Source organism: Pseudoalteromonas sp. NC201 (genome assembly GCF_002850255.1).
Taxonomy (GTDB): domain Bacteria; phylum Pseudomonadota; class Gammaproteobacteria; order Enterobacterales; family Alteromonadaceae; genus Pseudoalteromonas.
Window position 1 is genome coordinate 1,895,686 of the sequence record NZ_CP022522.1, and the last position, 57,671, is coordinate 1,953,356.

A 57,671-nucleotide genomic window follows, 5' to 3' on the forward strand; every position below is an offset into this window, starting at 1 on the left:
GCGGAGTGGGCACACGATTTTGCCCTAAACAACCTGCGCCGCTTTGCGAATACGCCAATGAGCCTTGCATGGTCTCAATCAGTTCAAGACAAACCAGTTAATTTTCTAGGGTTAGAGTTTAAAAATCCAGTCGGGTTGGCCGCCGGTCTTGATAAAAATGCTGAGTGTATCGAAGCATTTGCGCAAATGGGTTTTGGTTTTATTGAAGTAGGGACTGTCACGCCGAGACCACAAGCGGGCAACGACAAGCCTCGGATCTTTCGTCTACCCGAAGCAAATGCGATTATTAACCGCATGGGATTCAATAACAAGGGCGTTGATTACCTAGTCAACAATGTAAAAGCAGCAAAATACGATGGGATCCTTGGGATCAACATTGGTAAAAATAAAGATACACCGAATGAGCAAGGTAAAGATGACTACATTCACTGTATGAGAAAAGTATTTGAGCAAGCTTCATATATCACTGTGAATATCTCTTCACCAAATACACCGGGTCTTAGAGATCTACAATATGGCGAGGCGCTGGACGATCTATTGCAAAGCCTGAAAAATGAACAGATGGATCTGATCGCCAAGCATAACAAGTCGGTGCCTATGTTGGTAAAGATCGCACCAGATGTTGATGGCGTTCAATTAACTCAGATAGCAGAATCATTAGTTAATAATCGTATCGATGGTGTTATTGCAACTAATACAACATTAGCCCGTGATGCGGTAGAAAACCTAGAGCACGGTAATGAAGCAGGCGGTTTGTCTGGTAGACCTGTTCGTGAAAAATCGACGCATGTTGTCAGCGAATTGAAGCGTATTACCGACGGTAAGCTACCAATCATCGGTGTAGGTGGTATTGACAGTGCGGAATCTGCAAAAGAGAAATTTTCAGCTGGTGCAGATTTAGTACAAGTCTACACAGGCTTTATATATGAAGGTCCAGCGCTTGTTAAAAAGATCGTTTCGTCCTTATAAGGATCGGTCATATAACTAAATGATCCAAAACAAAACGTTATTATAAAAAATTTCATCATTGCGTTTTTCGCGTTATACTCCCACTTACTAGTTGAGCTAATTGGTTGGTGGGAGAGAAGTTTTGCAAGCTTCAAAAGAGTGGCAATGGATCCGCTGCACAGAAAGGAACAGGTTGTTAATTGATTTGGGTGACGAGCTTCAGCTTTGCACGCCTTTTCGTTTGCGCCACCTTACTGAGGACTCAACCGCTAATCCCAATTTTAGTCTCAGCGAAGCTGAATTTTATCAGAGTGTATTTTCCTACCTTTGCGGGTTTGGTGTTTGGAATGAGCCCAGATGCTGCCAAATCGCTTTAAATGCAACTGCGGCAAAGTTTCATCTGCAACCGATGCAAGCAAAAAGCTGGTTTTTTAAGCCATATTTTGGTGGTGAACCTGTGAGTGAGGCGGTTGTGTGTTTAAATTCCAAGTTAAGCCGCGGCGAGTTTCTAATTATCGAGCATGATGGTCAGTCAAGTCTTTGTTTAAGCTTGAGTGAGCAATTTATTCTTGATGAGGGAATAGAGCTTGAACAATTTCAAGCGATAAAAGTACTGAACGATCGGTTAGCGCCTCTTGTGTTAACACACCGAGTTCATCAAAGCGCATAGCCAATTTCATCTCATCGTTTATTGACCAGCAATTATTTCCTGTATTAATCTGTACCTAATTTGAGTTGTTTGTTGATCTAGGAAACAGAATGCGCTGCCTCTGCGATAAAACATTAAAACTAACTTATGCCGACGCTGAAGGACATTGCGGTTATCAATGTCAGTCATGCGGTGCCATTTGGTTGCCGCGCAAATTTATTGATTCCATTAAACATACTTATCACTTTAGTTATACCGATTTTACTGCGAAGCGGTCGTTGGTTGAGCGTGACGTTTTACAATTATGCCCTGATGATGGTCATACACTTAAAGACTATACGCTCTTTGAAGCTAGTTTTAGTGAGTGCGGGTGCTGTGGTGGCGTGTGGTTTGAAAAAGGGGAGCTCCATAACTTACTGCAAAATTACCAAAGCAGGAACTCGAACATAAGCGCGCTAGATAAGTTAAATTTTCTGAACTTGCTAAATTTTTAACGTAATTTATCCCCATACAACCAAGCTCAACTAATAACTAACGATAACTTGTGTGTTATACTGCGCCCAGTTGAAATTTAAGGGTATTCAAATTGCAATTTATCGCATTGACATCTATTGGTGTAGAGCAGTTACTGGTTGAAGAATTAACCGAGTTTGGTTTTGAAATAAATAAGCAAACCGTTGGTTCAGTTAAGTTCACAGGTGCTAATCTAGACGTACAAAAGTTCTGTATGATGACACGATTTGCAACGCGCGTGATGTTGCTTATTGATGACAAACCAGAAGTGAATGACAAAGATTCTCTCTACAAGTTTGTTCGTTTTCAGGCATGGCAAGATTGGTTTAGCCCAAAGCAGACCTTTGCAGTAGAGTTTAATGGTACGAATAATGCGCTTAAAAATACGCAATTCTCTGGCTTGGTGGTTAAGGATGGGATCGTTGACTACTTCAATGATCTGTTTGAGCAACGTCCAGATGTTGACAAACAGACACCGGATATTCGCATCATAGCGAAATTATCTAAGCAAGGCTGTGTGCTATATATCGATTTCTCGGGACCTCGCTTATCTGATAGAGGTTATCGTGACAAACAAGGTAAAGCGCCAATTCGTGAACATTTAGCGGCAGCGCTGGTTAAACGTAGCGGCTGGCTTGAAGATACTAATAAGCCGCTTTTTGACCCCTGCTGTGGTTCTGGCACGTTATTAATTGAAGCGGCATCTATGGCGCTTGGCTTACCTACTAACCTTAATAAAGATTTTGCCTTTAAACGCTTGCCGAGTTTTCGTGAAAGTAAGTTCACCGAGCTTAAAGCACAATTAAAGGTACAACCAGAGCACAAGAGCTTATGGCTGATCGGTAGTGATATCGATGAACGTGTGCTGTCAATTGCTGAGCGTAATGCCAAGCGCGCAGGCGTTGAGTCACATATTAAGTTTAAGTTTGAAGATGCCAATCACCTTAGCCTTGCTGCTAAACGTCCTGGCACTGTGCTGAGTAACTTGCCTTATGGCGAACGTCTAGGTGGTATGGCTGAAATTATTACGCTATATCGCAATATGGGTATCGCCTTTAAAAAGCACTATAAAGACTGGAATTTGGCGTTACTTGCGAGTGAAGAAAGCCTATTAAAAGTGCTAAAACTAGCGCGTAAAAAGTCTTATAAATTCAAAAATGGCCCGCTCGATGTGCTGCTTAACTTGTATGAAATGAATGAAATGCAGGTACAGCAAAATAAACAGAGCAGTGGGCTTAATTTTGAAGGCTCGACTGCGTTTGGCAACCGCTTGAAGAAAAATCTACAAGGCTTAAAATCTTGGCTGAAAAAAGAAGACGTTAATGCATATCGTGTTTATGACGCGGATATCCCTGAGTACAATGTTGCGGTTGATGTATATAACGACAACGCAGTCATCTTTGAATACAAAGCGCCAAAAGAAATTGACGATAGCGTTGCACAAAAACGTTTGCAAGACGTGATCACACTGACCGCCGAGCAGCTTAATATCGACCCGCTAAACATCGCGGTAAAAGTAAGAAAGCGCCAAAAAGGTCAAGAACAATACAAAGCCCTAGACAAGCAAAACCGTACTGAGGTAGTAGAAGAGTACGGTGCTAAGTTTAAGGTTAACCTATTTGATTATCTCGATACTGGTCTATTCCTTGACCACCGTTTAGCCCGCAAGTTTATTCAGCAACATTCGAAAGATAAACGCGTGTTGAATCTATTTGCATACACAGGTAGTGCTTCTGTGCACGCTGCAGTTGGCGGTGCTAAGTCTGTTACCACAGTAGATATGTCAAAGACCTATCTAAAATGGGCTGAGGAAAACTTTGAGCTAAATGGTTTGAAGAATCCACGTTTCAGATTTGAGCAAGCGGATTGCTTAAAATGGCTTGAAAGAGCAGTTGGTCAATATGATTTGATATTCTTAGACCCACCAACATTCTCTAACTCTAAACGTATGTCTGACGCATTTGATGTACAAAGAGATCATTTAAAACTATTTGGTTGGGTAAAGAAGATATTAGCACCGAACGGTGTACTACTGTTTTCTAACAACAAACGCGGATTTAAAATCGATGAAATGGGACTTGCGGCACTTGGCCTAACCGCTGAGGAATACTCATCGCAAACCTTGTCTTTGGATTTTAAGCGTAACAAACAAATTCACAACAGCTGGTTGATCCGTCATGATTAAATGTACTTTATTTCACACCGATGGTTGTCATCTTTGTGAAGAAGCATTGGCGATGTTAATTCAATTTTTGCCTGAAGCCGAAATTGAACTCGTTGATATCGTCGATAGTAAAGAGACGATGACGGAATATCAATATAGAATTCCAGTGATTAAAAAAGGCGAGACAGGTCAGGAACTTGGCTGGCCTTTTACTCAACAACAACTACAAGAATTTATAGAATAATATGGATCTCATTCGAATTGCTAAAGCCCAACTAGCTTTTGGTTCACACCCTATACTTGACCAAGCTGATGCCGTTATTGAATCAGGCGAGCGCGTTTGTATTGTGGGCCGAAATGGTGCCGGTAAATCAACGTTACTGAAAGTACTTGATGATCAAGTTCAACTTGATGATGGTGAAATCAACCGTGTTGGTGGATTAAAAGTTTCAAGGCTAGAACAAGACCCACCAAAGGGCGCAAATGGGTCGGTCTTTGATTATGTTGCAAACGGTTTACCTGATGTTGCTGAGCTACTCATTGAATTTCATGAAGTCAGTGAAAAACTACAAACCAGCCAGTCAGATAAACTGATGACCTCGCTTGAGCGCCTGACTCAGCGATTGGAAAGCGAAGATGCGTGGCGTTTTGAGTCACGGATCAAGCAAGTGCTTAGCCAGTTGCAATTAGATGCGAATATGCGCCTAGAAGAACTCTCAGGTGGCTGGCTACGCAAAGTTGCACTGGCCAAAGCCTTGGTGAGTGACCCAGATTTACTGTTACTCGACGAGCCGACTAACCACCTTGATATGCAAAGTGTCATCTGGCTTGAGCAATTCCTGAAAGAGTTTAAAGGGGGGATCGTGTTTATCTCTCACGACCGTGCCTTTATTCGCGCAATGGCGACCCGAATTTTAGATTTAGACCGTGGCAAGTTGGTTTCATACCCTGGAGATTATGCGCAATATCTAGAACAAAAAGCTCATGATTTAAAAGTGGAAGAGCAACAGAATGCCTTGTTTGATAAAAAGCTTGCCGAAGAAGAAACCTGGATAAGGCAAGGGATCAAGGCCCGCCGAACCCGTAACGAAGGGCGTGTGCGAGCACTAAAAGCGCTTCGTGTTGAGCGCAAGCAACGCATCGAGCAACAAGGTAAGACAGACTTCAACATCGAGACGGCGGATCGTTCCGGTAAGCTGGTCTTTGAAGCGAAACATTTAGACAAAGCATTCCAAGAAAAATGCATTGTAAAGGACTTTTCAACGCTGGTGATGCGTGGCGATCGTATTGGCTTGGTCGGTCCTAATGGAGCAGGTAAAACTACGCTGTTAAAAATGCTTTTTGGTGACATTAAACCTGACGCAGGCAGCGTAAAACAAGGCGTGAACCTGGAAGTTGCGTACTTCGACCAATACCGTGAAAAATTGGATGAAGAAGCAACTGTGCAGGATAATGTCGCAGAAGGTAAGCAAGAAGTAATGATGGGCGGCCGCTCACGTCATGTGCTTGGCTATCTGCAGGACTTTTTATTTCCGCCTGCGAGAGCTCGAACCCCTGTAAAGGCATTATCAGGCGGTGAAAAAAACCGCTTATTGCTTGCAAAGCTCTTCCTTAAGCCTTCAAATATTATTGTGCTGGACGAGCCAACCAATGACTTGGATATTGAGACGCTTGAGTTACTTGAAGAAATCTTAAACCAATACCAAGGCACGGTGTTAGTCGTCAGCCACGACCGAGAGTTTATCGATAATACCTGCGGCAGTGTCTGGGCGTTCGAAGGCGAGGGCTTGGTGACAGAAATTGTTGGCGGTTATAGTGATTTTGAACTGTACCAGCAAAGACGAGAGCAGCAGAAGAAAGAGGCACAAAAGGTTCATCAAGAAAAACAGCAACAAGCCGAGACTAAAAAAGCAGCTGCACCAGCTCGTTCAAATAAGCTGAGTTACAAATTAAAACTTGAATTAGAGTCGCTGCCCAGTAAAGTAGAGGAACTTGAAGAGGCTGTGAATAAACAACAAGCACTGGTCAGCGATCCAGACTTCTTTAAACAAGATCAAGAAACGACCCACAAGGCATTGAACCATTTGACTGAGCTAGAGTCGAAGCTGGAAGCCGCGTTTGAACGCTGGGAAGAACTAGAAGCATTACAGAATCAGCAGTAAGGATTAAAATGAAATTTAAACTTTTAGCCGCGAGTGTCGCCGTAGCCCTTTCACAACAAGCGGCCGCTGCCACCTATCAGTTAACTGAATTACCAAGACATGATAATAGTAAATATAGCTACGTGTCGGACGCAAATGAAGCTGGAGACGTGATTGGTCATGCTTCCAATTTATTTGGTGTTAAGATTGATGTGTCATATATCGACTTCGATGATTCAACACTGAAAAGCGATTATGACAGTGTAAAGAAGCAATATGAGCAGATAGAAGAAGAAATTACCTTCACCTTAGATGATATTCAAAATAACGATGCTGCAAATACCAACGCACAAGCTCATGCATTTATGCTTTATCACTTAAGTCGAAGAGGGGCTAATCAATTTCAAACTGTTGTTCAAGCAATCTCTCTTACGTACAACAACAATACTGCTGAAGAATTTGTAGTATATGATGAACAATCTCCTGATTACGAAGGGCTAACTCGCTCGGTCACTAACTATCTTACAAGCATCGCAGAAGACGGTACAATAGTGGGCTGGGGCTCTGCACCTTTTAAAAAGATAACTTTTACTCCTGAGGGTGAAACAGAAGAAGAAACTTATTTTGTACGCGATTGGCGAAATAAAGGAATTTTGGTAACTCCTGCTGGTGAGAAAGTTAGGCTGGAGCCCGCATTTACTGAGCATGGCGGTATTTCTATCGCGACGGACATCAAGCAAACTAACGAAGGTGGTTATATTGTCGTCGGGCAAAGCTCTACGTCATTATCTCAAAGAGCAATCGAAAATATAGCGGATGATTGTGATGGTGTAGATGAGCCAGTGGATGTTTGCATCCAGAGTATCAGCACTCCATATCACACTAGGGCATATAAATGGACTTTTGATAACAACTTTAATTTAGTTGATGCAACAGATTTAGGGCTCGGTTTTACGCCTGATGAAGATAGTGAAATTGCATACTCTAGTATTGCTGTTGCGACTAACTCGGATGGGTTAACCGTTGGTTACTCTCGAGTACGTAGACAAAGAGATGATAGACTACTGCCATATGAACAAGCTGTTTATTTCGAAGACGGTGAAATCAAACGAGTTAGAGAAGTTGAGAGCTTTATTGAATATAGCCAAGCAGTCGATGTGAATGACAACGGTACCATAGTTGGTGTATTTGGACGTTTCAGTGGAGGCTCTAGAGACTATGACGCAACTGGCTTCTACTTTAATACTACAAGTGCTGAGTTTAAGGAGATGCCCACATACTTTGAAGGTTCAGCAACAGCAATAAATGACATTAACAATAATGGCTTTGTTGTTGGTCAAGGTGTGATTGAAAAGAGTGGTTCAAACCGTCGTCGTGAAGCCTTCTTATATGAAATCGGGGCGGAAAAGCTAGTGAACATTAATTCTCTTCTTCCCTGTAAGAGCGATACCTTCCCTTACACGATTGCGGAAGCAGTAAAAATTACTGACGATAACAAGATCTATGCGATTGCCACCAAAACGGTTGAAAGACGCAATACACTTGGTGAAATTGAGAAGGACAGCAAAGGTGAGACTGAGTATGAGTCGGTAAGCTTACCGGTTCTACTTACGCCAATTTCTGGTGAACCTGAAAGCTGTACACCACCTGAAGCAGAGACATATGAGCGTCAATCTGCAAGTTGGTCTTGGCTTAGTTTACTCGCGCTACCACTAGTGGCGCTGAGAAGACGTCGTAAAGCCTAAAGTACAATTTATACGATAAAAAAGCCCGGAAGGGCTTTTTTTGTGTTTGAAAAGAAATATTCGCAAATTCAATTCGATATTTAATTCAAGCGATAAAAATCTTAACTATACTGGTATTAGCCTTGGCCGCGACTTTGCCACGCTTTATTCACTGAGCGTCGCCACAGGTAGTCGATACCGAAAAAGCCAATAATGGCGGCAAGTGTTGCGCAGATCAAAGAGCCGACGATAAATGCAGGCCCAATCGTTGTTAGGCTTTGTGCAAGCCATTCCCAACTTGCCTCAAAATGGAATGGTTGCTGCTCTTGACCAAGAGCAAATACACCGACTAGGTATGAGCAGTAAAATATAGGTGGCATCGTAAGTGGATTGGTGATCCACACGAGTGCAATAGACAAAGGCAAGTTAACGCGAAATGGAATCGCTAGTGCTGCCGCCAGTACCATTTGAAAAGGAACAGGGATGAATGCGAAAAATAGCCCCACCGAGAATGCGCCGCGTGCTGAGCGCCGGTTTAAATGCCACAGGTTGGCATCATGCAGTAACTTACCAAAGATTTTTAATGATTTCTGTTGTTTGATTTTATTATGATCAGGTAAAAAGCGTTGAATCGTTTTTTTCGCCATTTGCAGCTGCCATCTACTTGGATTCTGATATGTTTTGGAATAATTCTGGGTTGCTTCAGTGCGGTATTTCTTCTCGACAATTGGCGATCAGCCGCAATAAGCATATTCCTCTACTTCATGGGCCGCTATTCTAAGCTTTTTTGTCCTATATTGGCAGGATTTATTTTAGGGATTTCCATTGCTATTGGTCATTACTTTGTTTTTTATCAGCTAAAAATACCAGAAATGTGGCAATCGCAGCTTGTTACTGCTTCGGGTAAAGTTATTGAGGTTGATAATTCTGTGATTGGTGAAGCGTTAAAGGTAAAGCTTGAGCAAGTTGATGGCTACCAATTTGCCCGTTGGCGTACAGTAAACGCAAAACTCTATCGTAACTCATCCACGCCTATGTTGCGTGTCGGTGACCACATTGAATTTACGGTAAAACTTAAGCGTTATCGTAGCCGAATTAATATCGGACTCTTTAATGCTGAATTGCATGCGTTTAGGAAGCATATATATTTTAAGGGCAGCATCAAAACAATCAAGTCGGTAGTGAAGGACACTACGTGGCGAGATAACTACCGCTTATTCATAGATAAAACGCTTGATGGGCGAAGCTATGCTTGGCTGTACTATATTTTGTTAACTGGCGATACAAGCAAAGTCGACTTCGAAAACAAAACACAATTTAGAAGTCTTGGCTTGAGCCATCTGTTAGCGATTTCAGGGCTGCATATCGGAATGGTATTTGCCATCGCGTTTTTGCTGATAAAAGTCGTGCTGTATTGTATCCCGGTAATAATTTCCCAAGCAGCTAACTTACATCAATGGTGTTTGGTTTTTGCGTTACTGTTGTGTTTTGGTTACGTCATTCTCTGCGGTTACAGCGTATCGGCGACTCGAGCTTTAATCATGGCAATGGTGTGGGTTGCTTGTTACCTCTTTGCTGTGCGCCTTAAAGCGCTTCAGGTGCTAACAGTAGCGTTGACCATCGTCTTGATAGTAGACCCGTTTTCACTACTTAATCCTGGTTTATATTATTCCTTTTTTGCGGTTGCTATCATCGTAACGTTAGTGACAAAAGTTGGCAGAGGTTTAGGTGCAAAGCTACTTGCCTTAATTAAGTTGCAGCTTGCGTTATTTATCTGTCTGTTGCCACTCAACCTGTATTTCTTTTCCGGTGCGAGTATTATCTCATTGGTTGCGAACATCATTGTGATCCCGTTGGTTTCCATCGTGGTATTTCCGCTACTACTGCTTCATGTTACTGCGCTGCACGCTATTGGTTGGCAACTTCCACTTCATTTAGTTGATAATGTGTTAGTGGTTCTTTTTGAGCTGTTGCAAAAGTCTCCACTTAGTTGGGTAGATATACCCGGCGTTTCGTCCATGTTTCTAATAACCAGCTACTTAAGTGCTTTGCTGCTGTATTTATTCAGAAATTATCTTGGTTTATTACCCATATTGTTTTTCCTCGTTCAGTATCAATTTCGAGCCTCTCCGCTATGGCAAATCGATATCTTTGACGTGGGTCACGGAACGGCAGTGTTAGTTTCTCGCAATAACAAAGGGCTGCTCTATGATGTGGGGGCCAAGTATTTTGGTTATTTTTCGATGTTCGAGTTTGTGATCAAACCTTATCTTTTGAATAATCGAATTACGCTGCAAGATACCATCATTAGTCATAATGATGGCGACCATAATGGTGGCGTTGATGACCTCATTGCCTATGATGGCGGAAAATCGTTACAGCGTTTTCACCCTGCAAGTCCAGCTGATAGTTGTGTGCTAGGAACACATCAATTTCAAGGGCTAGACGTATCTGTGATCTGGCCTCAAGAAGTGTCGAACAATGACAATAATAATTCTTGTGTGGTTCGTATCTCTGATGGGCGTTTTACGCTTTTATTACCAGGAGATATTGAGAAAATAACTGAAACTAAGCTGCTTAACATTGAAAAAGAAGCACTCAAGGCCGATATATTACTGGTTCCGCATCATGGTAGTGGCAGCTCTTCAAGCGAGCAGTTTATTCAAGCGATTGACCCTGATATAGCGATATTTTCTCGTGCCTTTTATTCGCCGTGGAAAATTCCCAATGAGAAAGTGATTGAAAGATACCAAAGAGTAGGAAGCACACTATTGGATACCGCCTTAGATGGCCATATAAAGATCTCAATTTTTGCTCAAGAAATTACAGTTGAACGAGCTCGGGAAGTGGAAAATTACTGGTTTCTCAGATAATCCATTCAGTTTTAATGATTTGAAAGTTACAATAATGCCATATAGAAAAGTAGAGGCTGGCAATGCAACCAACCGACAAGCAGATTTACGCTAGATTATTTAGCTATGTAAAAGACTTTAAACTCGCTGCCATATTTTCAGTAATTGGCATGATAGGGTACGCTGCGATGGACGCTTCGTTCGTTGCCTTAATGGATCCGTTTATCGATGAGGGTCTCACTGCAGGCAATCGCGATGTACTAAAATTGGCTCCCTTTGTTGTCATCGCGTTAGTTATTGGACGCGGCATCTTTAATTATATGGCATCGTATTGCTTGTCTTATGTCGGGTCGCAGGTTGTGCGTGCTTTGCGACAGCAACTATTTGAACACATGTTGTATCTACCAGTGTCGTTTCATGATCAACATTCTAATGGTGAATTGATATCAAAAATCACTTTTGATACGGAGCAGGTACAGCAAGCCGTCACTAAGGCACTTCAAGTGCTGATCCGTGAAGGCGCATTTGTTTTTTTCTTACTTATCACGATGTTTTATGCAAGTTGGCAGCTATCGCTCATTTTCTTAGTTGTGGTACCGATCGTGGCGGTGATCGTTACTGTGGTGTCTAAGCGCTTCAAGAAAATCTCCAAGAATATTCAAGATGCGATGGGAGAAGTGACGAAAAGCTCTGAGCAAATGATGGCGGGTCATAAAGTCATTCATGGCTTTGGTGGCCAAGAAAAAACCATCTCTCACTTTGCTAAAGTTAATAATCATAACCGTCAGCAACGCGTAAAAATGGATGCGACTAAAGCGCTGAGCGTATCTATCATCCAAATCATAGCAGCGAGCGCAATGGCGGTGATACTCGCGATTGTCGCGATGCCTACTATGGTAGACAAAATTTCATCGGGCACTTTTGTCACTTTGATCACCTCTATGATGATGATGCTGCGTCCTTTAAAACAACTTGCCAATGTGAATAGCGACCTGCAACGCGGGATCTCTGCGGCGAAAAGTGTGTTTGCGGTGATTGATCTTGAACAAGAAAAGGACACTGGCACTCAGTCTTTATCTCGTGCTCAAGGTAACCTACAAGTCAAAGACTTAACCTTTACTTATCCATCTAAAAACGATCCGGTGATTGAGTCATTAAACCTTGAAATCAAAGCTGGGCAGAGTATTGCGTTGGTAGGTAGAAGTGGCTCAGGCAAGTCAACTATCTCTAATCTATTACCACGTTACTATGATATTGAAGTGGGCAGTATTGAGTTAGATGGCACGAACATAAATGATTACCAGCTTGCGGATCTACGCGCGCAGTTTTCCATCGTGTCGCAGCAAGTGGTGTTGTTTAATGACACCATTGCAAACAATATTATGTACTCGTTAAAGCAACCCTTATCGCAAGAAGCCCTAGAAAAAGTAGTAAAACAAGCCCACGTCTGGGAATTTGTTAAAGATCTTCCTGAGGGTCTAAATACCGTTGTTGGTGAAAATGGCGTGATGCTTTCTGGCGGACAACGACAACGTATCGCTATCGCGCGTGCTATTGTGAAAGATGCACCTATCCTTATTTTAGATGAAGCAACATCAGCATTAGACACAGAATCTGAGCGTTTGATCCAACAAGCGTTAGAAGAGCTGATGGCCGACAAAACAACCATAGTAATTGCCCATCGGTTATCGACAATCGAGCGTTGCGACTGCATCTATGTGCTAGATAAAGGCAAGATCATCGAACAAGGCATGCATGCTGAATTGGTCGCGCAGGAAGGGGTTTATCATGCACTTTGCAAAATGCAGTTTGGTGAGCAATAAATGGCATCCAAAATAGAGCAAAGTTGGTATAAAAAACCGGGACTACTAACGCTATTATTGCTTCCGCTAAGCCTGTTATTTGGACTTATTAGCTCGGTGAGAAAGGGGCTTTATCAACTCGGCTTTTGCCCTGCGTACCGCTCGCCTGTTCCGGTTATTATTGTCGGTAACATCAGTGTGGGCGGTAACGGCAAAACGCCATTTGTACTTTGGTTAGTCCCTTTTCTTGAAAATCTTGGTTTTAAGGTTGGGGTGATCAGTCGAGGCTACGGTGCAAAACCCAGTTCAACCCCATTTTTGGTCACTGAAGCGACCTCAACGGAAGAGGGCGGTGATGAACCTTGTTTGCTCGCCAAACGATTGAAATGCCCAGTGATGATTGGTGCTGATAGACAAGCCAGTATTGAAAAATTATTGGGTAATAGCGATGTAAACATCATCGTCAGCGACGATGGGCTACAGCACTATAAATTGGCACGAGATATTGAGTTCTGTATTGTTGATGCTGTGCGACGCTTTGGTAATGGCTTATGGATGCCAGCAGGGCCGCTTAGGGAATTACCTAAGCGTATTCAGAGTGTTGATCTTGCCGTATATAATGGTGGATGCGAAAGTTATTCCTACACGTTAGAGACCGTTGGTTTTTTTCGTGTTACAGATGATAGTCCAGCATCCAATATTGAAATGGCTGGCGCTTCAGTCTGTGCTATCGGCAATCCCGCGCGATTTGAAAATACGCTACGAGATAGGGGGATTGTTCTGAGTGAAAGCCTACATTTTGCGGATCATCATCCATATCAAGCGTCCGACTTCGCGCAAATCGATAACGGCGCTATTTTTATGACAGAGAAAGATGCGGTAAAGTGTCGCACTTTTGCAAAAGATAATTGGTATTACCTCAAAGTAGATGCCAAACCTACATCAGCGCTTGAAAAAGCGGTATTAAATTTACTTAAAAAGAAAGAGATTTATCATGGCCTTTGATACCAAATTACTAGAAATAATTGCCTGCCCAGTATGTAAAGGCAAATTAAGATATGACAAAGAAAACAAAGAGTTGATCAGCACAGCAGCGAAGCTTGCTTATCCAATTAAAGATGATATTCCTGTGTTATTGGAAAACGAAGCGCGCGAGCTGAGCAGCGATGAGGTTGAGCAGTGGAATTCGTAGTCGTTATTCCGGCGCGTTATGCTTCAAGCAGGCTGCCTGGTAAACCACTTGCTGATATCGGCGGTAAACCAATGATCCAGCGTGTTTACGAACAGGCAATTCAATCTGGCGCGGCAGCGGTTTATATCGCAACCGATCACAGTGCGGTATTTGAGGCAGCGCAAAACTTCACTGATAACGTGCTCATGACGCGTGAAGATCACCAATCTGGAACTGAGCGACTCGCCGAAGTTGTTGAACAACTGGGGCTGAACGAACAAACCTTGGTGGTCAATGTACAAGGTGATGAGCCACTGCTAGAGCCTGATAACATCGCACAAGTGGCAGCACTACTGCACCATTCTGATGCACTGATGGCGACTTTGTGCGTTGATGTGGAAGATGTGGAAGAGGTGTTGAATCCGAATGCGGTGAAAGTGGTGTCTGATATTCAAGACAACGCACTGTATTTCTCTCGCTCGTCTATTCCGTTTCAGCGTAACAGCATGTTAACGCTCGACAAAAATAGCATTCCAGTGAGCCATTTTAAACGTCATGTTGGCATATATGCCTATCGTGCGGGCTTTATTCAAACCTATTTATCGCTAAGTGTTTCACCGCTAGAGGTGCAAGAGTCACTAGAGCAGCTACGTGTGCTGTATCATGGATACAAAATTAAGGTCGCTAAAGCGGTTAAGCCGGTGCATGCTGGAGTGGATACCCCCGAAGATTTGGCACGGGTTCAAGAGATACTGAATGGAAAAGTTTAAGCTCATTGCGGACGAGATAGACTATGTGGTTGCATACAAACCACAAGGTTTGAGCTTCCATAGTGAGGACGGTGCAGGTTTTGTTGCCTTACTGACGGAGCAACTAGGCTATCCCTTATTTGCGGTTCACCGCCTCGATAAAGTCACGTCGGGACTCATCCTTTTAGCGAAGTCTAGCGAGGCTGCAAAGCAGCTGACGAGCCTGTTTTCCGCCCGAAAAATAGACAAATTTTACCTGGCGTTAGTTAGTGCGAAACCGAAGAAAAAGCAAGGTTGGATAAAAGGCGATATGGCTAAGTCGCGCAGAGGCACCTATAAACTGATTAAAACTAAGCTAAATCCTGCGGTGACTCGATTTTATTCATGCTCTGTTGCGACCAACCTACGAGCTTGTATCGTTAAACCGTTTAGCGGTAAAACACACCAAATTCGGGTGGCACTAAAAAGCATCGGTGCGCCAATTTTAGGTGATTTAGCCTATAGTGGAGAGCCTGCAGATAGAACGTATCTTCACGCATTTTGCCTTGAATTTGAGTGGCAAGGTAACCATCAACACTATCAAGCGGCGCCTGAAGGTGATGGTGCATTTGGCCATTTATTGGCACATGAAATCTTTGCAAGTTGGCAAAATCCAAGTCAATTAGAGTGGTAACATGACGGATTCGAATAGAGAACTAAGATTTGGCGGTATTGGTCGGTTATACGGTAACGCCGAGTTGGAAGCATTAAGTAAAGCACACTTTTGTGTCATTGGTATTGGTGGCGTTGGCAGTTGGGCTGTAGAAGCGCTAGTGAGAACGGGTATAGGTAAAATAACGCTTATCGATATGGACGATATTTGTGTAACCAACATCAACCGTCAGTTACATGCTCATAGCGAAAGTATCGGGATGCAAAAGATTGAAGCAATGCGAGATCGCTGTCTTGCGATTAACCCAGATTGTGAAGTTACCCTGATCGATGATTTTCTGATGTTAGATAACATTAGAAACTACATTCAAGGCTTTGATTATGTTATCGACTGTATCGACGCGGTTAAAGAGAAAGCGGGGCTAATCGCACATTGTAAGCGCAATAAAATACCGGTGATCACCACAGGTGGTGCAGGCGGTCAAACCGATCCGAGTCAGATCCAGTATGGGGATGTGGCAAAGACGACCCATGATCCGCTGCTGGCAAAAGTACGCTATATTCTCAGAAAACAATATAACTTTAGCGATAATCCAAAACGTAAATTTGGCGTAGATTGCGTGTATTCCACAGAGCAACTCGTTTACCCAAGTACCGATGGCACCGTGTGCAAAGCAAAGCAACAAGCTGAAGGTGGGAAAAACATGGACTGCGCCACCGGGTTTGGCTCTGCCACTATGGTAACCGGGAGTTTTGGTTTTTTTGCGGCGTCCAAAGCAATACGTAAGTACCTCGATAAACAAAGCAAAAGCAGCGAATAAGTGTGCTCGTTTGAGCACCTTATATCACGTTATTTTAATATCTCTGCCTGCACTTGGATCTGTTCAACAATCGCACGGATACCATTACCTCTAGATGGACTTAGGTGAGTAATTAATCCAAGCGACTCAAACAGTTCATAAGCATTAAATTGGCTTGCTTGTTCTGGCGTTTTACCTGCGTACGCTGCAATGATGATTGCAAGTAAGCCTTTAACAATACGCGTATCTGAGTCGGCAATAAGTACGAGTTGCTGCGCACTTTCATCTAAGTCCACATAGAGCCAAACTTTACTATCACAGCCCGACACTAACGCTGAGTCAACTTTCAGCGCATCAGGAAGCTCAGGAAGTTGTTTACCTAGCAGCATAATTTCACGGTACTTGGCTTGCCAGCCATGACTTTCAGATAATTTTGTTGTGATATGTTCAATATTCATAAGTTTAATCTAATAATTCTATTGTGGCATCTAATGCATTAATAAAATGCTCAATATCATCTTGGTTATTATAAAAAGCCAAACTTGCACGTACAGTCCCATTAACCTTGAGCATTTTCATTAGCGGCTGAGTACAATGGTGTCCGCTTCTGACTGCTACGCCGTATGTATTGAGTAGTGTGGCAAGATCGTAGTGGTGCTCGTTTTTATAGTTAAAACTGACGACGCCAACATTGTTTTGTGTATCGCCATAAACCGTGATGCCTTCAATCTGTTTTAGCTTTTCTAGAAGGGAGTGATAGAGCGCTTGCTCATAGCGTTGAAGTGCACAGGGATCAATCTCGTTTACATAATCTATCGCTGCGGCAAAACCGATAACGCCAGAAATATTGGGAGTGCCGGGCTCAAACTTGCCAGGTGCATCTCGATAGCTGGATCGCTCGAAGCTCACTTCTCTTATCATTTCACCGCCGGTTTTGTATACGGGGAGCGCATTTAGTTGCTGGTATTTACCATAAAGTCCGCCGACACCTGTTGGTCCAAGTGCTTTATGAGCTGAAAAAACATAAAAGTCGCAATCCAGTGCTTTTAGATCAGGTCTTAAATGCAGTAAAGACTGTGCGCCGTCGATAACCGTGATGGTACCTAAGGCCTTGCAAACCGAAATGAGCGACTCAATTGGATGAATATTCCCAAGTGCGTTTGAAACATGGCCCATCGCTAACACATCAGGTTTATGCTGCTTTAACATCGCAATTGCGCCTTGCTCATCGAGGATGCCGTCTAACATAGGTAACACCAGTAAAGTTGCGCCGGTACGCTGACAAGCTTCTTGCCAAGGCACTATGTTAGCGTGATGTTCAAAGGGACTGATGGCAATTACACTGTCTGAAGTGAAACGTGCACTCAGGCCATGAGCCAACAAGTTTAGTGATTCAGTTGCGCCGCCGGTCCATACTATTTCTCGTGTTTCAACATTTAAAAAATTGGCAATTGTTTCTCGGGCACTTTCATAGCGAACGGTGGCGTTTTCACTAAGCGTGTGTAAACCTCTATGTACGTTTGAATTCTCATTTTGATAAAAAGTTTTTATGACATCGATGACTTTGTTCGGTTTTTGCGCAGTTGCAGCAGAGTCAAGATAGCAAAGCGGCTGCCCATCGAGTTGTTTGTTCAAAATTGGAAAGTCGTTGCGCAGAGATTGGATGTCAGTCATAACGTACCTGAGTTAATTGAGCAGCGCGATTCTAACGAATACGCGGCGATATTAAAACAAAAAAGGCCGCATTAAGCGGCCTTTTCAAACACAATAACGAGATTATCTGTCGTTTTGTGTTTTGTAGTCGCGAGACGTGTAGCCTTTGTAAAGCTGACGCGGACGACCAATTTTGTGTCCTGGCTGAGAAAGCATTTCGTTCCAGTGTGAAATCCAACCCACAGTACGAGACATCGCGAAGATAACCGTAAACATGCTTGTTGGGATACCGATTGCTTTAAGAATGATACCTGAATAGAAGTCTACATTCGGGTATAGCTTCTTCTCAATGAAGTAAGGGTCTTCTAGGGCAATCTGTTCAAGTTTCATTGCTACGTCAAGCAGTGGATCTTGAATGTTTAGCTCTTTAAGCACTTCGTGACACGTTTGACGCATTACCGTCGCACGTGGGTCAAAGTTTTTATAAACGCGGTGACCAAAGCCCATTAGACGGAACGGATCGTTCTTGTCTTTTGCTTTTGCAACGTACTCGTCAATACGATCAACAGAGCCGATTTCTTCAAGCATAGTTAAACATGCTTCGTTTGCGCCACCGTGTGCAGGACCCCAAAGTGATGCAATACCTGCCGCGATACACGCGTAAGGGTTTGCACCTGAAGAGCCAGCAAGACGAACTGTTGAAGTTGACGCGTTTTGCTCGTGATCTGCGTGAAGCATGAAAATACGATCCATTGCTTTAGCAAGTACAGGGCTGACGTTGTAGTCTTCAGCTGGCACAGAGAACATCATGTGGAGGAAGTTTTCTGCGTAGCTCAAGTCGTTACGTGGGTATACGAACGGTTGGCCAACGTTATATTTGTACGCCATTGCAGCAATTGTTGGTAGCTTAGCTACTAACTTGATTGCACAACGCATACGTTGATCTTCGTCAGAAATATCCAAATCTGAGTGGTAGAACGAAGATAACGCACCAACTACACCACATAGCATTGCCATAGGGTGTGCATCTACACGGAAGCCTTGGAAAAACGCAGCTATCTTCTCGTGCATCATTGTGTTGCGAGTGATCTCATCTGAGAACTCAGCTAGTTGTTCTTCGCTTGGTAATTCACCGTTTAATAGTAGGTAGCAAAGTTCAATATAGTTAGAATTTTCAGCAAGTTGCTCAATTGGATAACCGCGATGAAGCAGTACACCTTTGGCACCGTCAATGTAAGTGATAGACGAGTCACAAGAGGCAGTCGACATAAATCCTGGGTCATACGTAAATAGGCCGTGAGCACCTAAAGAACGAACGTCAACTACGTCTTGACCAGCTGTACCTTCGTAAATTGGTAACTCAATCGGATCGTGACCATCAATATGGACTGTGGCTTTTTTATCTGCCATCTATTTGTCTCCTATTTAATAACAATATTCTGATTGTTATGTTGTGATACTAATGTTAAGCAAATTCAGATCATTCTAACTTATAACCTAGGTTAAAAGTCAATTTTTCTGTGATTTATGCATAAATGTATAATAAATATTCTACGACGATTAAATATTAGACCATTCGCTAATTCGCAAGCGTCTCTATCTAAACAAGAATTGTAAAAGGGCGCATAGCCTTATATACTGTCAACGGTTTTATACCGTATCGTCTGTGGGTAAACCTATTTTTACATCAATTTTTACACTCGAGTGAACTTTTTGGTGTCCTAATTGGTTTATCTAGAGTGTGCCACCTACATTTGCAATATGTAGGTGGGTTTCATAAAAACAAGTAGATGAGCTCCTTTGTGGGCAAAGATGGGCAAGTAACTGTGAAAAAGCAAAGACCTGTAAATCTAGATCTTACGACTATATCTATGCCGCCAACGGCTAAAGCGTCGATTCTTCACCGTGTCACCGGTGTTGCTTTCTTCTTCGCTTTGACCTTTGTGATTTGGGCTTGGTCTGAATCCCTTTCTTCTCCTGAAGGCTTCGAGTTTGTAAAAGAACTGATGTCTGGCTTTATCGCGAAATTCATCGCGTGGGGCACCCTAACTGTATTGTCTTACCACATCATCGGTGGTATCCGTCACATGATCCAGGATATGGGACATTGGGAAGAATTAGAATCAGGCAACAATAGCGCGAAGATTGCACTAGCACTTTGGGTTATCGTAGCAATTTTGGCTGGAGTATGGATATGGTCTTAAATCAAGCGACTCTAAAGCGTGATGGCGTACAAGACTACGTGTCACTACGTACAACTGCGTTAATTATCCTAGCTTACGCGGTATTCATCGTAGGCTATCTTCTAATTACTCCTGAACTAACTTATGAAGCTTGGTCAGGGTTGTTCTCAAATTTAGCTGTTAAAGCAGCAACGATGATCACACTAGTATGTATCATGGTACATACACGCATCGGTTTGTGGCAGGTTCTAACTGACTACGTTAAGAACTCAACAACTCGCACTATTCTTGGCTTTGTATTAAACCTTATGGCTTTAGCTTACGTAGCTATTGGTCTGTTTGTTCTGTGGGGTGTTTAAGTGAAATATAACGTACGTGAATTTGACGCAGTTGTAGTCGGTGCAGGCGGTGCGGGTATGCGCGCGGCACTTGCTATCTCGGAATCAGGCAAAACTTGTGCTCTTATTTCAAAAGTTTTCCCAACTCGTTCTCATACAGTATCAGCACAGGGTGGTATCACCGTTGCGCTAGGTAACTCTCACGAGGACAACTGGGAATGGCACATGTATGATACGGTTAAAGGTTCTGATTACATCGGTGACCAAGACGCTATCGAGTACATGTGTAAAACAGGTCCAGAAGCTATCACTGAACTTGAGAACATGGGTCTACCGTTTTCTCGTTTTGAGAATGGTCGCGTATATCAGCGTCCTTTCGGTGGGCAGTCAAAAAACTTTGGTGGCGAGCAAGCTGCACGTACAGCAGCCGCAGCGGACCGTACTGGTCACGCGTTGCTACACTGCCTATACCAGCAAAACGTTAAAAACAAAACAAACGTTTTCTCTGAGTGGTATGCACTAGACCTAGTAAAAAATGACAATGGCGATGTAGTGGGTGTCACCGCAATCGACATCGAGTCAGGTGAAATCACCTATTTCAAATCAAAAGCAGTTGTTCTTGCAACTGGTGGTGCGGGTCGTATTTTCGCATCGACAACGAATGCGCACATCAACACAGGTGACGGCGTTGGTATGGCGGTTCGTGCTGGCATTTCAATGCAAGACATGGAAATGTGGCAGTTCCACCCGACAGGTATCGCAGGTGCGGGTGTACTAGTAACAGAAGGTTGTCGTGGTGAAGGTGGTTACCTTCTAAATAAAGATGGCGAGCGCTTCATGGAGCGTTATGCGCCAAACGCGAAAGACCTAGCATCACGTGACGTTGTTGCACGTTCAATGATGACTGAGATCCGTGAAGGTCGTGGTTGTGATGGTCCTTGGGGTCCGCACATCAAGCTGAAGCTTGACCACTTAGGTGCTGAGACACTTAACTTACGTCTTCCTGGTGTTTGTGATCTAGCGAAGACATTCGCACACGTAGACCCAGCGGAAGAGCCAATTCCAGTAATCCCTACTTGTCACTACATGATGGGTGGTGTACCTACTAACGTAAACGGTCAAGTACTGAACGTAGACGGTCAAGGTAATGAAAAGATCGTTGAAGGTCTATTTGCAGTAGGTGAGATTGCGTGTGTATCTGTACACGGTGCAAACCGTCTAGGTGGTAACTCACTGCTTGACCTTGTCGTATTCGGTCGTGCGGCGGGTAACTTCCTTGGTACTTACTTGAAAGATGCTGAAATCGCCAAAGAAGCAAGCAACGATAACGTAGACGCAGCACTTGCGCGTACTAACCGTTGGGAAACTTCTGCGAAAGGTCAGGGTGAAGATCCTGTACAAATCAAGAAAGATCTACAACGTTGTATGCAGCTTAACTTCTCGGTATTCCGTGAAGGTGATGCAATGGCTGAAGGTCTTAAAGAACTTAAAGAGATTCGTGAGCGTCTACAGTACGCACGTCTTGACGATAAGTCTGCTGAATTCAACACGCAACGTATCGAGTGTCTAGAGTTAGATAACTTGATGGAAACAGCGTATTCGACAGCGGTTGCTGCGAACTTCCGTACGGAAAGTCGTGGTGCACACTCTCGCTTCGATTACCCAGAGCGTGATGATGAAAACTGGTTGTGTCACTCGATTTACAACCCAGAGTCTGAGTCTATGAGTAAGCGTGAAGTTAACTACGCGCCTAAGACTCGTGAAGCATTCCCACCGAAAGCACGTACATACTAGGAGCTAAGCGATGGCAACTTTAGAATTATCTGTTTATCGTTATAATCCTGATGAAGATGCGGCGCCACGCATGCAAGACTATTCTCTAGAAGTAGAGGAAGGTCGTGACATGATGGTGTTAGATGCTCTTATGCAGTTAAAAGAGCAAGACCCATCTTTATCTTTCCGTCGTTCATGCCGTGAAGGGGTATGTGGTTCTGACGGTATTAATATGAATGGTAAAAATGGTCTTGCATGTATTACTCCAATTTCTGCTTTGCAGAACGGTGGTAAAGGCAAGGTCGTCATTCGTCCATTACCAGGTCTTCCGGTGATCCGTGACTTAGTAATCGACATGAGCCAGTTCTATACGCAATACGAGAAGGTTAAGCCATTCTTGATCAACGACAAGCCAACTGGTGGTGAAGAACGTCTTCAGTCTATTGAAGAACGTGAAAAGCTAGATGGCCTGTACGAATGTATTCTTTGTGCATGTTGTTCAACGTCTTGTCCTTCTTTCTGGTGGAACCCAGACAAGTTCATCGGTCCTGCGGGTCTTCTACATGCTTATCGTTTCTTGGCTGATAGCCGTGATACAGCGACAGAAGAACGTCTTGCTGGTCTTGATGACGCGTTCAGCGTATTCCGCTGTCACAGTATTATGAACTGTGTTAGCGTATGTCCAAAAGGCCTTAATCCAACTAAGGCAATTGGACAAATTAAATCAATGTTGTTAAACCGTTCGGTATAACACATACTACTAGCTAAGATGGCAAGCAAAAGCTTGCCATCTTGTTTTCGTTTGAGTTTCTGCGCTAGATAAAAGGGCTAATAGATGCACGAAGGTGTGATGAAGGCATGGCTAGAATCTTCGCATTTGTACGGCGGTAACGTTGCGTACGTAGAAGATCTATATGAGGCGTATCTAGATGATGCAGCTTCAGTGCCAGAAGAATGGCGAGAGGTGTTTGATCAACTACCTAAAGTTGATGGAGTGGATGTTGACACTAAACATTCAGAAGTAAGAGCGCAATTTGCGGAGCTTGCTAAAAACAAACACAGAGAAGTCGTGGTTTCCGCAGAGGGTTCTGCTGATGCCAAGCAAGTTAAAGTTCTGCAGTTAATTAATGCATTCCGTTTCAGAGGTCATCAGAACGCAAACCTAGATCCTTTAGGGATTTGGGATAGAGAACGTGTTCGCGATCTTGACCCTGCTTTTCATGATTTAACTGATGCAGACTTAGATAAAGAATTTAACGTTGGCTCTTTTGCTTGTGGCAAAGAGACAATGAAACTCAAAGACTTGTACGCTGCGCTTAAAGCGACATACTGTGGCTCTATCGGTGCAGAGTACATGCACATCACCTCTACCGAAGAAAAACGTTGGTTACAACAGCGTTTGGAATCGTCCTTCTCGAAGCCACAATTCGACAAAGAAACCAAATTAAGAATCTACAAAGGTCTAACTGCTGCAGACGGCTTAGAAAAGTACTTGGGCGCAAAATTCCCAGGCGCTAAGCGTTTCTCTCTAGAAGGCGGTGACTCACTTGTGCCTATGCTGAAAGAGCTTATTCACCGTGCTGGTGAAAGCGGTCAGCAAGAAGCCGTAATTGGCATGGCCCACCGAGGTCGTCTAAATGTACTAGTGAATGTATTGGGTAAAAACCCTCAAGAACTATTTGACGAGTTCGCAGGTAAATATGGCGAGCACGCAGGTTCTGGTGATGTTAAATACCACATGGGTTTCTCTTCTGACTTCGGTACGAAGGGCGGCAATGTTCATATGGCATTGGCATTTAACCCATCTCACCTTGAAATCGTAAACCCAGTAGTAATGGGTTCGGTACGTGCTCGTCTTGACCGTTTGAATTGCCAAAGTGGTTCTAAAGCATTACCAATCACAATTCACGGTGACTCTGCAATCGCAGGTCAAGGTGTCGTTCAAGAAACGTTTAACTTATCGCAAACACGTGCATACGGCGTTGGCGGTTCGATCCGTATCGTAGTTAATAACCAAGTTGGTTTCACGACGTCAAAACGCGAAGATACTCGTTCGACTGAATACTGTACTGATATCGCTAAAATGGTTCAGGCACCTATCTTCCACGTGAACGCAGACGATCCTGAAGCTGTTGCTTTTGTTACACAAGTTGCACTTGATTTCCGTAACAAGTTTAAACGCGATGTGGTAATTGACTTAGTATGTTACCGTCGTCACGGCCACAACGAAGCGGATGAGCCAAATGCGACGCAACCGCTGATGTATCAGAAGATCAAAAAGCACCCAGTACCTCGCCAATTGTATGCTGATCAACTTGTACGCGAAGGTGTGATTTCTGAAGACGATGCGAAACAAATTGCTGACGAGTACCGAAATGGTCTTGATAAAGGCGTTTGTGTCGTTGAAGAAATTCAAAAAGAAACCAAACACTCATCAGATTGGTCTAAGTATGTTGGTCACGATTGGGATACGCCGTATGAGCCAAAGGTTGCGCTAGATAAACTCAAAGCGCTTGGCGAAAAGATTGCGAGCTACCCAGAGGCTCATAAAGCACAATCACGCGTTAAAAAGATTTACGATGATCGTAAACTTATGGCGCAAGGCGAGAAAATGCTTGATTGGGGTATGGCTGAGACATTGGCTTACGCGACCTTGGTTGATGAGGGCACTGATATTCGTCTTACTGGTCAGGATTCTGGTCGTGGTACATTCTTCCACCGTCATGCCGTAGTTCATAATCAAAAAGACGCGTCGACTTATCTTCCGCTGCAAAACATTCGTGAAGGTCAAGGCCTGTTCGAAGTGTACGATTCAGTACTATCGGAAGAAGCGGTACTTGCGTTCGAATATGGTTACGCGACAGCAGAGCCAACGTCATTGGTACTATGGGAAGCGCAATTTGGTGACTTCGCCAACGGTGCTCAAGTCGTATTCGACCAATTCCTAAGTTCAGGTGAGCAGAAGTGGGGTCGTTTATGTGGTCTAACACTACTACTTCCTCATGGCTATGAAGGTCAAGGTCCAGAGCACAGTTCTTCGCGTTTAGAGCGTTATTTACAGCTTTGTGCTGACCACAATATGCAAGTATGTGTGCCGTCAACACCAGCGCAAGTTTATGCAATGCTACGTCGTCAATCGGTTCGTCCACTACGTCGTCCTCTGATTGTAATGACGCCTAAGTCGCTATTACGCCACCCATTAGCTGTTTCTAGCCTAGAAGAGCTATCCGAAGGCGTATTCAATAACATGATCGATGAGATTGATGATATCAATCCTGAAAACGTTGAGCGTGTTGTGTTCTGTAGCGGTAAGGTTTATTACGAACTACTGCAAGAACGTCGTAAGCAAGAGCTTAACAACGTGGCTATCGTTCGTGTTGAACAGCTATATCCATTCCCTCACAAAGAGATGGATGAGATCATGGCTCGCTACCAGCACGTAAAAGATTTTGTTTGGTGTCAAGAAGAGCCACAAAACCAAGGTGCTTGGTACTGTTCACAGCATCATTTCTGGGAAGCTATCCCAGCTGGCGCAAATCTGACTTATGCAGGCCGTAAGGCTTCAGCTGCACCAGCATGTGGATACATGTCTACACATACTAAAGAACAAAACGCGTTAATTGCTGACGCTTTAACAATTAAGAAATAAGGAATAAGAGATGACAACCGAAATTAAGGTTCCTGTTCTTCCTGAGTCTGTTGCCGATGCAACGGTTGCTACATGGCATGTAAGCGTTGGCGATAAAGTGACTCGTGATCAAAACTTAGTTGACATCGAAACGGATAAGGTCGTTTTAGAAGTTGTAGCGCCAGAAGATGGTGTTATCGTTGCAATTTCTGAAGAGGAAGGCGCAACCGTTCTTGGCGAACAAGTTATTGCACAACTAGGTGCTGCTGATGAAGCAGCAGCGCCTGCTCAATCAAATGAAAAACCAGCAGCGTCAGAATCGGCGCCAGCAGCAGAAGGTAAAGAAGTGGACATTAAAGTACCTGTACTTCCTGAGTCAGTAGCAGACGCTACTATCGCAACTTGGCACGTTCAACCAGGTGAAGCGGTTAGCCGCGACCAGAATCTAGTTGATATTGAAACAGATAAAGTGGTTCTTGAAGTTGTTGCACCTGAAGACGGTGTGATGGGTGAGCACATCCACGCTGAAGGTGAGACAGTACTAGGTGATCAAGTTATCGGTAAAATCGTTGCCGGTGGCGCACCAGCTGAATCATCAAGTGCGAAGAAAGAAGAAGCACCAGCTGCTGCTTCTGACGAAAACTCAGATGTACTAACACCATCTGTTCGTCGTCTTATCGCAGAGAAAGGCCTTGATGCTGCTAAGATCAAAGGGTCTGGTAAAGGCGGTCGCATTACTAAAGAAGACGTGGATGCTTTCCTTAAAGCACCAGCAAAATCAGAGTCTAAGCCTGCAGCTTCTGCACCAGCTGCCCCGGTAGGTGAGCGCACTCAAAAACGTGTACCAATGACTCGTCTACGTAAGACAATCGCTAACCGCTTATTGGAAGCGAAGAACTCAACAGCAATGCTGACAACGTTCAACGAAGTAAACATGAAGCCAATCATGGATCTTCGTAAGCAGTACCAAGAGGTATTTGAGAAGCGCCACGGTATTCGTTTAGGTTTCATGTCTTTCTACGTGAAAGCGGTAACTGAAGCACTTAAGCGTTTCCCTGAAGTTAACGCGTCAATTGACGGTGACGATATCGTTTACCACAACTACTTTGACATCAGCATCGCGGTATCAACACCTCGTGGTCTAGTGACTCCAGTACTACGTGATTGTGATAAGCTTTCTGTTGCTGAAATCGAGAAGAATATTCGTGAACTGGCTATTAAAGGTCGTGATGGCAAACTAACTGTTGACGATATGACTGGCGGTAACTTCACTATTACCAATGGTGGTGTATTCGGTTCACTACTATCTACGCCTATCATCAACTTGCCACAGTCTTCAATCTTGGGCATGCACAAAATCCAAGAGCGCCCTATGGCAGTAAACGGTAAAGTTGAAATTTTACCTATGATGTACCTAGCACTATCTTATGACCACCGTCAAATCGATGGTAAAGAGTCAGTTGGTTTCCTAGTAACAATTAAAGAGTTACTCGAAGATCCAACACGTCTACTACTAGACGTATAATATTTGTTTAAAGAATAAGCTGTATGCTCGCATACAGCTTTTTTTTTGCGCCTTTGGTCTAAGTGGGGTTTTCATCAGAAGCCTTGGGATCTATACTATGTGCGCAATTTGGGATAGCTGACTATTTGCATAAATATTCAGCTTTTTTAGTATAAAAAATTGGATAAAGCATCATGAATTTGCATGAGTATCAGGCAAAACAACTTTTTGCCGAATATGGTTTACCTGTATCAGAAGGCTTTGCTTGTGATACACCTCAAGAAGCAGTTGAAGCTGCTGGTAAAATCGGTGGAGACAAGTGGGTTGTTAAGTGTCAAGTACACGCTGGCGGCCGTGGTAAAGCTGGCGGTGTTAAACTTGCAGACAGCAAAGACGAAATCCGCGCATTCGCTGAAAACTGGTTAGGTAAAAACCTAGTTACTTACCAAACAGACGAGAAAGGTCAGCCTGTTGCTAAAATCTTAGTAGAAAGCTGCACTGATATTGCAAATGAACTATACCTAGGTGCTGTTGTTGACCGTGGTTCACGTAAAATCGTGTTCATGGCATCAACTGAAGGTGGTGTAGAAATTGAACAAGTTGCAGAAGAAACGCCTGAACTAATTCATAAAGCTGAGATCGACCCATTAGTAGGTCCTCAAGCTTACCAAGGTCGTGAGCTAGCGTTCAAACTAGGTTTGAACCCAACTCAAGTTAAGCAATTCACTAAGATCTTCATGGGTCTAGCGCAAATGTTTATCAACCACGACTTTGCTCTACTAGAAATCAACCCTCTAGTGATCACAGACGCTGGTAATCTACACTGCCTAGACGGCAAAATCGGTGTAGACGGCAACGCATTGTTCCGCCAGCCTAAGATCCGCGAATTCCACGATCCTTCACAAGAAGACGCACGTGAAGCACACGCAGCAAGCTTTGAGCTTAACTACGTAGCACTAGACGGTAACGTTGGTTGTATGGTTAACGGTGCAGGCCTTGCGATGGGTACTATGGACATCGTAAACCTACACGGCGGCAAGCCAGCTAACTTCCTAGACGTTGGTGGCGGCGCGACTAAAGAGCGTGTATCTGAAGCATTCAAGATCATCCTTTCTGACGACAATGTTAAAGCAGTACTAGTTAACATTTTCGGTGGTATTGTACGTTGTGACATGATCGCTGAAGGTATTATTGGTGCGGTTAAAGAAGTTGGCGTAAACGTGCCAGTAGTTGTACGTCTTGAAGGTACTAACGCTGAAGCTGGTCGTGAAGTACTAGCTAACTCTGGCCTTGACATCATTGCAGCTGAGTCACTAACTGACGCTGCTGAGAAAGTAGTTGCTGCTGCGGAGGGCAAATAATGTCTGTACTAATTAACAAAGATACTAAAGTAATCTGTCAAGGTTTCACTGGTGGTCAGGGTACTTTCCACTCTGAGCAAGCTATCCAGTACGGTACGCAAATGGTTGGTGGTGTTTCTCCTGGTAAAGGCGGCACAACTCACCTAGGTCTACCTGTATTTAACACAGTACGTGAAGCGGTAGAGTCAACTGGTGCAACTGCATCTGTTATCTACGTACCAGCTGCATTCTGTAAAGACGCTATCCTTGAAGCGATCAGCGCAGGTATCGAACTAATCGTATGTATCACTGAAGGCATCCCTACACTAGATATGGTTGATGTTAAAGTGAAGCTAGAAGAAACTGGCGTTCGCATGATTGGTCCTAACTGCCCAGGTGTTATCACTCCAGGTGAAACTAAGATCGGTATCATGCCAGGTCACATCCACTTGCCTGGTAAAGTAGGTATCGTGTCACGTTCTGGTACTTTGACTTATGAAGCAGTTAAGCAAACAACTGACGCTGGCTTCGGTCAATCTACTTGTGTTGGTATCGGTGGTGACCCAATCCCAGGCACTAACTTCATCGACGTACTAGAGATGTTCCAAAACGATCCGCAAACTGAAGCTATCGTAATGATCGGTGAGATCGGCGGTACAGCTGAAGAAGAAGCGGCTGAGTACATCAAGCATAACGTAACTAAGCCTGTTGTTTCTTACATCGCAGGTGTTACAGCTCCTCCAGGTAAGCGTATGGGTCACGCTGGTGCAATTATCGCAGGCGGTAAAGGTACAGCTGACGAGAAGTTCGCAGCACTTGAAGCCGCGGGTGTTAAAACAGTTCGCTCTCTTGCAGAAATCGGTTCTGCACTAAAAGAGAAAGCGGGTTGGTAAGTTAATACCGCACGTTAAAAAGGCTCCTCAAGGAGCCTTTTTTGATCTCGCTATACCAATTGCATGAGGGGATTATGCCTTTTCATAAACTCGGTGAGCTCTGTGAAGTCACAAAAAATGAATTATTAACACTTACTCAGCAAAACCCAACGTTCGACACTAAGTGCTGCAGCCGCAATGAAATATTATTGCAACAAGGGCAAGTGCAGCGTCATGGCTTTTTTATCCGCTCAGGTAAGCTTGTATCATCGGTTGTAAATGAAACAGGGGAGCTAAGACATAAGGAGTTCTATTTTGCTGGTGAACTTTGTATTCTATTTGCTGAATGGATCCAAAAATCTCCTAGCTTCTATCAAATCTCTGCGCTGGATGATGTGGAGTTGGTACTCGTTCCGCTAGCCGAATTAGAACAAGATACTCTTCGCGCACTTAAATTAAAATTATTAGAACAGCAGTTGCTATTTAAAGAAGCAAAAGAAGCTTTTCTACTACTAAATACGCTGGAGCAAAGATATTGTTTTTTGCGTGACAAACGTCCGCATTGGGTTAGTGGTTTAGCAAATTATGATCTGGCTAATTATTTGGGCGTTACACCTCAAGGGCTATCACGGTTAAAGTCGCGAGTAAACAAAGCGCAAGCGACAACAACTAAGCGTTAGCTCAAAGACTATATTCACGCTCTACCTTGGCGATACGAGTTGTATAGCTTTGATACCATTTTTTATTGCCGTTTTTTTGCGCCTCAATATGCTCAGCATTGGCTTTCCATGCTTTGATTGACTCAAGGTCTCGCCAATAAGAAACGGTGATCCCAACCTCCTCACGCGCAGATTCTAATCCTAAAAAACCGGGTTGAAGCTGTGCAAGCTCGACCATTCTCGACGCGGTTTGGGCGTAGCCCTCGTCGTCTTCATTTTTTATATTGGTAAAAATTACGGCGTAATAGGGTGGTGGTGGAGTAGTTGCAATCATAAGTTGTAGCGCAGTAAATTGTAGATGCTATGTTTATACCAATTAACCTGTGCTCTAATCAATCACGATAAATGATGAGTTCCTCATCAGAGCAACTCATCATTTATTTCTAATATCACTTAACCCCAAAAGGATTGTCTATGCTGTGCGCAGGCTCAGTAAACCAACGTGGACCATCGTCGGTCATATAGAAATGGTCTTCCAAGCGAATGCCAAATTCATCAGGAATAACCAGCATCGGTTCATTTGAAAAACACATTCCAGCTGCGAGCGGTTCTGGGTTGTCTTTGACTAAATAAGGCCATTCGTGGATATCTAAGCCGATACCGTGCCCAGTGCGATGTGGGCAACCTGGTAGTTGATAATCAGGACCGAGCCCATTGCTGGCAATATACTCTCTCGCGGCTTTATCAACAGCGCCACAGGGCGCACCAATTTTGGCTACATTAAATGCTGCAATTTGCGCTTGCTTCTCAATTTGCCAAACGGACTTTTGCTTTTCACTGGGGTCGCCAAAAACATAAGTACGGGTGATATCGCTGAGATAGCCGTGTAACTTACAACCAGTGTCGACGAGAACCACATCGCCTTTTTTCAGCGTTTGTGGATTTTTTACACCATGTGGGAATGACGACGCCACACCAAATAGCACAATACAAAAATAATTGCCCGGTGCCCCCACTTTTTTGTGCGCTTCATTAATAAAGGCTTCAACTTCGGTTGTGGTGATCCCTTCATACAGCATAGATGCCGTTGCTTTATGTACGGCAAGTGTCATGTCCATTGCTCGTTGAATAAGGGCAATTTCATTGGCCGATTTATGCATTCTACAATGCGCGGTTACTGCCTTTGCATTGATAAGCGAAAGCTCAGGTGCCGCGAGTCTGATCCCATCAGCAACAAAAAACGCAGTGCTTTCGTCAATGGCGAGTGTGCCTGTGCTATCAATATTGAGTGTGTTAAGTACGTTTGCAACGAGCTCGTAAGGAGATTCTTCTTCTTGCCAAGCATGAATAGGGCCTTCAATCAGCCAATAATCCTTAATAGAGCCAATTTCAAAAAACGGGACGATAAACTGAACTTGTCCATTGGCGGGTAAAATAGCACCGACCAAACGCTCACTGGCGTACCATTGCAAACCAGTAAAGTATTTTAAATTTGTACCAGCATTTAAATAGAGTGCATCAATGTTGTTTTGCTGCATATATTGTTGAGCTTTTTCTATTCTTGCTAAATACTCGCTTTCGGCAATTGGCGCTACACCTTTGGTCATATCTTCTAAGTTATCTAGCGCTTGCTGCGCGCTCTGGTATGCAATACCTTTCATTTATTGTGATCCTTAGCTAATTAAATCGAGCAATACTAAAGGGAGTAAGATCGATGTCGTTGGGCTTGTTGTCAATAAGATCTGCGATACATTCACTTGAAATTGCGGCTTGGGTCAGTCCTAAGTGCTGATGACCCAGTGCAAAATATAGGTTGTGATGATTTGGCGCTTGTCCGATGACAGGTAAATAATCTGGGAGTGAGGGGCGGCAGCCAACCCAAAGCGCCTCACTGTGTTGTGGCAGAGTTTGCCTTAATAGAATGCTTGCGTGATGTAATAATGCACGAGCACGGCTGTAGTTGGGTTTACTATCCAGTGTGGCAAATTCTACCGTGCCGGCCAGTCGTAAACCTTGTGACATGGGCGTCATGATAAACCCTCGCTCACTTGATGCAACAGGTCGTGTAAGCGTATTCTTCACTGCCAACATGTTGTGATAACCACGCTCGGCAATCATGGGCAGTGAGTAACCTAAAGACGCACAGAGTGTTTTACTTGCCGCTCCTGTTGCTACAACTACTTTGTTAAAGGTCATCTTGTGGCTTTTGGAGTGAAGTGTATAGCCATGCTCTGTGTGGATAATATTGTCGATTGAGGCTTGTTTGAATGCTCCCCCTAGCTGCATAAACTGCTCATATAAAGTCAAACAAAGGACGTAGGGATCTGTGCTATGCGCGACTTTATCAAAATACAGTGCTGAGGTAATGGTACTTGATAGGCTCGACTCCATTTCTCGGGCTTGATCACCTGTAATTAAGCTCACTGAGATGTCTTGTTCGGTGTATTTGTTATAGCTTTTACGGGCAGAGCTTTCGTCACCTTCAAATACCAGTAAACTGCCGTTGCTAGATATAAGTGTATGATACTTATCACCAAGTAAACGCTGATATGCGGGTAGTGCGCGTTCATTTAAACTTCTAAGTGCGATTGTACCTTCGTGGAAACAGCTACTTTTCATTTGCTTTAAGAATCGTACAAACCAAGGCATATTTTTGAGCAAAGAGGTGGTCTCAATTCGCAAAGGCCCCACCGGATTGACTAACATGCCAGGCACCTTTGTTAGTAAAGCTGCGTCTGCCATTGGAAATACCTGTTCCGTGGCAAAATGCCCAGCATTACCCTTGGAGCATCCCTCTGCGGGCTGATTTTTATCGAGCAAGGTAACAGCGTGGCCTCGTCTAGCTAATTGCAGCGCGGTGGTTATCCCAATGATCCCTGCACCGATCACTGCAATTTTATTATTACTTTCCACAATTTACCTCTCCATCCTAAATTGTATTTCCACATAGACATCAATCAGGTCTCGTTTAAATACCAAAAAGAAAAAATTTACCACTTACAAATCATAAGATTACAGACGTTTAAGTCAGTCATTTAAGCTAATGGTTAAAAAATCTCTCTTTTGAATATTGATTATTGTATACAATATACCTATTATGGCAAGCACAATAACTAAACAACCTAATGAAAGGCGAGAACCATGAACGTAAATTGGCAGGGTGTATATCCAGCAGTAACCACTCAATTCCATGATGACGAAAGCATCAACTTTGATACCACCAAAGAGATGATAGATAACCTGATTAACGAAGGGGTTCATGGCATCATAGTATTAGGCACCGTCGGTGAAAACTGCTCACTCACGGCTGACGAGAAACGCCAAGTTTTAAAAGCGGCGACAGAAGTGGTAGGTGATAGAGTGCCACTACTTAGTGGTGTGGCTGAGACCACAACTGCACTGGCTGTCGAGTTTGCCAAAGATGCAGAAGCGCTTGGAATAGATGGACTGATGGTGTTGCCGGGGATGGTCTACCGCTCAACCGAGCGTGAAGCGATTCATCATTACCAACAGGTAGCGCGAAGCACGGCATTACCTATTATGATTTACAACAATCCGGTGACCTACGGTGTCGATGTGTCTATTGAAGGCATGAAAACCTTAGCTGAGGAGTCCAACATTGTTTCAGTAAAAGAAGCAACGGAAGATACCCGCCGTATTAGCGAGCTGTTTAGCGCATTTGGCGACCGCTACGTGGTATTTGGTGGTGTTGATGATATCGCACTGGAAAGCCTGATGCTTGGCGCGACGGGTTGGATCTCGGGATTGACCAATGTATTCCCACGCGAGTCAGTGGCTATTTATAAACTTGCTGAACAAGGTCGCTATGAGGAAGCACGCGCGCTGTGGCGTTGGTTTTTACCTTTGCTACGCTTAGATACTATTCCGACACTAGTGCAGTGCATCAAATATGCAGAACATTTGGCTGGACGCGGTAGTGAAGTGACTCGTTCTCCAAGATTGCCACTCACCCAAGAGCAAAAGGCTTACGTGAGTCGTTTGTACGATGAAGCGATGGCAAATCGAATTGACTTAAGCCAATATAACTTGGACTAAGCGTATGATTTTAGGCACCTACTATTGTATAGATGGCCACACCTGTGGCAATCCCGTGCGCTTGGTCACGAGTGGTCATCCACCGCTTTTGGGCGAGAGCATGAGTGAAAAGCGCCAACATTTTTTACGCGACTACGATTGGATAAGGCGCGCACTGATGTTTGAGCCCAGGGGCCATGACATGATGTCGGGTGCCTTTTTATATCCACCGACCACTGCTGATGGGGATGTGGCAATCCTATTTATCGAAACTTCTGGGTGCTTGCCGATGTGTGGGCACGGCACTATCGGGACAGTCACTTTTGGCCTTGAAAGCGGCCTTATAACTCCAAAGGAACATGGTGTACTCAAGCTTGACACCCCTGCGGGGCGCGTGAATGCCTATTATGAGATGAAGGCAGATAAAGTGACTTGGGTAAAGCTCTACAATGTGCCGGCATTTTTGGCGTACCAAGCGGTGCCTGTCCATGTTGATGGGCTAGGGGAGCTCATCGTTGATATTGCCTACGGCGGTAACTTTTACATTATTGTTGAGCCTCAAAGTCTATTTGCTGGTGTGGATCAAAGCTGCGCTGCTAAATTATTGGCATGGAGCCCCAAAGTGCGTGCGGCAGTTAACGCGCAAATAAATCCAATTCATCCCGAAGATTCTTCTGTATGTGGCGCCTCCCATGTGTTATGGACAGGCAAGCCACAACATCCAGATAGTCATGCTGCAAACGCGGTATTTTATGGCGATAAAGCGATTGATAGATCGCCTTGTGGCACCGGCACAAGTGCACGCATGGCACAGCTGTTTGCAAAAGGACTGCTAAAAGATGGCCGCACTTTTGTTCACGAGAGCATCATAGGCAGCCAATTTATCGGTAAGGTCGAAGGCACAACTGAAGTCGCGGGAAAAGTTGCAATTTTGCCAAGTATTCAAGGTTGGGCACGTCAAACGGGGAGTAATTGTATCACTGTAGATGACGAAGATCCGTATGCATTTGGTTTTCAGGTGCTCTAGGGCCTGTTGACCTTTGCTGCAAAAACAAGCTTGAAAGATCAACAGGCCCTAGCCATTAAGATTGAAAGAAAACAGGAGCTAACAATGAATTTATCAGGAAAGAGCTACATTAACGGTGCGTGGCAAGCCGCACAAACGGCAACAACGTTTTACGCGTTTTGCCCAGCAACCAATGAGCCGCTGACGCAAGCATTTTTTAACGCTAGTGAAGCACAAGTAGAGGAAGCTGTTAATGCGGCAGAGCAGGCTTTTAAGGCTTATCGTAAAACGTCGATGACTGCTCGAGCAGAGTTTTTAGAAACCATAGCCCAAGAAATTCTTGCCTTAGGTGATGAGCTAATAACCACAACAATGGCAGAAACTAACCTGCCAAGGGCAAGACTCGAGGGCGAGCGTGGCCGCACGGTAAACCAATTAAACGCATTTGCTGCAGCGCTGAGAGATAACCTAGCTGAGCTTTGCCTTGCTAAGGAAGAGCAAGCGGACCCAAATCGCACGCCGCTGCCTAAGCCAAAAACACAGCTTAAGCATATTCCTATTGGCGTTGTTGCGGTGTTTGGTGCATCAAACTTCCCTTACGCTTTCTCAACGCTTGGAGGCGATACTGCAGCTGCGTTAGCCGCTGGTTGCCCCGTGGTGTATAAAGGTCACCCAGCACATCCGGCAACGTGTGAGCTAATGACCAAGGCCATTGCTGCAGCAATAAGCAAATGTGATATGCCAAGCGGGGTGTTTTCAATGCTGCAAGCGAAAGCGTACGATGTCGCGCATCGGCTGGTTAAAGCTGAGCCTATCAAAGCGGTTGGATTTACGGGCTCCTTTGGCGTCGCAAAAGCATTGCAGGGCACTATAGCGAAGCGCGATGAACCTATCCCGCTTTACGGTGAGCTTGGCAGCGTAAACCCGCAAATTGTCTTACCTGAAAAAATACAGTCGCAAGGCGCAGAGCTTGGTGCACAATTTGTCCAGTCTTTACTTATGGGCAATGGTCAATTTTGTACTAGCCCCGGTATTTGGTTGGTGCCAAGCAATCATTCACAAACATTTATCGAGACAGCTAAGCAAAATATTAGCGCAGCACCTTCCGATACCTTATTAACCCCTGGCATTTTAAAAGCTTATCAAAACAGCACTGCGGCGCTAAAAGCACACCCTCAAGTAACGTTGTTGAGCGCTGGTGAGCAAGCACAGCCGTTTCACGCCAACGCGCACTTGTTTTCAACGGATAGCAAAAGTTTTGTATCTGACGAGAGGCTTAAAGAAGAAGTCTTTGGGCCAAGTGCTTTAGTGGTGAGCTATGACGACTTAGCGCAGCTTGAGGACTTAATCGCAGACTTAGATGGGCAGCTCACCGCCAGTATTCATGGCACTGATTCTGACTTACATCAAGCCGAAGACATCATAGAGGCGTTACAATACCGCGTAGGTCGATTGATTTATGGGCAAATGCCAACGGGCGTTGAAGTGTGTGCCACCATGAACCATGGCGGGCCGTTCCCGTCATCAACTGATGTACGTTCAACGTCGGTAGGGTTAGAAGCGCTAAAACGATTCGTAAGACCAATTTGTATACAAAGTTAAGCAAACCAAGCCCATAGCATTGCTATGGGCTTTTTTATTCAGACATAATTCGCACATCAAACTTATATACTCGACAAACATGCAATTTGAACTCAGATGCGTTTATAATGAGTTCATAAAACAATAATTACTAAATACTATGGCGATTGTACATAAAACTCGAACTCAATTAGTTGCTGAAGCAATTCGTGAAAAAATCCTCACAGGCGAAATCAAAGCGGGCGAGCCGCTGAGGCAAGCCGCGCTGGCAGATGAGTTAAATGTAAGTCGTATTCCCGTTAGAGAAGCACTGCTGCAACTAGAAGCCGAAGGCTTAGTTAACTTCGAAGCGCACAAAGGCGCGACGGTCACACGTTTAAGCGCTGAGCAAATCGACGAAATTTTTGACCTACGCGCATTGTTGGAAGCCGAGCTTTTATGCCATTCAATCGATAAGTTAACGGCGCGCGACTTGCTAGAAGCTGAAGCCATCTTAGCCGAGCTTGAAGAAGCAATGGCTGCTGGCGATACACAACTGGCAACTGGCAAGCTTAACGCCGAATTTCACAGCAAACTCTACAGCAAAGCACAGCGCCCACAGACTCGTGAGCTGGTGGATGTGTACAGTAAAAATTCCGAGCGTTATGTGCGCATGCATATCCTACTTGCAGGTGGCATTAAAACCGCACCAGATGAACACCGCCAGCTATTGGAATTGTGCCGCGATAAAAATACCAAAGGGGCATGTGACTTTTTGAAAAAACATATTACTGGCGCAAAAGATGATATCAAAGCATTGCTGCTTAAGCTTGAAAGCGAGCAGTAGGTGTCGCTGAGCAATGTTGTTTTAAGAGCAATTAGTTCTTTTAGTTATAGGATATACCAGCTAGTTAACATGATTCTATTGAACTCTTTTAAATAATATTTGAGCTGAATCAGGAAAAATTCAAAGAATAAGCCAAGAATTACTTTTGGCTTATTCTTTGAAATAAATTTGCACTTTTACATTCAAATAATTCTATTATTGATTCATTTATCGAAAGAGAGTCCCCACATTAGTACGCGACCACCATTGAAGTGGTCAGACGTTCCTGTTGCAGATATTCTCACTTTGCTAGTTTTTACTTGGTCGGGAAGAGCGAAAATCTGTTTTTGCCAATACCTACTCTGTGTTATTGGTGAAAAGTTGAAACTTGCGACAGTAACCCATTGCTCTTCTGACCAGATATCAAAATTAAAAGTCGTCAATCGTGTACCTTGTCCGTTGTTGAAAGATCCAAGTCTGAAGTTCTGCAATTGAAACTCTTTATTAAAGGTCAGTTCAAAGGACATCGGTATTGGAAGTCCACCAGAGTCTGATTGCACATATATACCTTTTTTATACTCTACCTGCTCGAAGGCCAAAGGATCTGTGCCGTATCTATTTCTCAAAAAATCTTCGTTAATTGGATTGTACGTATCATATGTACCACCTGAGAAAATTGGATCAGCAACAAATTGTATAACATCTGAATATGTAGGAAGTTCGGTATTAGTTTGTGTAGCTATGAGGTTAAAGTCTCCACGCTCTCCATTCTCACCAAACCAGACTCCGCTCCAATTATTGTTTTTTATACTACCACTGAACCATTTTAACTCACCAGTATCATCCATTTTGAAGAAAAATCTACGTTCACTACCTGAACCTGAATGTAAGTCATTCAACTGCTCCACAGTTCCGCTTATAACGCTGTCAATACCCGCAGTTCCATAGATAATTTCACCTCGTTGGCGTAAATCTATATCTTTGTATTCTCCCTGTTTTATTGTGCCATCTAAATGATGATCTAGTGTTATTTTGTACTCATCTGCAGTTGCTATAAGGCAAGTCACTGATAACCCAATCGCTGAGAACAGAGGTAAGAATTTCATTGTGTATTTCCTTGTATCTATCTATGATATTTTTGATTGTAATAATAGAAAAATTTAGCTCACGATATTAAATCATAACTATTTAAAAAATATAAATATATTTTCCATTTTGTTAGATGATATGCAACTGACACAACAGCTTTTTGCTTTAAACAGCAAGGTAAAATAACACTTAGCTGATAGGCGATCCAAAGGGGAGTTTTTTAACTACAAAAGTAAGCTGCATATGCAACCATACACCTACTAAGTTACAGCATGCCTTATCCAAACATAATCGTATCTAACGCCCCCAACCTTGATCTATATCATCCTCGCAAGACTAAAGTCTCATCAAAACTTGGCGATTTTTTATCTATCTTTACTAAGTTCCAGCGAAACTGAGTAACTTATTATGACAACAACAACCTATCAACAGGCGTACCACACATTTACCCAAGACCCAGAGGCGTTTTGGCTTAAAGAAGCGACACGGCTTGATTGGCACACGCCACCAAAAATCGGACATAGCCAAGACCAAGAGGGGTTGAGTCATTGGTTTAGCGATGGTTTGATGAATACCAGTTATGTGGCACTCGACCATCATGTACACCAAGGGAGAGGGGAGCAAACAGCACTAATTTATGACTCGCCGGTGACGAATACCAAACGCAAAATTAGCTATCGCGAGTTGCTCTCTCAAGTGAGCCATTTTGCGGCAGGCTTAAATCAGCTTGGTGTAAGCGTAGGGGATAGAGTCGTAATTTATATGCCCATGGTGCCTGAGGCGGTCGTTGCTATGCTTGCTTGCGCGCGCGTGGGTGCTATTCATTCCGTGGTGTTTGGCGGTTTTGCACCTCATGAGCTTGCGGTGAGAATAGATGATGCTAAACCAAAGCTAGTGATCAGTGCTTCTTGCGGAATTGAAATAGGCCGCACTATTGAATACAAGCCTATGCTGGATGAGGCTTTGTCGCTGGCAAAGCATCAAGTTGAACATTGCGTTGTGTTACAGCGTGAAGCATACCAAGCGCAGATGTCATCGCCAAGAGACTTAGACTGGGCGGTGGTGGCAAACACGCCAGAATCCTTTGATGCCGTGCCGCTACCAAGCACGCATCCGCTTTATATTTTGTATACCTCTGGCACCACAGGTACACCCAAAGGAGTAGTACGAGAGCAGGGCGGTCATGCTGTGGCATTAAACTACAGTATGAAAACCGTTTACGGCATGGCGCCCGGCGAAGTATTTTGGGCAGCATCTGACATTGGTTGGGTTGTGGGCCATTCTTATATTGTTTATGGCCCACTGATTTATGGTTGCACTAGCGTATTATACGAAGGTAAACCGATTAAAACCCCAGATGCAGGGGCGTTTTGGCGAGTGGTAGAAGAATACCAAGTGGCTGCACTTTTTAGTGCACCTACGGCATTTCGTGCCATTAAAAAAGAAGATCCGAGCGCTGCGCTCTTGGCTAACTACAACACAAGCAGTCTAAAAGCGCTATTTTTAGCTGGTGAACGACTTGACCCTGCTACCTACGATTGGCTACAGTCCACCACAAAGCTGCCGGTAATTGACCACTGGTGGCAAACCGAAACGGGTTGGGCAATTGCATCTAACCCAGTTGGAATTGAATTGATGCCAACAAAGGCGGGCAGTGCCACTGTTCCCACACCGGGCTATCAAGTCGAGATCCTTGATGTGGACGGCAGTCCTTGCGAGGCCAATCAACAAGGTGTTGTTGCGGTGAAATTACCACTCCCTCCCGGTTGTTTAACCACTATTTGGAATAACACGGCGCGCTTTAAAGGCAGTTACTTATCACAATACCCCGGCTATTACCTCTCTGGCGATGGCGGGTATTTTGATGAAGACGGCTACCTGTTTATTATGGGCCGCACCGATGACGTAATAAACGTAGCCGGGCATAGACTGTCAACCGGTGAAATGGAAGAGATCGTCGCAGGCCACAATGCAATTGCAGAATGCGCCGTGTTTGCCGGTAAAGACGAGCTAAAAGGCCAAGTGCCTATTGCCATGGTGGTACTGAAAGATGGCGTAAACACCACAGAAACGGCCATTGCAGAGGAAATAAGAAGCCTGATCCGCGAAAAAATCGGTGCGATTGCCTGTCTTAAAACCATTAAAGTGGTTGAGCGCTTACCCAAAACCCGTTCAGGTAAAATACTCAGAAAGAACCTACGCCAGCTGGTGGACGGTGAAGACATCATCGTGCCATCTACCATTGACGACCCCGCCATTATTGAAGAGTTACAGCTAATGTGGAATACATGCCAACACCATAAGAGATAAGAGAATTATACCAATTGGCCTTAATACTTGCTCAATTTGAAGAAGCAAACCTGACGCTAACGGTGTTAAAGCTTTCTTATTTAGAACACTAAATAACCTGAGCTTCGGATAATTAATGCCTTTCTAGCAGCCTGTTTTAGCGCTAACTGCGTTGAATACACTTCCAATAGCCCAGCTATTGGGCCGTAAATTTGCCTTGCCTACAAGGATGTAGGTACCAGTGCGGTAGCAGAACGCGAGATCGGAGTTATCCCCAAAACTCTCTGGCTAGGTAAGAAGATAGTTTAAGGTGATTAAAAAACAGTGAGTCAGTTCATTCCTTATCCAAACCTCAGGTTAAATAGGATTTTTTCCTGATTATCGACAAGATTTTTTCGCCTCAAAATAGGTAGCTTAATTAAGCGAATTGGTATTAATGCAATATAAACTCTTCATTTCTTAGAGGGGTTATTTCAACACAAGCAGAACGAATATTTTGCCAATGCAAATTATATTAGTAAGCCGCACTGCTGTTTATCGACGAAGTCAGCATTTCATATTAGCGCCAAGCGGTGCGGGCTATTACGGCATTAACTACAAACTTTGAGCGTAATGATAAAGCGCTTTTAAGATCTGCATATTGTGCTCATTACCTTCATTCTCTGCGACTAAATTTTCAAGCTCTAGCATAAAATCTTCGGCTGAAATTGAAGGGTTATCTTCATTATGCATCAACTTGTTTTGGCAGTATTTACGCCATTTATCAAGCTCTACAGGTGAGAGCGACTGCGGCCAGTTTCTTGCTCGATAGCGAAACAGCAACGTGTTAAATTTACTGTCTTCAAAATCCAGTTCAATGGTTGCCAACTCTTCAGGCGATGCATTGCGAATGATTGCAAATTTGGCTTTATCGGCCTTACTGGTGAAACCGTTGTAGAGTTGATAATCCGGATTGCTTGGTTTATCGAATCCCTTTTCATCGCTAAAGACTTCTGCAACCTTATCCCTTAGCTCTGGACGTGCTTTAAGGTACTTTAAGTTTTCAAGGCATTGCTCGCGGTCAATTCCAAGCCTCGCTGCGTTTTCGGGCAAGAGGGTTTTAGCGGGCGCAACCAACGGGCATTTATTGATATGTACTAGTTTTAATCCAACTGGTAACTCATCATCACCCAATTCGCTGCGTTTTGTATAAAGCCGTTGTTTGAGCGCCTCAACGTCAAGGTCATTCAATACCTCTGGCGACTGTGTTAAGTCAAAGCAGATCACGGCATTGCTATTGACCGGGTGAAAACTCATCGGCGCAATCCAAGTGGTGCAACCTTGTTGTGCCGGAAACATAGAAGAAACGTGCACCAAAGGCTGCATATTGAAAACGTCGATTAGGCTCGATACCGCTTTTTTATGTCTGTGATTAAAGTAGAACTCATACAGTTTTGGCTGTTTGGTTTTAATCAGTTTAGCCAGCGCGATCGTTGCGGTAACATCACTCAATGCATCGTGCGCGGCGCCGTGCTCAATGCCATTGGCGACGGTTAAGTGTTCCAGTTTAAAACTCGGATTGCCATCTTCTCTGGTTGGCCATTCTATTCCTTCTGGGCGAAGCGCATAACAGGCTCTTACCAGATCTATGATGTCCCAACGGCTATTGCCATTTTGCCATTCACGCTCATAGGGGTCATAAAAGTTACGATAAAGGCTATAACGGGTTAGCTCATCGTCAAACCGAATACTGTTATATCCAGCAACGCAGGTTTGTGGCTTTGCAAATTCAGTGTGGATCCTTGCCATAAACTCAGCCTCGGTCAGGCCTTTTTTTAGTGCTAACTGTGGTGTGATCCCAGTGACCAAACAGGCTTGAGGATGCGGGAGATAGTCAGGTGCTGGTTGACAATACTCAATCAGTGGCTCACCAATAATATTGAGGTCCAGATCCGTTCTGATCCCAGCAAATTGGCTTGGCCTGTCTTTTTGCGGCGTCGCACCCCAACTCTCGTAGTCGTGCCAGAAAATAGTTGGGATGTTCTGGGCATTATTCGGTGTATCTGATTGGTTTGTATTTGTCATAAAGTCAAAAAGTTATTCTACTGTTTTTGTTTGTTTTGGTTAATTATATTTGTCGTGATGGTATGACAACTGTGTATATCATCACGACAAATATGATTAACGATAGGCAAGCATTATCGCATAGAGGTGCGCTTAGAGTAAGGCATAACCATGGCGGATTGTCTTATTAAAACAAATCAGAGCGGTAATTGAGGAAGCTACGTCACTTATTGACAATCAAACTGCCCAATTACCTATTGTTCAATCACTAAATCGCGATTAAAAGCGCTTTCTTTGAAAGTTTCTCCACATAGCAACTGTTATAACTATTAATAGAGCTGAAACTACAATCAAGACATTAAAATTAAGTGTGTGGTTTTCGCGGGGCGTGACTAGCAAACTTGCAATAGTGCCGCCAGAGGCTATCGCAAAGTGCTGTATCGCATTTTGCAGACTGATAAAGGTACTGCGCTCTTCTGCGTGAAGTGAGGTTATAAGTTCTGTCACTAAGATCATAGAGCGGGTAGCGCTAGCAATCACAAACAGGGTAAAAAGTCCGGCTGCAAAAATAACTGAACTTATCGTAAAACCAAACAAGGCTGCCAATATCATCAAGCCACTAAGAAAGTAAATTAAGTATGAGGTTGTGTGATTGTTTAGCTTACTTCGAGCGTATAGCTGAACCGCAACAAACGAACACACACCACTAAACAAATAGCTCGCGCTTAGCATCGAGCTTGAGATGTTTAAGTTGGTAATTAGCATCACCGGAAATTGAGTTGAAATTGCAAATGTACTTAGCACCACAAAAAATGCGATGAATAGCGCGTATTTAAGGGTTTTGGTCGGGTTAAATGTGTTGCTTGGCATTGGGTTGCTATCGCTGCTTTGCGAAGCTTGCTTTATGTTTGAGAGAAATATAAATGTAAATAATAGCACTGTAATGGCTAAGCCACTTCCCAGTATCATGAACCCCAACTGCCAGCCTTGATTTGCTGTGATAAATAATAGCGCAGGGATCCCAATTGCCAAGGCGAGTGGAAAAGCACTCAACAGTATCGCGGTGTCTTTTTTCTTGTCGTTTTCATGGCTTAGCTGAATCACCAAGTTGAGATTGAGTACTACCAGTGCGCCGCCACCAATACCAGTCAATGCACGTACGAAAAGCAGGGTATAAAAACTCTCGAGTGCTGAAGTAAGCAAGGTTAACAATGTGGTTGCTGACAGAAAAATAAAGACTTTGTATTTCTCCTTTGAAAGGTTGCCTGTACCGCGCACACATAAACAAGTGAAAGCAGCGGCAATTGCATAAGCTGAAACGAGTAGTCCCGAATTTGATGGGTTGGTACCTGAGCTTAGCGCCATATCCGCGCTAAAGGGTACAATGATTAATGCATCGAACGCGACTAAAAAGTGGATGACAAAACATAACCCAAATTTTGCTTTTGGGCTTGCTAAGGTGGTCATTGAAGCTGAAAACATAGACATCCTTAATTGATATAAACAAAGAAGCCTTGATTGTATTAGCCTTAATTAGGTAATAAAGTGTCTATTATTGAATTGATAAACCCATATGTTGGGCTAATAAAATGATTGATCAGATTGACCCTCAGTGGCTTAACAGTTTCCACTGTGTTTATGAATGCTTAAGCTTCAAACAAGCGGCAGAGTTTCTGGATATACCAACCTCCAACGTAAGTCGTCATATTGCACTACTTGAAGAAAAGCTTGATGCAAGATTGTTGGAACGAACGACAAGGCGGATCTCAGTGACAGAAGCGGGTGAGCAGCTTTATGTGAGTACAAAGCCGTTAATCGATTCGCTGTCGGATGCGTTACAAGAAGTAAATAAACATGCCTCTACGCCAATGGGGCATTTGCGTATAGTGATGCCCGACATCCCCATTCTTGGTCAAGCAGTGGTAACCTTTTGCGCTGCACATCCATTAATTTCAATAAGTTGTGATACCAGCCTGAGTCCAAGAGAAAATCTCTTAGATGGCTTTGATGTCGTGCTTTACTTTCATCGTGGCAAGCTTGAGGATAGCAATTGGGTGGTTAAAGAGCTGGCTCGATTACCAAGCGTCGTAGTGGCAGCACCCAGCTTGCTAGAAAAGCATACTTCGCCGTATAGATTAGCAGATTTACAATCTCTACCTTGTATTTCAACCCTTACCGCAGTAAACGGTACACCTTGGATATTTACTAACAATGAAAGAAGATTAACGACGGTGAATGTTAAATCAAACTTTAGGGTAAACAGTGGGTTTATAGCTAAGTCTGCCGCGCTTTCAGGGGTTGGATTTGCTATCTTGCCACTGAACTCCTGTAAAGCAGAAATTGAGTCAGGCGCGCTGGTACCACTTAAATTAGAGCAGCAACCGGAAGACCTTGTACTTTATGCGTTCTATGCTGGCCGTAAACATCTGGCCAAAAAAATATCAGCGTTTTTGGCACATTTAGAACGCGCGCTACAATGACTATCTTTTGATTTCTACTTTAGGCCAAATCACCATTGATCGAATCTAGTAACTCAATAAGTGCTTGTGCTTTTTGCTCGTCGATACTTGGAAATTTACAGCGGATCTGCTCAGGAATTGTGGCAGCTTGATGTTGCAGATCTTGACCCCTACTTTGTAGTTTTACCACTCGTTTGCGCTTATCTTTTTCGTCTTTAACGATTGAAAGCAGGGCTTTGTCAGTCATTTTCTTTAATATTTGTGTCATAGCACCGCCATCGATGGCGGTTTTCTCTAGTAACTCAGCAATGCTGATTTCATCTTTCTCCCAAAGTGCCATCATCACCACATATTGAGGGTAGGTTAAGTCGAGTTTTTGTAAAGATGCTCGGTAAGCACGGGCAATACCATTGGAAGCCATGTAGAGGCGGTGGCAGATTTGAGCGTCTAGTTTTAATTGTGGATAGTTCATCACATATTCCTACAAAGTAGCTAAGCTATATTTTAATTTGCACACAAAGTATTTGCAATTCTAAAAAATTGAATCTATTATTTTGCATGCAAAATAAATGTTTAATTGATTTTACTTCATCTAGAGTAAAGCCTCGCTGCGTTAGGGTGTAGGTGAGTACTCTACAAGTACAAACTTAGGAGAACGAAATGAAAGAACTACAAAGTATTGCATATACGGCGAAAGCCACTGCCACAGGTGGCCGAGAAGGTGTGGCAAAGTCTGACGATGGTCGTCTTGATGTTGCGCTTTCGACACCGAAAGGCTTAGGTGGGGATGATGGGCAAGGGACTAATCCGGAGCAATTGTTTGCAGCAGGTTATGCGGCGTGTTTTATTGGCGCATTAAAATTGGTGGCAGGCAAAGCAAAGGTCAAGTTGCCAGAAGACACACATATTAACTCTGAAGTGTCTATAGGGCCAATTGAGGGTGGCTTCGGGATAGCGGTGAAATTGGCGGTATCAGTTGGTGACTTAGACAAAGACACGGCGCAGTCACTCGTTGAAAAAGCTCACGAAGTTTGCCCATATTCAAATGCTACTCGTGGCAACATTGCGGTTGAGCTTTCAGTTATTTAACTAACCTGAGGTTTGGGTAAGGAATGAACTAACTAACTGTTTTTTAATCACCTTAAACTATCTTCTTACCTAGCCAGAAAGTTTTGAGGATAACAAGGCGAATTTACGTACCAATAGCTAGCTATTGGAAGTGAATTCAACGCAGTTAGCGTTAAAACTGGCTGCTAGAAAGGCATTAATTATCCGAAGCTCAGGTTAACTCACTCAAGTGAGTTAGAGCCAGCGTATTTTGACGCTGGCTTATATGTTTTCTAAGGAGTCGGTAATTTTAAAACAATGAATATCGCCACCTGTTCTAAAATCAATTCGTTTAACTTGCTCAACGATTTCCACCGTATTATAGCCATTGAGTAAACCAAACATTGCCGCTTGTTGGCCTGAGCCGATGGCATAAGATTGCGCTAAGGGTTCAGATTTACAGGTGCCCCTTTTTACACAACCATACCATACGCCTTTTTTGGGGTGGTATTTAATGAATTCCAAACTCTCAATCGTATCAAATTGATTATTTGAAAAATTGTGCTGCAAATTGTGTATATCGCATGTCTGGCCGGTGCAAAACACTCTCCAACCATGATAATCAAACCACTTTTGGGCGTTATCGGTAACGATGATCTTATCGGTAGTGGTTCTACTATCACAGGCTATTTCTGCTGTTTTAGCGTTATAGACGATGGTTGTCATTCCTTTTGACTCCTATGAAATTACATTCGATGAAACCATGCAACTAGTGCAGGCAAAAATGCTGATGGTATAAAGACTTGAATGCTAATTGAATGTTGCACGAGAAGAAGTTTACCTGAGGTGAATGTCTGCTTTCAGGCTAAGATTATAAGAATTTCACTATGTTACTCAATTGTAACTTAAATGAACTTTATTCAATTATCTAGTCATATAAAATGGGGCGAAATTGACCGTTAACTCAAAATAGTATTTATCACTTCATAAAGCTTTTTCATATCTATCGGTTTTGCGACGCAATTATCAAATCCAAGTTGCTGATAGTTTTCTAAATCTCCCGACATCACGTTGGCTGTAACGGCAATAAGTGGGGTTGTCTTATCTTGTTCTCTGACTTCTGAACATACTTTTAGGCCATCTTTTTTTGGCATCTGAATATCTACAAAAAAGATATCAGGTTTCAATTCGTGATAAAGCTCAATCGCCTCTTCACCATCCTGAGCTATGACAAGATTCGCTTCAGTTGGTTTAATCATGGCGCTAAATATTTTTTGATTAAGTGGATTATCTTCAGCAAGTAGCAGGTTTTTATCCCTCAAAGCGGGTATAGCTTGCAAATCTTGCATGACAGATTGTTCTGGTGCATCGCAGATATCGAGTACGAGTTCAACTGTAAACTCACTGCCAATACCTTCTTTACTTGTCACCGTAACACGGCCGTCCATTAACTCGGCAAGTTGTTTTACAATTGCAAGTCCAAGACCGGTTCCTCCATACTTTCTGGTGGTCGACGAGTCTGCCTGTTGAAATCGATTAAATAACTTCTTTAGCGCGACTTCGGAAATACCGGCGCCCGTATCTATTACACGGATGGAGAGATGTTTACCGCCATCTTGGAGTATAACGGTTACAGAACCGTCACTGGTAAATTTAACGGCATTGGATATTAAATTTCTTAGTATCTGCTTTAAACGCAGCGAATCACCGAGTCGATAAGGATTTGCAAGCTCCTCAGTATGAATAATAAGGTCAATTTGTTTAGCATTGGCAGTATGGACAAACTCTTGTTTTACTTCACTGACAATACTTCTGACATCCACTGTCGCTGATTCCATTTTAAGTTCACCAGCTTCAATTTTAGAGAAATCAAGTAAGTCATTGAGTAAGCTAAGTAATGTTTCTGTGGACGTCATGCCCTGTGCAATAAGCTCTTTGGAATCTGCTGCATTTCTATGGTGCTTCATTAATTGGAATACACCATAAATACCGTTAAGTGGCGTCCTTAATTCATGGCTCATATTTGCCAAAAAGTGACTTTTTGCCCGCTCTGAACTTTGTGCCTTCACTTTTTCACTTTCAAGAGAACCTATCTGCTCCTTAATTTGTTTCGCAAGTTGGTTGAGAGTCACCTGGAGCGTTCTTAGCTCTCTAAATTCAAAATCGCTTGTTGCAGAAACATAATGTCCCTGTTTAAGTCGTTCGCAATGACGCTCAAGTGCGCGCATCGGATTGGTCAAGCGTTTTGCTAATCGGCGTAAATACCAGGTAAGTAATACCACTAGCATCAAGCCGATAAGTACAATGTATAACACCGCGCTTAAAATATCGTTACTGTATACTTCCGCTTCTCGTTGTAGCTGTAAATCAAGTTCAACAAAATCGTCTTTTTGTGAATAAATAGGACTGTGATATACACCTTCAGTGGCATCTGAGGGATGTGTTCCCGCAAGCACAAGGTCTTGACTGGTGAGCCAGATAGAGCCTTTTTCCTGATTGGAACCTAAAAATGGTTCAAGATCGACTTCGAGGAATAGTACACCCGTATATTTATAAGGACGCATTAACGACGATAATTTTTGTCTAAGGGGAATGGCGAGAAACAATTTGGCCTGATCAGACGGTTTTTTTTCAATGCTTTCAACTGGGACAACTAGTTTGTCGATTTTTAATGTGCGTCGCTGTTGCGCGAGGACCTTGTGAGCATGCTCGCTAAATACAGAATTGTTCCAACGTAGGGTATTAAAAGGATATCCCTCTACGGTAAACACGGAGCCATCGTTGATAAACGCAGATTTTACCATGTCGGTATTGTCGACTAAGTTGGTTAGCGCCTTAACCGCGTATTGAGTAAACAGTAGATCGCTCGGTAAGGTAGATAAAATATGGTCTTCACTTAATGGTGCAACTTGATAGATAAGCTCATTGATTTGCGCTTTAAAATCGCTGATAAGACTTGCGCCAGTGCGTTTAACGTCTTCTTGCTCTAGGGTTGCTTTTTGTTGCATTAAGGAAAAGCCAACCATCGCAACCAGTACAACCAGGAAGAGAGAGAATAATGCCGTAATTTTTCTTTTTATTTCATCAACGATGCTGCGATTTGCTTTCATTCTGTCCCGACTTTGTGACGATAAATTGCATATATTGCGTCGTTTCTTCGACACTATACACACCACCTAAATAGCGTGTTAGCCCCTTTAACATGGCTTCCCAAATATAGGCCATAATAGGTTCATTCGGTTGTGGATAGGTTTCATGCAGAGATGCGATCAGTTGAGACAGTGCTTTGTCGTCGCGTTTTATAAGTTCAGCTAAGCTGTCACCGTTTGCAGGCAGCGCGTTGAGCTCATCCCATAGTTTATCTTGTACCTTCTGGCTTTGCATAAAGTCAACAAGCTGCTTTAGATGCGGACTTTTTTTAGATTCTATGCCATTGGCAGGAAAAGCCAGTACATGAGACGATGCGAGAGACATCAGCTGATAATTACCCCATCTCGGTAAAGGCGCGATGGCTAGGTCGTCTTTAAGCTTGTCTTTAAGTTGACGATATGCCCAAATTCCATTCACAAAATAATCGAGCTTGCCGGTCTTAAAACGATTCATTAAGCATTGGTAAACACAATCAGCGTCTATGATGCCGCTGTTGAGAAGTGATTGATAATTGGAAATTGCGAGGCGCATCGCTTTGGTGTCAAGCTGTGGCACGCCTGCCTGAATGAGATTAGGCTGAAGGGCGTTCGCAAACGTCACAAACCAATACATTTCATAAAAATTCCAGCCGAGCGTAGGTTTGTCTGCAACAGTTTGCTGTGCGTAGGTTTGTAAGTCGGTAATAGGGTGTGGCACAAGTGCACGGTTGTAATAGAGTACAAGATGGTTGCCATACATAATTGGTACGCCCTTAAGCTCACCATTGACCTTACTATTCTCAATGACTTTTTGTGTGAGCTTTTTGCTTAACCAAGACTCTGGCACCTGAGAAAATTGCAGTTCTGACAACCCCATATAATCGCTGGGAATAATCACGGCATCCGGTAACTGTAGGGCATCTGCATACAACAATAACTCGCTTTTCAACTGATTGTTGTTAAAAGCAAGAATATTAACTTTAATACCCGTTTTTGCACTAAACTCTTCAAACAATGGCTGAAAATCAAAGTTTTCAAGTCCTACCGCGACATCTATCTCTGGCGGTTCACTTGCACGGGCATTTACTGGGTTATAAACCAAAAGAAGTAACATGAACACCAAATAGAGCATTTTACGCGGCATATCAATACGCTTCCTTTACGGGCCTAATAGGCATGTTAATGTTGCTCAGCATTGGGCGTTTCTTATATAAAATTATTCGGATGTGCTTGTTATTGTAGACCAAATTTTTCTGTTTTAAATTATTTTCAGAATGACAAATTCAATTTATTAGACAATTCAATTCTATTTCAGTCGTGAATAATTCACTAAAACACGATAAAATAACAGCCAAATAAGAATGATGAGTACGTCCTTGCTATGAAAAAAGGGTTTATGCTGGTCTGCGATGGCAGCAATGGCGCTGGAAAAACAACGGTTATTACCGGATTGGAAGCGCATTTAAAACAACGCGGTATTGAAGTTGTGATGACTCGTGAACCCGGTGGAACAGAAATCTCAGAGAAGATCAGAGAAATCATTCTAGATCCCTCAACTCCCGAAATGGCAGACATGACGGAGCTTATGTTGTTTGGGGCTGCGCGTGCTCAGCACGTTCGTGAAAAAATTATTCCAGCACTTGAGCAAGGCAAAGTCGTTATTTCTGATCGGTTTGACGCTGCAACATTTAGTTTTCAACATTATGCAAGAGGGCTAGATCTTGCCACCATCACAACCATTAATCAGCTTGCGCTCGGCGGCTTTCGTCCAGACATGAATTTGATTTTGGACTTGGATCCTGAAGAGGGCTTAAAGCGAGTCAAATCGCGAGGTGAGGGGCTAGATAGACTCGAGGATGAAAAGCAACAATTTTTGCAGCGCGCACGTGAGGGTTATCTCGTTCAAGCGAAAAATGACCCTGAACGATTTACTGTGATTGATGCCAGTCAAAGTAAAGCACAAGTACTTGTGCAAAGTATTGAACTGCTTGATAGCTTGATAGCCACACACCTTACAGTGGATGGCAATGAATAATTTGCTTCCAAGTTGGCACAGCAGCGCTCTAAATTATCTTGCTCGAGCACAGCAAAACGGTCGTTTGCACCATGCTCAGCTGTTATCGGGTAAAAAAGGCGTGGGGAAATCTCTGCTTGCGGCGCACTTGGCAGAAGCACTGTTATGCTTACATCCACAAAATCTTACTGCCTGTGGGCAATGTAAGCCGTGTAACTTGAACTTAGCTGGTAATCATCCTGATAGACTGAGTGTAGTGCCTGAAGGAAAATCAATCGGGGTGGACGAAATTCGAGAGATTACGCATTTCTTGAACCATTCAGCGCAGCAAGGTGGCAATAAAGTCGCGTTGATTGAACACGCGCATTTGATGACCCATTCAGCCGCTAATGCGCTGTTAAAAACACTTGAAGAGCCAAATGCTAATCGTTATTTGGTCGTTACCAGCGATGATGACAGTAAGTTACCTGCCACCATTTTGAGCCGTTGTAATAAAGTGGCGATCCACTCGCCCAATCAAGCAGAGGCCGCGCAGTGGCTGGCAGCTAAAAATGTCGCTTGTGATTTCCCTTGGTTTGGTGAATTTTCTCTACAGCCATTTATTATCGAAGCGTGGCAACAAGAAGGTGCGCTTGATGATGTGACTGCGCTTTATCACGCGGCGAATCAATTAACAGTAGAGAGTGCGCAAACGGTTGAAAAAATTTTGTTAAAGCACAGCGCAATGAGTGATGTATTCGCCCGTTTTTTGCTCAACCGTTTAAAAGGGGCGATGACACAAGGGAATGGTTTGAGTTTTACCCAGTATCAAGACTTAGTGAGCTTAGTACATCGGTTTATGTACGAACAGAAAAATGTGTTAGGGTTAAATCAAAACCTGAGCATTTCTAATTTACTTTTTGCCTTACAAAAACAGCTATAAAGAGGTGGCGCATGCAAGAGTTACTTGCGGATTTTGAAGATTTAGATGAGCTATATCGTTGTTATATGCCATTTCTGAAATCCGGTGGCATATTTATCAAGTCCAATGCCCATTTTGATATGGGGCAAGAATTAAAGCTCAGAGTTACCTTGCCTGACGCTCTAGAGGCGGACGAAGTCAACGCTGTGGTTGCTTGGTTAACACCGCAAGGTGCACAAAATTCTAATCCTTCGGGTGTTGGTGTTGCGTTTGTAGACGCACCAGCTCTGAACGATAAAATAAATAAGCTTTTGGGTGCGACTTTGCATTCAGATAAACCAACTTACACCATGTAGAGCCAGTATGATTGTAGACTCTCACTGTCATTTAGATAGACTCGATTTTGAAAAGTTAGGCCTAAGCCTTGAAGAAGTACTCAGCAACGCGAGACAAAAACAAGTAGAACACTTTTTATGCGTTAGCGTGACGCTAGACCAATTTCCATCCATGTTAGAAAAAATAGCCCATTTTGATGATGTTTCTGCATCTTGTGGGGTACATCCACTGGATCAAAAAGATAAATTGGATGTTGAAAGGCTAGTGCAACTGGCGAGTAATGATAAAGTCGTTGCTATTGGTGAAACTGGATTAGATTATTATTATTCAAAAGATACGCATCAGGTACAGCAAGAAAGCTTTGCCGGACACATCGATGTGGCTAATCAGCTGCAAAAACCACTGATCATCCATACTCGTGATGCAAAAGCGGATACAATAGACATCATGCGAGCCCACAATGCGCAAAATTGCGGTGGCGTGTTGCACTGTTTCACCGAAGATTGGCCGATGGCAAAGCAGGCACTAGACCTTGGTTTTTACATTTCAATCTCAGGTATTGTGACGTTTAAAAATGCGACGGCGCTTCAGGAAGTCGTTAAGCAAATCCCTATGGACCGATTGCTGATTGAAACCGACTCACCTTATCTTGCACCGGTACCGCATCGTGGTAAAACTAACCAGCCTGCTTATGTACAAGACGTTGCATATTATATTGCTGACTTAAAAGGAGTGAGCTACAAAACGCTTGCAGAGCAAACCACGAATAACTTTTACTCTTTATTTAATTTGGTGAAACGCCAAGATGGTAGCACAACTTAATCAGCTACCTCAGGTGTTGATGGGCCCGCTGGTTCGCCGAGCTGAGCAGAATAAAATTTGTATTCAGGTTGTTACTTGTGAAGCCGTGGACATTTCGGCTTCGCTATTGGCCCATCAAAGTCGATGTGAGGTTGAGACGTTTCAGCTCGGTGCAGCCTGCTTTTTGCATTTTTTGATGATATGCAGCGAGAAGGCTCTGCCAACAGCGCAGCTGTTCGAGTATCAAGTGCTTATTAACGGTGCCGCGTATAAGCCAGATTATCTGCGTTATGGAGAAGAGCTTAGCTTTGCGATACCTGCTTTGCTCAAGCAAATATTACATGGCTCATGCCGTAACCCGCATCACCACGCAAAAGACAGTCTACATACTGCAGATCAGTGGCAAGAGCAGCAACGCGAACTCGGTGAGCTAGGCGCTGACTTGTGTATTTTTTCTGGCGATCAGATCTATGCAGATGATGTTGCCGGCGCCATGTTGTTGGCTATTCACCAACTTATAGCGCGATTGGGTTTGTTTAAAGAAACGAAATTGCCAATGCACCTACCAGCTGATCAACAAGCTCAGCTTTACCATCGTCACTTATATTTACCAAAGACGCCATGGCAGGAGCGCTCAAAGTTTTCACCAGGCTATTGGTTTCGAAAGGATGAACCGCACTTTTCTAGTGTTAAGGCCTTTAATCACCTAATTTTCTTCGAAGAGTTTGTCGCCTGTTACCTATTAAACTTCTCTCATCTTGCTTGGCAGTTGGTTAACTTTGATGCACTTCATTATGACGGTGGCAACGACAAAGTTAGGCGAATATTTGAATCCGAACTTGACGCCCTAAAAGGCTTTGTTGAAACGTTGCCTAGCGCCGAGCGGCTGTGTGCGAACGTGCCCGTTCTGATGATGTTTGATGACCATGATGTGACCGATGATTGGAATTTGACGGCTAAATGGGAACAGGCAATTGCGAACCATAAAGTGAGTCGACGCATTATCAGTAATGGCATCATTAGCTATTGGCTGTTTCAAGGCATTGGAAATGATGCGTTTGAGTATAGCGGGGCGCTGACATCAGCTTTTAATTCAAGCCTGATTGACAACGAATGGCACTTTTCGGCGTTTGACAAACAAGTTCGCCGATTCACACATTGGCATTATTGTTTAGATACGTTTCCAAAAGTGGTGGTGCTAGATACTCGTACACATCGGTGGCGTAATGAACAGGATTTCAATGAACCAAGTGGTTTACTCGACTGGGAAATGTTGATGGAGTTGCAAGATACGCTCATCGACCATAGTGCGGTATTGATGGTAAGCCCAGCGCCAGTATTTGGGGTAAAGGCAATCGAAACCATACAAGCTGTATTTAATGCTTGTGGTGAGCCGTTGATGGTGGATGTGGAAAATTGGATGGCACATGAAGGGGCCGCGAAAAAGCTAATTGAAATTTTTAAGCGTCCAGATACACCTAAAGAAACCATTATACTCTCAGGCGATGTACATTATTCGTTTTGCTTTTCGGTTCAGGCTCGTTTTGGTCGTCATGATAACCGCATTTGGCAGCTAACCGCATCAGGGATAAAAAACGAATTTCCAAAGCCGCTTATCAATATTTTAGATAAGATGGACACGATTTTGTATGCCAAATATAGTCCTCTGAATCTCTTTACTAAACGCTGGCAGCTATCGGTAAGTAAGCACCCTTCATCGCTAAAAAAACATGGCTATTTGGTGTCAGACTCTGCGATTAGTTTAGTAACGCTTGAAAACGGCTTGCTAGAGAAGTATGAGCTACTGCACGGCACGGGGATCCACAGTCATTTTGAGTTATAAGCCTTGGTAATAGATTTTAGAATTGAATAAACCTATTTTAGCTATTTGTAGCTTAGCTTGGCTGTACGAGTGAGCTTGCGTGATGCGCTAAACCCATCAAAAAATACATGCTCTTTTTCGCTTTTGCTATAGTTAATATAATGCGGGCTAACATCTCGACTATATGACTCTACTCAAGCGCATGTCTCTGGTCGTTGTACCATACAGCACACTGAAATGGTTTTGTGTGTTGCTGCTGTTGTTATTACCGAGTTTTCCTTGTGCCGCCAGTTTTCCCGAATTTAGCGATACGGCGCAGGTTATGCGACGCTATGACTATAATTCAGGCCTCAGTCAGGTCACTATCACTGCCATTGCGCAAGATCAACTCGGGTACATTTGGGTTGGCACACAGTCTGGCCTAAATCGTTTTGATGGTCATGATTTTGTTCAATTTGAAGTAAAGCAGAACTCCAAACATCATCTCTCTGGTGGCTTTATTACCTCTCTATGCCACAGTGGCAAATATATCTGGGTTGGAACAAGTACTGGGCTTAGCATTTACGATACTGAAGCGGGGACCTTTCGCTCTATCTTAGCGGCGCAGAATGAGGCGGTTAGCTCCGATAGAGTTAAAAAAGTGGCATGTTATGGTGAATCAGTGACAGTATCAACAGAAGAGGGCGATGCTTACCGAGTTAACTACCAAACCTTAATGCCTGAAAAACTTTATTTAACTGGTAAATTTGTTCGTGAAGTCCAAGAAACAAGGGATGCATTTGTTTACCTCAATGCAGATGGCCTAGTCAGTCAGCCAAAAGACAAAGTAGGTGCGAACGTTCTGTTGGAAGGTGAGTTTAAAACACTGTCGCTTTCCCACGGAAGGATATTCGTGGTTGATTCGGATGATAAAATCATTAGTTTCGACACTCAGTTCAATAAAGTGCAATGGCAAAAGTCGGTCAGTGCGAAAGTAAACCTCAGCATTCACCAAATTAAAGTAAGGGCGAATGAGATACTCGTTGCTTCCAATACAGGAGTGTTTATTTTAGATCTGCAAGGTAGTATCAAGCGGCATTGGTATCGCCGTGCAGAACAATATGATGGTCTACAAGATAACAATGTACTTAGTGTTCAACGAGATAGAAACGGCGATTTATGGATAGGGACGGAGTCACAGGGGCTGCACTTTTTTAGTCAGCTGAGCGAATCGTTTGGTCACGTTGGTGAACAAAACTTTCCGCATGCTCCTTTGGGGCATCCTGATGTTAGGAATTTCGCACTAGACAGTAGCGAGCGTTTTTGGATAGGTACGTCATCGGGTTTATATATTTATCAAAAATCGAGCTTTATCGAAGCACATCGAATTTTCCCGAGTTTATCTGCAATCAAAGGGAGCTTTATCACGCAAGTAAAGATCTATGATGATACCTTGTGGGTAACAACAAGAGGTGATGGCGTTGTTAGGTATGCTTTAACCCAAGGGGAATACAGCCATTTGATGCCTAACTCGAATAATGGTCCTGAGCTTAGCTTTAATGATGTTATCGAATACCAATCACAGATTTTGGTAAGTTCCAGGACGCTAGGCCTAATGAGATACGACGTGGAGTCTAAAACCCTAGTGCAGTTTTTCGAAAATCGTTCAGATGCACCTTCACATGTATCTTCATTTAAAGTTGTTGGGCAAGATTTATGGTTTGGCACTATAGGTGAGGGGTTGTTCAAGTTTAGTAAAGGCCAGCTCCATAATCTGACTACGCAGGATGGCTTAAAGTCGAATTTAGTTTTTATGATAGATGAAGACCCGTGGCAACGTATCTGGGTTGCAAGTGAAGCGGGCATTAGTTTAGTTGATAAGCAAATGAAAGTTGTCCGAACCATAGGAGAGCAAGAAGGACTAGGAAACCAAGCCGTGTGGGGGCTGGTTTATGATGACTATGAATATATGTGGCTTGGCACCAGTGGTGGGCTGTCGCGCATTAATGTAATGGATTTTGCCATTGATAATTTTCTTCCAATTGACGGCGTACAAGCGCACGAATTCAACTACAATGCCGCATGGAAAGCCCCTGACGGCCGAATTTTTATGGGTGGAGCCAAAGGATTTAATCAGTTCTTCCCCCAGAATGTATCAATTTCAAATACCGCGCGGCCTATTTTAGTTTCCACAATCGAATTACTGGGCGAGCCTTTACAGC

50 protein-coding genes (2 of these 50 only partly in view) are annotated in these 57,671 nt (G+C 43.5%); 36 read left to right on the plus strand and 14 right to left on the minus strand.

Annotation, left to right across the window (positions count from 1 at the left end; translation table 11 throughout):
- From pyrD to PNC201_RS07935, 7 genes are all read left to right on the plus strand, one after another.
- Positions 1–969, plus strand: the 3' portion of a protein-coding gene (gene pyrD, locus PNC201_RS07905; protein WP_102056714.1) for a quinone-dependent dihydroorotate dehydrogenase. The gene continues 42 nt to the left of window position 1, outside the view; 969 of the gene's 1,011 nt are visible here — the last part of the coding sequence; its start codon lies beyond the left edge, outside the window; the stop codon is at positions 967–969.
- A 172-nt stretch (positions 970–1,141) separates the two neighbouring features.
- Positions 1,142–1,618 (plus strand): cell division protein ZapC domain-containing protein, encoded by a 477-nt coding sequence (locus PNC201_RS07910; RefSeq protein WP_233525232.1) that lies wholly within the window; start codon positions 1,142–1,144, stop codon positions 1,616–1,618.
- Positions 1,619–1,707: 89 nt separating this feature from the next.
- Positions 1,708–2,091, plus strand: coding sequence for a zf-TFIIB domain-containing protein (locus PNC201_RS07915; RefSeq protein WP_102056716.1), 384 nt, complete (start codon positions 1,708–1,710; stop codon positions 2,089–2,091).
- A gap of 92 nt (positions 2,092–2,183) precedes the next feature.
- Positions 2,184–4,295, plus strand: a complete 2,112-nt coding sequence (gene rlmKL, locus PNC201_RS07920; protein WP_010604638.1) for a bifunctional 23S rRNA (guanine(2069)-N(7))-methyltransferase RlmK/23S rRNA (guanine(2445)-N(2))-methyltransferase RlmL — start codon at positions 2,184–2,186, stop codon at positions 4,293–4,295.
- On the plus strand, positions 4,288–4,518 hold the full coding sequence (locus tag PNC201_RS07925; protein ID WP_010604639.1) for a glutaredoxin family protein: 231 nt from the start codon (positions 4,288–4,290) through the stop codon (positions 4,516–4,518). The genes rlmKL and PNC201_RS07925 overlap by 8 nt, the downstream gene beginning before the upstream one ends.
- 1 nt (position 4,519) lies before the next feature.
- Positions 4,520–6,436 carry an ATP-binding cassette ATPase Uup gene (gene uup, locus PNC201_RS07930; RefSeq protein WP_010371512.1) on the plus strand — a complete coding sequence of 639 codons (1,917 nt, stop codon included), beginning with the start codon at positions 4,520–4,522 and terminating at the stop codon, positions 6,434–6,436.
- 8 nt (positions 6,437–6,444) lie between these two features.
- The gene (locus PNC201_RS07935; RefSeq protein ID WP_102056717.1) at positions 6,445–8,160 is read left to right on the plus strand and encodes a DUF3466 family protein; all 1,716 of its coding nucleotides are present in this window, start codon (positions 6,445–6,447) and stop codon (positions 8,158–8,160) included.
- 116 nt (positions 8,161–8,276) lie between these two features.
- On the opposite strand, the gene PNC201_RS07940 is transcribed toward PNC201_RS07935, so the two are convergent.
- A complete protein-coding gene (locus PNC201_RS07940) occupies positions 8,277–8,786 on the minus strand; it encodes a DUF2062 domain-containing protein (RefSeq protein WP_010371507.1) in 510 nt (169 codons plus the stop codon).
- On the opposite strand from PNC201_RS07940, the gene PNC201_RS07945 reads away from it, so the two are divergent.
- The 7 genes from PNC201_RS07945 to tcdA all read left to right on the plus strand — a co-directional run bounded on the left by PNC201_RS07945 (position 8,787) and on the right by tcdA (position 16,185).
- Positions 8,787–11,012, plus strand: coding sequence for a DNA internalization-related competence protein ComEC/Rec2 (locus PNC201_RS07945; RefSeq protein WP_233525249.1), 2,226 nt, complete (start codon positions 8,787–8,789; stop codon positions 11,010–11,012). It abuts the gene before it with no gap.
- Between the two features lie 62 nt (positions 11,013–11,074).
- On the plus strand, positions 11,075–12,814 hold the full coding sequence (gene msbA / locus PNC201_RS07950) for a lipid A export permease/ATP-binding protein MsbA (RefSeq protein WP_102056718.1): 1,740 nt from the start codon (positions 11,075–11,077) through the stop codon (positions 12,812–12,814).
- Entirely contained in the window at positions 12,815–13,798 is a 984-nt protein-coding gene (gene lpxK / locus PNC201_RS07955) for a tetraacyldisaccharide 4'-kinase (RefSeq protein WP_102056719.1), read from the plus strand.
- Positions 13,788–13,985 carry a Trm112 family protein gene (locus PNC201_RS07960; RefSeq protein WP_010371492.1) on the plus strand — a complete coding sequence of 66 codons (198 nt, stop codon included), beginning with the start codon at positions 13,788–13,790 and terminating at the stop codon, positions 13,983–13,985. Before lpxK ends, PNC201_RS07960 begins: the two co-directional genes overlap by 11 nt.
- The gene (kdsB, locus tag PNC201_RS07965; protein ID WP_102056720.1) at positions 13,973–14,734 is read left to right on the plus strand and encodes a 3-deoxy-manno-octulosonate cytidylyltransferase; all 762 of its coding nucleotides are present in this window, start codon (positions 13,973–13,975) and stop codon (positions 14,732–14,734) included. Before PNC201_RS07960 ends, kdsB begins: the two co-directional genes overlap by 13 nt.
- Positions 14,721–15,386: a TIGR01621 family pseudouridine synthase gene (locus PNC201_RS07970; protein ID WP_102056721.1), complete on the plus strand. Its 666-nt coding sequence runs from the start codon at positions 14,721–14,723 to the stop codon at positions 15,384–15,386. Before kdsB ends, PNC201_RS07970 begins: the two co-directional genes overlap by 14 nt.
- Before the next feature lies 1 nt (position 15,387).
- On the plus strand, positions 15,388–16,185 hold the full coding sequence (gene tcdA, locus PNC201_RS07975; protein WP_010604647.1) for a tRNA cyclic N6-threonylcarbamoyladenosine(37) synthase TcdA: 798 nt from the start codon (positions 15,388–15,390) through the stop codon (positions 16,183–16,185).
- 29 nt (positions 16,186–16,214) lie between these two features.
- Here tcdA and PNC201_RS07980 read toward each other — a convergent pair whose 3' ends face one another.
- The 3 genes from PNC201_RS07980 to PNC201_RS07990 form a co-directional block, all read right to left on the minus strand.
- Positions 16,215–16,622 carry a SufE family protein gene (locus PNC201_RS07980; protein WP_102056722.1) on the minus strand — a complete coding sequence of 136 codons (408 nt, stop codon included), beginning with the start codon at positions 16,620–16,622 and terminating at the stop codon, positions 16,215–16,217.
- A gap of 4 nt (positions 16,623–16,626) precedes the next feature.
- Positions 16,627–17,838: an aminotransferase class V-fold PLP-dependent enzyme gene (locus PNC201_RS07985; RefSeq protein ID WP_102056723.1), complete on the minus strand. Its 1,212-nt coding sequence runs from the start codon at positions 17,836–17,838 to the stop codon at positions 16,627–16,629.
- Positions 17,839–17,940: 102 nt separating this feature from the next.
- Positions 17,941–19,227, minus strand: coding sequence for a citrate synthase (locus PNC201_RS07990; protein WP_010371472.1), 1,287 nt, complete (start codon positions 19,225–19,227; stop codon positions 17,941–17,943).
- A gap of 416 nt (positions 19,228–19,643) precedes the next feature.
- Here PNC201_RS07990 and sdhC point away from each other — a divergent pair, with 416 nt between their 5' ends.
- The 9 genes from sdhC to PNC201_RS08035 all read left to right on the plus strand — a co-directional run bounded on the left by sdhC (position 19,644) and on the right by PNC201_RS08035 (position 30,135).
- Complete coding sequence (sdhC, locus tag PNC201_RS07995) at positions 19,644–20,021, plus strand: succinate dehydrogenase, cytochrome b556 subunit (RefSeq protein ID WP_125252744.1); 378 nt, start codon at positions 19,644–19,646, stop codon at positions 20,019–20,021.
- The gene (sdhD, locus tag PNC201_RS08000; RefSeq protein ID WP_010371467.1) at positions 20,012–20,359 is read left to right on the plus strand and encodes a succinate dehydrogenase, hydrophobic membrane anchor protein; all 348 of its coding nucleotides are present in this window, start codon (positions 20,012–20,014) and stop codon (positions 20,357–20,359) included. The genes sdhC and sdhD overlap by 10 nt, the downstream gene beginning before the upstream one ends.
- Entirely contained in the window at positions 20,360–22,132 is a 1,773-nt protein-coding gene (sdhA, locus tag PNC201_RS08005) for a succinate dehydrogenase flavoprotein subunit (protein ID WP_010371464.1), read from the plus strand. It begins immediately after the preceding gene.
- Between the two features lie 10 nt (positions 22,133–22,142).
- Positions 22,143–22,862, plus strand: coding sequence for a succinate dehydrogenase iron-sulfur subunit (locus tag PNC201_RS08010; protein WP_102056724.1), 720 nt, complete (start codon positions 22,143–22,145; stop codon positions 22,860–22,862).
- Positions 22,863–22,946: 84 nt separating this feature from the next.
- Entirely contained in the window at positions 22,947–25,760 is a 2,814-nt protein-coding gene (gene sucA, locus PNC201_RS08015; RefSeq protein ID WP_102056725.1) for a 2-oxoglutarate dehydrogenase E1 component, read from the plus strand.
- 10 nt (positions 25,761–25,770) lie between these two features.
- Entirely contained in the window at positions 25,771–27,264 is a 1,494-nt protein-coding gene (gene odhB / locus PNC201_RS08020) for a 2-oxoglutarate dehydrogenase complex dihydrolipoyllysine-residue succinyltransferase (protein ID WP_102056726.1), read from the plus strand.
- A 173-nt stretch (positions 27,265–27,437) separates the two neighbouring features.
- Positions 27,438–28,604, plus strand: a complete 1,167-nt coding sequence (gene sucC / locus PNC201_RS08025) for an ADP-forming succinate--CoA ligase subunit beta (RefSeq protein ID WP_010371452.1) — start codon at positions 27,438–27,440, stop codon at positions 28,602–28,604.
- Complete coding sequence (gene sucD / locus PNC201_RS08030) at positions 28,604–29,476, plus strand: succinate--CoA ligase subunit alpha (RefSeq protein WP_010371451.1); 873 nt, start codon at positions 28,604–28,606, stop codon at positions 29,474–29,476. Before sucC ends, sucD begins: the two co-directional genes overlap by 1 nt.
- A gap of 41 nt (positions 29,477–29,517) precedes the next feature.
- Positions 29,518–30,135 (plus strand): Crp/Fnr family transcriptional regulator, encoded by a 618-nt coding sequence (locus PNC201_RS08035; protein WP_233525233.1) that lies wholly within the window; start codon positions 29,518–29,520, stop codon positions 30,133–30,135.
- A 1-nt stretch (position 30,136) separates the two neighbouring features.
- Here PNC201_RS08035 and PNC201_RS08040 read toward each other — a convergent pair whose 3' ends face one another.
- The 3 genes from PNC201_RS08040 to PNC201_RS08050 form a co-directional block, all read right to left on the minus strand.
- Entirely contained in the window at positions 30,137–30,448 is a 312-nt protein-coding gene (locus tag PNC201_RS08040; protein WP_010604654.1) for an antibiotic biosynthesis monooxygenase family protein, read from the minus strand.
- Positions 30,449–30,563: 115 nt separating this feature from the next.
- Positions 30,564–31,775: a M24 family metallopeptidase gene (locus PNC201_RS08045; RefSeq protein ID WP_102056727.1), complete on the minus strand. Its 1,212-nt coding sequence runs from the start codon at positions 31,773–31,775 to the stop codon at positions 30,564–30,566.
- A 16-nt stretch (positions 31,776–31,791) separates the two neighbouring features.
- A complete protein-coding gene (locus PNC201_RS08050; RefSeq protein ID WP_102056728.1) occupies positions 31,792–33,027 on the minus strand; it encodes an NAD(P)/FAD-dependent oxidoreductase in 1,236 nt (411 codons plus the stop codon).
- Positions 33,028–33,255: 228 nt separating this feature from the next.
- Here PNC201_RS08050 and PNC201_RS08055 point away from each other — a divergent pair, with 228 nt between their 5' ends.
- The 4 genes from PNC201_RS08055 to PNC201_RS08070 all read left to right on the plus strand — a co-directional run bounded on the left by PNC201_RS08055 (position 33,256) and on the right by PNC201_RS08070 (position 37,562).
- Positions 33,256–34,170 carry a dihydrodipicolinate synthase family protein gene (locus tag PNC201_RS08055; RefSeq protein ID WP_069019092.1) on the plus strand — a complete coding sequence of 305 codons (915 nt, stop codon included), beginning with the start codon at positions 33,256–33,258 and terminating at the stop codon, positions 34,168–34,170.
- Between the two features lie 4 nt (positions 34,171–34,174).
- Positions 34,175–35,176, plus strand: a complete 1,002-nt coding sequence (locus PNC201_RS08060; RefSeq protein ID WP_102056729.1) for a 4-hydroxyproline epimerase — start codon at positions 34,175–34,177, stop codon at positions 35,174–35,176.
- Between the two features lie 84 nt (positions 35,177–35,260).
- Complete coding sequence (locus tag PNC201_RS08065; protein WP_102057862.1) at positions 35,261–36,757, plus strand: aldehyde dehydrogenase (NADP(+)); 1,497 nt, start codon at positions 35,261–35,263, stop codon at positions 36,755–36,757.
- Positions 36,758–36,896: 139 nt separating this feature from the next.
- Positions 36,897–37,562: a GntR family transcriptional regulator gene (locus PNC201_RS08070; RefSeq protein ID WP_010604660.1), complete on the plus strand. Its 666-nt coding sequence runs from the start codon at positions 36,897–36,899 to the stop codon at positions 37,560–37,562.
- Between the two features lie 203 nt (positions 37,563–37,765).
- Here the strand turns inward: PNC201_RS08070 and PNC201_RS08075 are convergent, their stop codons facing one another.
- The gene (locus tag PNC201_RS08075; protein ID WP_102056730.1) at positions 37,766–38,647 is read right to left on the minus strand and encodes a hypothetical protein; all 882 of its coding nucleotides are present in this window, start codon (positions 38,645–38,647) and stop codon (positions 37,766–37,768) included.
- Between the two features lie 391 nt (positions 38,648–39,038).
- Here PNC201_RS08075 and PNC201_RS08080 point away from each other — a divergent pair, with 391 nt between their 5' ends.
- The gene (locus PNC201_RS08080; RefSeq protein ID WP_102056731.1) at positions 39,039–40,940 is read left to right on the plus strand and encodes a propionyl-CoA synthetase; all 1,902 of its coding nucleotides are present in this window, start codon (positions 39,039–39,041) and stop codon (positions 40,938–40,940) included.
- A 573-nt stretch (positions 40,941–41,513) separates the two neighbouring features.
- Here the strand turns inward: PNC201_RS08080 and sbcB are convergent.
- Positions 41,514–42,983, minus strand: a complete 1,470-nt coding sequence (gene sbcB / locus PNC201_RS08085) for an exodeoxyribonuclease I (RefSeq protein WP_102056732.1) — start codon at positions 42,981–42,983, stop codon at positions 41,514–41,516.
- A 258-nt stretch (positions 42,984–43,241) separates the two neighbouring features.
- Positions 43,242–44,444 carry an MFS transporter gene (locus PNC201_RS08090; RefSeq protein ID WP_102056733.1) on the minus strand — a complete coding sequence of 401 codons (1,203 nt, stop codon included), beginning with the start codon at positions 44,442–44,444 and terminating at the stop codon, positions 43,242–43,244.
- A gap of 107 nt (positions 44,445–44,551) precedes the next feature.
- On the opposite strand from PNC201_RS08090, the gene PNC201_RS08095 reads away from it, so the two are divergent.
- Positions 44,552–45,442 carry a LysR family transcriptional regulator gene (locus tag PNC201_RS08095; protein ID WP_010604665.1) on the plus strand — a complete coding sequence of 297 codons (891 nt, stop codon included), beginning with the start codon at positions 44,552–44,554 and terminating at the stop codon, positions 45,440–45,442.
- 19 nt (positions 45,443–45,461) lie between these two features.
- On the opposite strand, the gene PNC201_RS08100 is transcribed toward PNC201_RS08095, so the two are convergent.
- On the minus strand, positions 45,462–45,893 hold the full coding sequence (locus tag PNC201_RS08100) for a MarR family winged helix-turn-helix transcriptional regulator (protein ID WP_102056734.1): 432 nt from the start codon (positions 45,891–45,893) through the stop codon (positions 45,462–45,464).
- Between the two features lie 188 nt (positions 45,894–46,081).
- Between PNC201_RS08100 and PNC201_RS08105 the strand changes: the two genes are divergently transcribed.
- Complete coding sequence (locus tag PNC201_RS08105) at positions 46,082–46,510, plus strand: organic hydroperoxide resistance protein (protein WP_010604667.1); 429 nt, start codon at positions 46,082–46,084, stop codon at positions 46,508–46,510.
- 240 nt (positions 46,511–46,750) lie between these two features.
- Here PNC201_RS08105 and PNC201_RS08110 read toward each other — a convergent pair whose 3' ends face one another.
- The 3 genes from PNC201_RS08110 to PNC201_RS08120 form a co-directional block, all read right to left on the minus strand.
- Positions 46,751–47,194, minus strand: a complete 444-nt coding sequence (locus tag PNC201_RS08110) for a hypothetical protein (protein WP_010604668.1) — start codon at positions 47,192–47,194, stop codon at positions 46,751–46,753.
- 233 nt (positions 47,195–47,427) lie between these two features.
- On the minus strand, positions 47,428–49,578 hold the full coding sequence (locus PNC201_RS08115; RefSeq protein ID WP_102056735.1) for an ATP-binding protein: 2,151 nt from the start codon (positions 49,576–49,578) through the stop codon (positions 47,428–47,430).
- The gene (locus tag PNC201_RS08120; protein WP_010604670.1) at positions 49,553–50,740 is read right to left on the minus strand and encodes a sugar ABC transporter substrate-binding protein; all 1,188 of its coding nucleotides are present in this window, start codon (positions 50,738–50,740) and stop codon (positions 49,553–49,555) included. The genes PNC201_RS08115 and PNC201_RS08120 overlap by 26 nt, the downstream gene beginning before the upstream one ends.
- Before the next feature lie 237 nt (positions 50,741–50,977).
- Here PNC201_RS08120 and tmk point away from each other — a divergent pair, with 237 nt between their 5' ends.
- From tmk to PNC201_RS08150, 6 genes are all read left to right on the plus strand, one after another.
- A complete protein-coding gene (gene tmk / locus PNC201_RS08125; protein ID WP_102056736.1) occupies positions 50,978–51,631 on the plus strand; it encodes a dTMP kinase in 654 nt (217 codons plus the stop codon).
- Positions 51,624–52,532, plus strand: coding sequence for a DNA polymerase III subunit delta' (gene holB / locus PNC201_RS08130; RefSeq protein WP_102056737.1), 909 nt, complete (start codon positions 51,624–51,626; stop codon positions 52,530–52,532). Before tmk ends, holB begins: the two co-directional genes overlap by 8 nt.
- A gap of 11 nt (positions 52,533–52,543) precedes the next feature.
- Positions 52,544–52,867 carry a PilZ domain-containing protein gene (locus PNC201_RS08135; RefSeq protein WP_010604673.1) on the plus strand — a complete coding sequence of 108 codons (324 nt, stop codon included), beginning with the start codon at positions 52,544–52,546 and terminating at the stop codon, positions 52,865–52,867.
- Positions 52,868–52,874: 7 nt separating this feature from the next.
- The gene (locus tag PNC201_RS08140) at positions 52,875–53,669 is read left to right on the plus strand and encodes a TatD family hydrolase (RefSeq protein ID WP_102056738.1); all 795 of its coding nucleotides are present in this window, start codon (positions 52,875–52,877) and stop codon (positions 53,667–53,669) included.
- The gene (locus PNC201_RS08145) at positions 53,653–55,491 is read left to right on the plus strand and encodes an alkaline phosphatase D family protein (protein ID WP_102056739.1); all 1,839 of its coding nucleotides are present in this window, start codon (positions 53,653–53,655) and stop codon (positions 55,489–55,491) included. The genes PNC201_RS08140 and PNC201_RS08145 overlap by 17 nt, the downstream gene beginning before the upstream one ends.
- A gap of 226 nt (positions 55,492–55,717) precedes the next feature.
- Positions 55,718–57,671, plus strand: partial view of an ATP-binding protein gene (locus PNC201_RS08150; protein ID WP_102056740.1) — the 5' portion only. 1,676 nt of this gene lie beyond the right edge of the window; the window shows 1,954 of its 3,630 coding nt (coding positions 1–1,954); it begins with the start codon at positions 55,718–55,720; the stop codon falls past the right edge of the window.

Excerpts from the sequence above, each read along its gene's own strand:
- PNC201_RS08090 (WP_102056733.1), bottom strand. The coding sequence starts at position 44,444 with ATGTTTTCAGCTTCAATGACCACCTTAGCAAGCCCAAAAGCAAAATTT.
- PNC201_RS07990 (WP_010371472.1), bottom strand. The coding sequence starts at position 19,227 with ATGGCAGATAAAAAAGCCACAGTCCATATTGATGGTCACGATCCGATT.
- sbcB (WP_102056732.1), bottom strand. The coding sequence starts at position 42,983 with ATGACAAATACAAACCAATCAGATACACCGAATAATGCCCAGAACATC.
- holB (WP_102056737.1), top strand. The coding sequence starts at position 51,624 with ATGAATAATTTGCTTCCAAGTTGGCACAGCAGCGCTCTAAATTATCTT.
- PNC201_RS08140 (WP_102056738.1), top strand. The coding sequence starts at position 52,875 with ATGATTGTAGACTCTCACTGTCATTTAGATAGACTCGATTTTGAAAAG.
- PNC201_RS08055 (WP_069019092.1), top strand. The coding sequence starts at position 33,256 with ATGAACGTAAATTGGCAGGGTGTATATCCAGCAGTAACCACTCAATTC.
- msbA (WP_102056718.1), top strand. The coding sequence starts at position 11,075 with ATGCAACCAACCGACAAGCAGATTTACGCTAGATTATTTAGCTATGTA.
- PNC201_RS08070 (WP_010604660.1), top strand. The coding sequence starts at position 36,897 with ATGGCGATTGTACATAAAACTCGAACTCAATTAGTTGCTGAAGCAATT.
- PNC201_RS08095 (WP_010604665.1), top strand. The coding sequence starts at position 44,552 with ATGATTGATCAGATTGACCCTCAGTGGCTTAACAGTTTCCACTGTGTT.
- PNC201_RS08145 (WP_102056739.1), top strand. The coding sequence starts at position 53,653 with ATGGTAGCACAACTTAATCAGCTACCTCAGGTGTTGATGGGCCCGCTG.
- PNC201_RS07935 (WP_102056717.1), top strand. The coding sequence starts at position 6,445 with ATGAAATTTAAACTTTTAGCCGCGAGTGTCGCCGTAGCCCTTTCACAA.
- PNC201_RS08110 (WP_010604668.1), bottom strand. The coding sequence starts at position 47,194 with ATGACAACCATCGTCTATAACGCTAAAACAGCAGAAATAGCCTGTGAT.
- PNC201_RS08040 (WP_010604654.1), bottom strand. The coding sequence starts at position 30,448 with ATGATTGCAACTACTCCACCACCACCCTATTACGCCGTAATTTTTACC.
- PNC201_RS07970 (WP_102056721.1), top strand. The coding sequence starts at position 14,721 with ATGGAAAAGTTTAAGCTCATTGCGGACGAGATAGACTATGTGGTTGCA.
- PNC201_RS08135 (WP_010604673.1), top strand. The coding sequence starts at position 52,544 with ATGCAAGAGTTACTTGCGGATTTTGAAGATTTAGATGAGCTATATCGT.
- tcdA (WP_010604647.1), top strand. The coding sequence starts at position 15,388 with ATGACGGATTCGAATAGAGAACTAAGATTTGGCGGTATTGGTCGGTTA.
- sucD (WP_010371451.1), top strand. The coding sequence starts at position 28,604 with ATGTCTGTACTAATTAACAAAGATACTAAAGTAATCTGTCAAGGTTTC.
- PNC201_RS08100 (WP_102056734.1), bottom strand. The coding sequence starts at position 45,893 with ATGAACTATCCACAATTAAAACTAGACGCTCAAATCTGCCACCGCCTC.
- sucA (WP_102056725.1), top strand. The coding sequence starts at position 22,947 with ATGCACGAAGGTGTGATGAAGGCATGGCTAGAATCTTCGCATTTGTAC.
- PNC201_RS08045 (WP_102056727.1), bottom strand. The coding sequence starts at position 31,775 with ATGAAAGGTATTGCATACCAGAGCGCGCAGCAAGCGCTAGATAACTTA.
- PNC201_RS07925 (WP_010604639.1), top strand. The coding sequence starts at position 4,288 with ATGATTAAATGTACTTTATTTCACACCGATGGTTGTCATCTTTGTGAA.
- PNC201_RS08075 (WP_102056730.1), bottom strand. The coding sequence starts at position 38,647 with ATGAAATTCTTACCTCTGTTCTCAGCGATTGGGTTATCAGTGACTTGC.
- uup (WP_010371512.1), top strand. The coding sequence starts at position 4,520 with ATGGATCTCATTCGAATTGCTAAAGCCCAACTAGCTTTTGGTTCACAC.
- sdhD (WP_010371467.1), top strand. The coding sequence starts at position 20,012 with ATGGTCTTAAATCAAGCGACTCTAAAGCGTGATGGCGTACAAGACTAC.
- lpxK (WP_102056719.1), top strand. The coding sequence starts at position 12,815 with ATGGCATCCAAAATAGAGCAAAGTTGGTATAAAAAACCGGGACTACTA.
- tmk (WP_102056736.1), top strand. The coding sequence starts at position 50,978 with ATGAAAAAAGGGTTTATGCTGGTCTGCGATGGCAGCAATGGCGCTGGA.
- PNC201_RS08065 (WP_102057862.1), top strand. The coding sequence starts at position 35,261 with ATGAATTTATCAGGAAAGAGCTACATTAACGGTGCGTGGCAAGCCGCA.
- PNC201_RS07980 (WP_102056722.1), bottom strand. The coding sequence starts at position 16,622 with ATGAATATTGAACATATCACAACAAAATTATCTGAAAGTCATGGCTGG.
- sucC (WP_010371452.1), top strand. The coding sequence starts at position 27,438 with ATGAATTTGCATGAGTATCAGGCAAAACAACTTTTTGCCGAATATGGT.
- PNC201_RS07940 (WP_010371507.1), bottom strand. The coding sequence starts at position 8,786 with ATGGCGAAAAAAACGATTCAACGCTTTTTACCTGATCATAATAAAATC.
- PNC201_RS08060 (WP_102056729.1), top strand. The coding sequence starts at position 34,175 with ATGATTTTAGGCACCTACTATTGTATAGATGGCCACACCTGTGGCAAT.
- PNC201_RS07915 (WP_102056716.1), top strand. The coding sequence starts at position 1,708 with ATGCGCTGCCTCTGCGATAAAACATTAAAACTAACTTATGCCGACGCT.
- PNC201_RS08080 (WP_102056731.1), top strand. The coding sequence starts at position 39,039 with ATGACAACAACAACCTATCAACAGGCGTACCACACATTTACCCAAGAC.
- PNC201_RS07960 (WP_010371492.1), top strand. The coding sequence starts at position 13,788 with ATGGCCTTTGATACCAAATTACTAGAAATAATTGCCTGCCCAGTATGT.
- PNC201_RS08010 (WP_102056724.1), top strand. The coding sequence starts at position 22,143 with ATGGCAACTTTAGAATTATCTGTTTATCGTTATAATCCTGATGAAGAT.
- odhB (WP_102056726.1), top strand. The coding sequence starts at position 25,771 with ATGACAACCGAAATTAAGGTTCCTGTTCTTCCTGAGTCTGTTGCCGAT.
- PNC201_RS07985 (WP_102056723.1), bottom strand. The coding sequence starts at position 17,838 with ATGACTGACATCCAATCTCTGCGCAACGACTTTCCAATTTTGAACAAA.
- PNC201_RS08120 (WP_010604670.1), bottom strand. The coding sequence starts at position 50,740 with ATGCCGCGTAAAATGCTCTATTTGGTGTTCATGTTACTTCTTTTGGTT.
- PNC201_RS08105 (WP_010604667.1), top strand. The coding sequence starts at position 46,082 with ATGAAAGAACTACAAAGTATTGCATATACGGCGAAAGCCACTGCCACA.
- PNC201_RS08115 (WP_102056735.1), bottom strand. The coding sequence starts at position 49,578 with ATGAAAGCAAATCGCAGCATCGTTGATGAAATAAAAAGAAAAATTACG.